This is a genomic window from Enterobacter sp. RHBSTW-00318 (assembly GCF_014101375.1).
Lineage (GTDB): Bacteria > Pseudomonadota > Gammaproteobacteria > Enterobacterales > Enterobacteriaceae > Enterobacter > Enterobacter ludwigii.
In genome coordinates, this window is sequence record NZ_JABXQH010000001.1 from 4,299,977 (window position 1) to 4,357,647 (window position 57,671).

Consider the following 57,671-nt stretch of genomic DNA (forward strand, 5'->3'; position numbering starts at 1 on the left):
TGCCGATTGCCGGCATCTTTATAACGTAAGGCCATTTCATGAAAATCAAAACTCGCTTCGCGCCGAGCCCGACAGGCTATCTGCACGTCGGTGGTGCACGTACCGCTCTCTATTCCTGGCTTTTTGCACGCCACAACAAAGGTGAGTTCGTACTGCGTATTGAAGACACCGATCTCGAGCGCTCCACGCCGGAAGCAATTGAAGCCATTATGGATGGTATGAACTGGCTCAATCTGGAGTGGGACGAAGGCCCGTATTTCCAGACCAAACGTTTTGACCGCTACAACGCCGTGATTGATGAGATGCTGGTCGCGGGTACAGCGTATAAATGCTATTGCTCCAAAGAACGCCTTGATGCGCTGCGTGAAGATCAGATGGCGAAGGGTGAAAAACCGCGTTATGACGGCCGCTGCCGCCATGACCATAGCGAGCATGCTGCTGATGAACCGTGCGTGGTGCGTTTTGCTAACCCGCAGGACGGCTCGGTAATTTTTGACGACCAGATCCGTGGCCCGATCGAATTCAGCAACCAGGAGTTGGACGATCTGATCATCCGCCGCACCGACGGTTCCCCAACCTATAACTTCTGCGTTGTGGTTGACGACTGGGATATGGAAATCACGCATGTTATCCGTGGCGAAGACCATATCAACAACACCCCACGTCAAATCAACATCCTGAAAGCGCTGAACGCCCCTGTTCCGGTCTATGCGCACGTGTCCATGATCAATGGTGACGACGGCAAAAAACTGTCTAAACGCCACGGTGCAGTCAGCGTCATGCAGTATCGCGACGACGGCTATCTGCCGGAAGCGCTTCTGAACTATCTGGTGCGTCTGGGCTGGTCCAGCGGCGATCAGGAGATCTTTAGCCGTGAAGAGATGATCAATCTGTTCTCTCTGGGCGCGGTGAGCAAATCTGCGAGCGCGTTTAACACTGATAAGCTGCTTTGGCTGAACCACCACTACATCAATACTATGCAGCCGGAATATGTGGCGACATACCTGCAGTGGCACATCGAGCAGGCAAACATTGATACTCGTACTGGCCCTGAACTGGCGGAACTGGTGAAACTGCTCGGCGAGCGTTGCAAAACGCTGAAAGAGATCGCTGAAAGCTGCCGCTACTTCTATGAAGAGTTTGACGAGTTCGATGCAGACGCGGCGAAGAAGCACCTGCGTCCGGTTGCGCGTCAGCCACTCGAAGTGGTGCGTGACAAACTGGCGGCGATGACTGACTGGACTGCCGAGAATGTGCATCATGCCATTCAGGCGACGGCAGATGAGCTGGAAGTTGGTATGGGCAAAGTGGGTATGCCACTGCGTGTGGCAGTCACCGGTGCGGGTCAGTCTCCGGCACTCGATGTTACCGTTCATGCCATTGGTAAATCACGCAGCGTAGCGCGCATTAACAAGGCGCTGGATTTTATTACTGAGCGCGAAAACCAGCAGTAATAACGCCTGAACCATGAAAAACGGCAGGGAGACCTGCCGTTTTTTTATGCATTAAATTCAGCAATGCCGAGACGTGCAAGAAAGCCGCGTATCCCTTCACGCTTTAGTAAGGCATCCAGACGCTCCTGCTCAAGGTGCGTCATATTCTCCAGCGTCTCGATGATCCCAGGACGCAGAGTAGAGGAGGGTTCACTGTACAACGATGTCACCTCCGCCAGATGGTACACCGCCTGACGGTTACGGACAGCCGGGAGGCTCATGATGTGCTCCTTCACGCGGGCATCAATGTGAATCAGCCGTGCACGTCCGCCTTTCACCCCATTGACGCCCTCGGTTTTCCATCCCTGCTGGCGTATCCAGCGGTTCACCGTTTGCCGTGCAACACCCAAATTTTCTGCCAGCTCTTCGGTGGTCATTTTGCTACGGAATCTTTTCATATCAGTTCTGGTCGCGTATCCCTAAACGTTGCAACAATCCGGTAATCCCTTCCCGCAGTAACAGTGATGTCATCTGCCTTTGCTCTTCCGGCGTCATTTCATTTGCCAGCGTCAGGAGCAGGGAGTGAAGCGAGCCATCATGGCTGGCACTTTCTGGTATCTCAGCCGTTTCACTTGCCCGGCGTGCGCTGCGGATAAACTCACGCACTTTTTCATTAACGTGCACCAGACGCGCTTTGCCGCCCTGGACTCCTGGTTTTGGCGATGTAATCCAACCCTCTTTGCGTACCCATTTATTGATGGTCTGGCGGCTATAGCCAGTGAGCAGGGCTAACTCTTCTGGCGTCATTCGTTCCTTGATCATGCAATTTCCTGAATATTCGTGGGGTTAATTAACGGCTCATTTTATAGCACCGTTTTAGAGGAAAATGTGACAGGCTTAACTCATGACTGCGAGCAGACTCGCAAAGTGATTCATTTGCATGATTTTTCGGCGATTGAACCGCCGTCATTGATTTTGCCGTTGACACTCCGCAGCGGAATTCATATTATGCCGCCCGTCAACATGACAGCTTTACGATGGGGCTATAGCTCAGCTGGGAGAGCGCTTGCATGGCATGCAAGAGGTCAGCGGTTCGATCCCGCTTAGCTCCACCACACTCTGAACCCAACAGAGTGCGGTCAGTAAAGTCAACATGTGGGGCTATAGCTCAGCTGGGAGAGCGCTTGCATGGCATGCAAGAGGTCAGCGGTTCGATCCCGCTTAGCTCCACCAAAATTTGAACCCTCGTCGAAAGACGGGGGTTTTTTTATGCTTTTGTAAAACTCTTCACCCTGATTTGTTGCTGAAATAGAGGTATTTTTGTACCTCACCTCAATCAAAATCAATAAAGCGGTCTATAAATAGACTTCAACTTGATTCGCGCAATTAATAAACCTATTATCCATCCGGTCAATGATACGAATGGAAAATAGATTATCTAACTTAATGAATAGAAAAACTTACAATAATGTAAAGATATTTATAACTGCCCTGGCGCTTTGCCTGGTTGCGGTGCCATTCTCCCGTTATATCTCTCCGCGCGCTGTTGTTAATGGTCATGACGTATATTTAGCATGGCTGCCTTTAAGCGTAATGCTGGCGGTTATTCTGGTATTTGGGCGTCGGGCGGTTATTCCTGTTCTGTTAAGTTTTACTATCACTAATATATTCAGCATTGATTTAGCACCGCTACAATATTCAGTTTTATTGTTCTGTCAGACGTTCTCGGTGTTTGCGGGGTGCGGCATCCTCAGGATCATACTGGGCAAGCGCTGGCGCTACTGCGTGCCGAGCCAGCATATTGGGTTACGGATATTTTGGCTCGGCTTTATGGTACCGATAGGCATAAAAGTGTCGATGTACCTGGCAGGTTATTTGTTCCATTTCCCGGTTACTATCTCAACCTTCTTCGGTGAAGGTACCGCAATTTATAACGTAGTCGATATACAAAGTCTGATCTGCGCGGCGTTGATATTTACCATGATGTTCTATTACCCGTTAAGAATGATAATTAATCCACGTTATGCCATCACCTTCTGGCGACGCAGTGTGAAGCCCGTGTTTTTTCAAAAGAAATCGCTATATATATTAGTCTGGCTGATGCTTTTAATCGTCATCCTCGCAATTTTATGTGCTCCTTTTGAGTCACCTATTATTGCGGGCTATTTAATGCCAGTGATTTTTATTCTCTTTACGTTAGGGATCAGCCGCCTGAGCTACGCGCTCATTTCTCTTTTCTGGGCGGCATCCGCACTTCTGCTGTTGACCTATAACTATAATTTCCTCAATGGCGTGGAGTCAGGCCATTCGCTCTCCTTTATTTTGTCTGTCCTTATCTCTTTCGCCATCTGTTTGCTCTACATGTCGCGGATTTATCAGCGCAGCGAGTGGCTGAAGCAGGACTGGCAGGACAGGGCGCTAACCGATCCGCTGACCGGTTTACCGAACATTCGTGCACTGGAAGATTTTTTGCAGGACCACCCTGATGCCAAAGTGTGCTGTCTGCGAATGGACAACCTCGAGTTCTTGAGTCGTCACTACGGCATTCTTATGCGGGTGCATTGCAAACGGATGGTGACCACCTCGCTGCAGCCATTTTTGCAAAAAGATGAGCGGCTTTTCCAGCTCCCGGGCAGCGAACTGGTGCTGGTATTGCTGGGGCCGGGAACCGCTGAGCGCCTGCAGCATATGGTCGATCAGCTGAACAGCCGTAAGATTGTCTGGAACAACACCGGGCTGGATATTGAATTTGGCGCTTCCTGGGGAATGGTTGAAAACGGTGAGAAGTTACACCATACGCTGGGGCAGCTCAGCTGGCTGGCTGAGCAATCTTGCGGAGCGCATAATGTACTGGCGCTCACCAATAGCCTCGAGGTGGCATCAGGACAAACAACCGAGCGGGTTTTGATGTTAGCGCGCATTAAACATGCTCTGGATGCCGGACAGTTTCATTTATACGCCCAGCCAATCCAAAAGGCAGATGGTAGCGGGTATTACGAAATACTGACGCGCATGGAAAGCGAGGGCGAGATCATCACCCCAGACCGCTTTATACCGCTGATTGCCCAGTTTAACCTGAGCCACCGCTTCGACATGTGTGTGATGGAAAAATTACTGGTGTGGCTGCGCGATCATCCAGCGACGCATGCCGGAGTGCGTTTTTCTGTCAATCTGATGCCCCTGACGTTGATGCAAAAAGAGGTGGCCATCGAGATTTGCTCGCTCTTTGAACGCTATGGCGTAGCACCACAGGCGGTGGTGATTGAGATCACCGAAGAGCAGGCTTTCTCTAATTCGGGCAGCAGTATCAAAAACATTCAGCAGTTGCGGGACTGCGGTTTCCGGATCGCGATTGATGATTTCGGCACCGGATATGCCAACTACGAACGTCTCAGACGTTTGCAGGCGGACATCATCAAAATTGACGGGTGCTTTGTGAAAGATATCTGTACCGACGATATGGATGCGATGATCGTGCAGTCGATTTGCAACCTGGCGAAGACGAAATCACTGAGTGTGGTGGCCGAATATGTTGAAACGCCGGAACAGCGGGAGAAGCTGTTTCACTTCGGGGTCGACTATCTGCAGGGTTACCTGATTGGCAAACCCAAACCGCTTAATGAATTACGGACATAAAAAAACCGGGAGCTGAGCTCCCGGTTTTTATTTCGCTGCAGGTGTTACAGTACCAGTGCCGCAATAGAGGCAGACAGTACGCTCACCAGCGTAGAACCGTAAACCAGCTTCAGACCGAAGCGAGAAACCACGTTACCCTGTTCTTCATTCAGACCTTTAATCGCACCGGCGATAATACCGATGGAAGAGAAGTTAGCGAAGGAGACCAGGAACACGGACAGGATGCCTTCCGCGCGTGGCGAGAGCGTGCTGGCAATTTTCTGCAGATCCATCATCGCAACGAATTCGTTAGAGACCAGTTTAGTCGCCATGATACTGCCTACCTGCAGCGCTTCATGTGCAGGAACACCCATCACCCAGGCAACCGGGTAGAAGATGTAGCCCAGAATGCCCTGGAAGGAGATACCCAGAACCGCTGCGAACAGGGCGTTCAGAGCAGAAATCAGGGCAATAAAGCCGATCAGCATCGCCGCAACGATAATCGCCACTTTGAAACCAGCCAGAATGTACTCACCCAGCATTTCGAAGAAGCTCTGACCTTCATGCAGATTTGCCATCTGCAGGTTTTCTTCGCCTTCGTCAACACGGTACGGGTTGATCAGAGAGAGAACGATAAAGGTACTGAACATGTTCAAGACCAGCGCGGCAACCACGTATTTAGGTTCCAGCATCGTCATATACGCACCCACGATAGACATGGAGACGGTAGACATTGCGGTGGCTGCCATGGTGTACATGCGGTTGCGGGACATCTTACCGAGGATGTCTTTATAGGCGATGAAGTTCTCAGACTGACCCAGGATCAGGGAGCTGACGGCGTTGAACGATTCCAGTTTACCCATGCCGTTAACTTTGGAGAGTACGGTACCAATGGCGCGGATAACGACGGGCAGCACACGAATGTGTTGCAGAATACCGATCAGCGCAGAGATGAAGACGATAGGGCACAGTACCTTCAGGAAGAAGAACGCCAGACCTTCGTCGTTCATTTTACCGAAGACAAAGTTCGTCCCTTCGTTGGCGAATCCGAGCAGTTTTTCGAACATTTCGGAGAAGCCTTTTACGAAGCCAAGCCCCACGTTGGAGTTCAGGAAGAACCACGCGAGCAAAACTTCAATAACGAGAAGCTGAACAACAAAGCGGATGCGGATTTTTTTACGGTCATGGCTGACCAGTAACGCAAGCGCAGTAACGACAACGAGTGCCAGGACAAAATGAAGGACGCGGTCCATATTTGCTCCAAATATGAGGCAGGTTTAATTTTCGTGCACATTCTATGTAACAAGCGAAAAGAAAACGAGATCAAGGACACACTATAGTTACATCCTGTGACGAGTCTCAAAATTAGTGATCCACAATACATTTTTGTTATGTTAGGTAAATGCGTGAAAAGTTAAGTTTGTGTGCTAGTCTTCACAAAAGCGTGCGCGATTGCAGGTTTTGTTAGATCGCCCCACCTTACCCGCCCGTCTATTGTTCAAAGCTATCAGAGAAATCACTATAAACTCACTAAATGATCTTGATAATCATTCTCATTTTGATAGCATTAAACATAGCAAAGGCTATATTTCCAGAGGCAGAAATGACAAACAGTCGCGTAGAGGGTAGCAGTGGCAGAGCAGCGCGCAAGTTGCGGTTCGCGTTAATGGGACCTGCGTTCATTGCTGCCATCGGCTATATCGATCCAGGTAACTTTGCGACCAATATTCAGGCCGGGGCCAGCTTCGGCTATAAGCTGCTCTGGGTGGTCGTGTGGGCTAACCTGATGGCCATGTTGATCCAGATGCTGTCTGCGAAGCTGGGGATTGCCACGGGCAAAAACCTGGCTGAACAAATTCGCGATCATTATCCGCGTCCGGCGGTATGGCTTTACTGGGTTCAGGCGGAAATTATCGCCATGGCAACCGACCTCGCCGAATTCATCGGGGCCGCGATTGGTTTTAAATTGATCCTCGGCGTCTCGCTGCTTCAGGGCGCGGTGCTCACCGGGATTGCCACTTTCCTGATCCTGATGCTGCAGCGTCGCGGTCAAAAACCGCTGGAAAAAGTTATCGGCGGGCTGCTGCTGTTTGTGGCGGCGGCCTATATCGTCGAGCTGATTTTCTCTCAGCCGAATCTGGCACAGCTCAGCAAAGGGATGATTATCCCGAGCCTGCCAACCTCTGAAGCGGTGTTCCTGGCCGCCGGGGTGCTGGGCGCAACCATCATGCCGCATGTCATTTACCTGCATTCCTCGCTGACACAGCACCTGCACGGTGGGACGCGCAAAGAGCGTTACTCTGCGACGAAATGGGATGTGGCGATCGCCATGACCATTGCCGGTTTTGTGAACCTGGCGATGATGGCGACCGCTGCCGCCGCTTTCCATTTCAACGGTCACACCGGTATTGCCGATCTCGACCAGGCATACCTTACGCTGGAGCCGTTACTGAGCCACGCTGCTGCCACGATATTCGGGCTGAGCCTGGTGGCGGCCGGTCTCTCGTCAACGGTTGTGGGGACGCTGGCAGGGCAGGTGGTGATGCAGGGCTTTGTCCGTTTCCACATTCCGCTTTGGGTTCGTCGCTCCGTGACCATGCTGCCCTCCTTTGTTGTGATTCTGATGGGGCTGGATCCCACGAGAATTCTGGTCATGAGCCAGGTACTGCTGAGTTTTGGTATCGCGCTTGCACTGGTGCCGCTGCTGATCTTTACCAGTGACAAAAGCCTGATGGGCGAACTGGTGAACAGCACGCTGGTGAAACGAACCGGTTGGGTCATTGTGGCGGTAGTGGTGTCGTTGAACCTGTGGCTCCTGGTCGGCACTGCTCTGGGGTTATAGCGTCGCGTTGAACGAAAGAAAAAGGAGCCGGGAGGCTCCTTTTTGCATTACTGATGATGCATTAGTGATGACGCATTAGTGATGATGGCCGTGACCACCGTGTCCTCTGCCACCGTGACCCCAGCCACCGCGGCGGTCGTCACGATCGTTCCAGCCTTCACGGTAACCACGCTCATAGGCGTTGTTTTTGTACCAGCCGCGATGCAGGCCATTATCATGTCTGCGCCAGCGGTCGCCGCGCCACTCATAGTGACGGTTCCAGTAATCACGGTCGCGCCAGTAGCCACCGTCCCAGTATCTGCCGTAGTCGTCACGATCGCCAATTTGTAATTTAACTGATGGCAACAGGGTGATTTCGCCCGCAGTGGCGATCAGCGGGGCCGAAGCCAGTAATACCGCTGCAAGAATCAGTGACCTGAACATACTCTTTCTCCTTCACGATCGGGGCCTTTGTGGGCCTGTTAACGCAATATTACGAGTTGGTAAAGGCTCGTTTCATCGCCTCAACTCCTAATTCATGAATGAGAGCACTTTTTGCTAAAAGTGATTTTATTTTGAGCTGTTCAGGATCCCATCAATGATTGCCAGTTCTTCCGCCGAGAAATGGCGGTTTTCCAGCATTGCCACGGCATCGTCAATCTGGGCAGTTTTACTGGCCCCAATCAGCACTGACGTTACCGACTCGTGGCGTAAAATCCAGGCCAGGGCCATCTGTGACAGTTTCTGGCCGCGGTTTTCCGCCAGCGCGTTCAGTTGACGAACCTTCTCCAGCTTCTCTTCGGTGATCTGATCGGGGCTAAGGAACTTACTGCCGCTTGCCGCACGCGAGTCTGCAGGAATACCGTTCAGGTAGCGGTTAGTCAGCTGTCCCCCCGCCAGCGGCGAGAAGGGAATGCAGCCGACGCCTTTTTCCAGCAGCACGTCCAGCAGGCCTTCCTCTGGCGCACGTTCAAACATCGAATATTTCGGCTGGTGGATCAGACACGGCGTCCCAAGGTCATTCAGGATATCGATAGCCTTGCGGGCCTGTTCTGCAGGGTAATTTGATAACCCGACGTAAAGGGCTTTTCCCTGGCGCACCACATGGTCAAGCGCTTTCATGGTTTCCAGCAGTGGCGTTTGTGGGTCAGGACGGTGATGATAGAAGATATCCACATATTCCAGCCCCATACGCTTCAGGCTTTGATCCAGGCTGGCAACCAGATATTTGCGTGACCCCCAGTCGCCGTAGGGGCCATCCCACATGGTATAACCCGCTTTGGTCGAGATGATCAGCTCGTCGCGCCATGGCAGGAAATCTTCCTGCAAAATGCGACCGAAGTTACGTTCGGCTGAGCCGGGAGGAGGACCGTAATTATTGGCAAGGTCGAAATGCGTAATACCCAGATCGAACGCGCGTTGTAAAAGTTGACGGCTGTTTTCGACAAGCGTGGCGTCGCCAAAATTGTGCCACAACCCGAGTGAGATAGCGGGCAACCTGAGTCCGCTTTGCCCGCAGCGGCGATACTGCATTGTCTGATAACGATTTTTGTCCGGCTGGTAACCCATTCTGATGCCCTCTGGCGCTGAAAGGAAAAATCAGTGTATACGTTTACATTTACATGAAAAAAAAGAGCATAGCGCAGCCTTTTTTGTAAAGCATTCTTTCCATGCCCTTCTTACGACCAATTCTGGACAGCCATCACGCTTCTTTAATACTCAAAGTGAGGTCAACGTCAGAAGGACACCTGTTATGCGAACCCCATACTGCGTCGCCGATTACCTGCTGGACCGTCTTACAGATTGTGGTGCCGATCATCTGTTTGGCGTGCCGGGCGACTATAACCTGCAGTTTCTCGACCACGTAATAGACAGCCCGGATATTTGTTGGGTGGGCTGTGCCAATGAGCTGAACGCATCCTATGCCGCTGACGGATACGCCCGATGTAAGGGCTTTGCCGCGCTACTGACCACATTCGGCGTTGGGGAGTTAAGTGCCATGAACGGCATTGCCGGCAGCTATGCCGAGCATGTCCCGGTTTTACATATTGTGGGGGCGCCGGGTACGGCGGCACAGCAAAGGGGAGAGTTGCTGCATCATACGTTGGGGGATGGGGAGTTCCGTCACTTTTATCATATGAGCGAGCCGATCACCGTCGCACAGGCGGTCCTTACCGAACAAAATGCCTGTTATGAAATCGACCGTGTGTTGACAACCATGCTTCGGGAACGCCGCCCCGGTTATCTGATGTTACCCGCCGATGTGGCAAAAAAAGCCGCCACGCCGCCTGTAAACGCTCTCACTCATAAGCAGGCTCATGCCGATAGCGCCTGCCTGAAAGCGTTCCGGGATGCTGCTGAGAACAAACTGGCGATGAGCAAACGTACCGCGCTGCTGGCCGACTTCCTTGTTCTGCGCCATGGCCTGAAACATGCGCTACAGAAGTGGGTGAAAGAGGTACCGATGGCCCATGCCACCATGCTGATGGGGAAAGGGATATTCGACGAGCGTCAGGCGGGTTTTTACGGCACATACAGTGGTTCAGCCAGCACTGGCGCGGTAAAAGAGGCGATTGAAGGGGCTGACACGGTATTGTGTGTTGGCACGCGTTTTACCGATACCCTGACGGCCGGGTTCACGCACCAGCTTACCCCGGCGCAGACCATTGAAGTTCAGCCGCATGCCGCACGCGTCGGGGATGTCTGGTTTACCGGCATCCCAATGAACCAGGCGATTGAGACGCTGGTCGAACTCTGCAAACAGCACGTGCATGCTGGCCTTATGTCGTCATCATCCGGCGCAATACCGTTCCCGCAGCCGGACGGTTCGCTTACCCAGGAGAATTTCTGGAGAACGTTGCAAACCTTTATTCGCCCGGGGGACATTATCCTTGCCGACCAGGGAACTTCGGCCTTCGGCGCGATTGATCTGCGTTTACCGGCTGATGTGAACTTTATCGTCCAGCCGCTGTGGGGCTCGATTGGTTACACGCTGGCGGCGGCGTTTGGTGCACAAACCGCATGCCCGAACCGGCGCGTGATTGTGCTGACGGGGGATGGCGCGGCCCAGCTCACCATTCAGGAACTAGGCTCGATGCTGCGTGATAAACAGCACCCCATTATTCTGGTGCTCAACAACGAAGGATACACGGTTGAAAGGGCTATCCATGGGGCGGAGCAGCGGTATAACGACATTGCTTTGTGGAACTGGACGCACATTCCGCAGGCGTTGAGCCTCGATCCTCAGTCTGAGTGCTGGCGGGTCAGTGAAGCGGAACAGCTGGCGGACGTACTTGAAAAAGTGGCGCACCACGAGCGGCTCTCGTTGATTGAGGTGATGCTCCCGAAAGCGGATATCCCGCCGCTGCTCGGGGCGCTTACCAAAGCTCTGGAAGCGCGTAATAACGCCTGATTACTTGTCGTTTCGCCAGGCCATCATCATCGGTTTGCCCGCCAGCAGGAGCCAGGCGGGCAACATCACGATACAGAGCAGGGGGAAGAGCGTTGAATCCGGCACCACTACCGCCGCCATAAACAGGCTCAGCCACGCATCGCGCGTCACCACCAGCACCAGCCCCAGAATTGAGCAAGAGACCGTTATCGCTGCCGGCACCGCATCCACATGCTCATGCAGCATCAGCCCCAGCGCCACGCCGATAAACACCGCCGGGAAGATACGCCCACCGCGGAACCCACATGCTGCAGCCACCACCAGCGCCGCCAGTTTAACCAGCGCAAACAGCAGGTAATCAGACACGCTGAACACCTGGCTGAAAGCCAACTGCTGCATTTCATCAAGGCCTTTAAACAGCGTTACTGTTCCGCCGATAGCCCCTAATACGCCCAGCATCAGACCACCCGCCCCCAGAATCAGCACCGGGTGCTTCAGCCGGTGCACCAGACGGTGCAGGCGCGGAAGGCACCATACCGCAATCATCCCGAGTGCAATGGCGATCGCGACGACGATGGCACCGCTGAAAATATCGGCAATATGCATCTGACCGTAGTGGGGCAGAGAGAGTGAGAAATGAGGATGGAAAAACAGACTGGTCGTGAGCGCACCAGCCGCAGCGGCCATCAGCGGCGCAAAGAGTTTATCCCAGAGCGGGACGTCGTTATTGCTGGTAAGCGTCTGAGAAAAAATAAGGGCGGCGGCAACGGGCGTGCCGAAAAGCGCCCCGATGGTGCCTGCAGAGGCGAGGATGGTCCAGTCCAGCGCACCGACCCGGGGTAAAATGCGCGAACCGAGAAAGACCGCCATACCAATGTTTACCGCCATGATGGGGTGTTCAGGACCAAGGCTGACACCGCCCGCCAGACCCAGGATCAACGCGATAATCAGCCCCGGCAGCGCCGAGGGGGGAACGGGCGCACCGATCAGTGGCTCAAGCGCCGGGTCCGGCCCGGCGTGCCCGGGGCTAAAGCGGATCACCAGACCCACCGCAACGCCGGTGAGCGTCAGCATCAACATGATCCATCCCGGCGAATCCACGCTGACGCCCAGTTGTGCAGGAAGCGCCGTCCATAACATCGCCTGCAACACCGACGCGACTTTCATCACGACAATGAGCACCAGACTTGAGGCAACGCCAATAATCAGCGCCGGTATTGCCAGTAAGAGCATGGTTCTGGCTCGCGGATGGAGCATGATGATTTCCTTGTACAAAACGCTATTACGTTACTTTGCACAATCAGCTTTATGGCAATAGTGCAAAAGGTGCTGAAACGGTAAAGTTATTCTGTGACGAAGATCGATAATCCACGGGCATTCACCTTCCGGTCGTTGTTGTTATCACGCCTTGAACTTACAGTGTCCCAAAGATTTATTCTGACTTTAGCGGAGCAGTAGAAGAATGACAAAGTATGCTTTGGTAGGCGATGTGGGCGGCACGAATGCTCGCCTTGCCCTATGCGATGTAAATAGCGGTGAAATTTCCCGGGCGAAAACCTATTCAGGGCTGGATTATCCAAGTCTTGAGGCCGTTGTTCGGGTCTATCTTGAAGAGCAACAGGTGAGCATCGAAGACGGATGTATCGCCATTGCCTGCCCGATTACCGGTGACTGGGTGGCGATGACCAACCATGTCTGGGCATTTTCCATCGCTGAGATGAAAAAAAACCTGGGTTTTTCGCATCTTGAAATCATCAATGACTTTACTGCCGTGTCCATGGCGATCCCGATGCTGAAGCCAGAGCATCTGATTCAGTTTGGCGGTACAGCGCCAGTAGAAGGTAAGCCGATTGCGGTCTACGGTGCCGGTACCGGTCTTGGCGTTTCACATCTGGTTCACGTCGACCAGCGTTGGGTAAGCCTGCCGGGTGAGGGCGGTCACGTGGACTTTGCGCCCAACAGCGAAGAAGAGGGCATTATCCTCGAAGAGCTGCGTGCTGAAATCGGCCACGTCTCCGCCGAGCGCGTGCTTTCCGGTCCGGGTCTGGTGAATCTGTACCGTGCGATTGTAAAATCAGACGGCCGTCTGCCGGAGAATCTGCAGCCAAAAGATGTGACCGAACGCGCGCTGGCGGACAGCTGCATCGACTGTCGCCGTGCGCTGTCGCTGTTCTGTGTGATCATGGGGCGGTTTGGCGGCAACCTGGCGCTGACGCTGGGCACCTTCGGGGGAGTTTATATCGCGGGCGGGATCGTACCGCGTTTCCTTGACTTCTTTACAGCCTCAGGCTTCCGCGGTGCGTTTGAAGACAAAGGTCGCTTCAGAAGCTATGTGCAGGACATCCCTGTGTACCTGATTGTGCACGATAACCCAGGCCTACTTGGCTCGGGCGCGCACCTGCGTCAGGTACTGGGTCAAATCCTCTGACGACTATCCCTCTCCTGCGGGAGAGGGGATTTTTACAGATGCATCAGCTGGCGGAACTCTTTCACCTTGCTGCGACTCACCGGGACCTGAAAATCAAGATCCTTCAGACGCAAAATATAGGTGTTGTTAAACCACGGTTCGATCTCGCGGATCTTGTTTAGATTGACGCAAAACGAACGGTGGCAGCGGAAAAAGTGCGCCGCCGGCAGTTTGTTGCAAAACTCGGTGATGTTCATTGCCATCACGTACGATTCACGCCGTGTATAGACAAACGTCATCTTCTCGTGCGCTTCGGCATAGTAGATATCGTCGATAGGCGTCACGATGATGCGTTCATCCTTGACCAGGTTTATGGTGTCGTTTTCACGTATCGCCGGGCTTGCGTTAGCAGGCGTGGCCTGTTGTTGCCATGCGGCTTCCAGCTTTCGCAGCATGCTGACAATACGCGATTCCTGGTAAGGCTTCAGAATATAGTCAAACGCTTCCAGTTCGAAGGCTTCTACGGCGTGCTCTTTCCAGGCGGTAACGAAAACAATAAACGGCTTATGAGCAAACTGATTAATATTTTGCGCCAGTAATACGCCGTCCAGTGATGGAATGTTGATATCCAGAAAAATGGCGTCGACCCGGTTGTGCTGCAAGAACTTGAGCACGTCCAGACCATCCTCAAAGGTACCCACAATCTCCATCTGGCTGTGCGTTTTGATAAGCCAGCTCAGCTCCTGTTGAGCCAGAATTTCATCTTCCACGATGATGACTTTCATTGATTACTCCGGCCTATGGCAACAGTGATGTCGCCGCATGAACGGGGGAGCGTTCATTCGGGACGTAAAAAGCAATTTCGGTACCGGGTTCGAGACGGTGAATGTGCAGTCCGTCGCCGAACAACAGCTTGACCCGATGGTGCACGTTCAGCAGTCCAATTTTATTGCCCGGCATTTCGTTAGACTCCACGCGCTCAATGACTTTTGGATCAATACCGTGGCCGGTATCGCGCACGGCAATGCGCACGCGGTTACCGCTTTCGGTTACGCTGATGGTGACCACGCCTTTACCTTTACACGGCTGAATGCCGTGAACAATCGCGTTTTCCACCAGCGGCTGGATCAGCAGGCTTGGGATCACACAGTTGACCTCTTCATCGATATCGTAAATCACCGTGAGCTTGTCGCCAAAACGGGCCTGCTCAATCGCAATATAGTCCTTGATCTGATACAGCTCTTTTTTGATGTCGATCTGCTCGTCATCGTTCAGTTCAATGTTGTAGCGCAGGTAGCGCGACAGATTGAATATAAGCTGACGCGCGGTGTCCGGATTCATCCGGATGGAGGACGAGATGGCGTTCAGCGCGTTAAACAGAAAATGAGGATTGATTTTGCTCTGAAGCGCGCGCAGTTCTGCCTTATTTGCCATCTCGCGCAGCTGTTCTGCACGGGAAACTTCCAGCTGGGTAGAGATAATTTGCGACAGGCCGATGGCCATCTCCTGAAGCGTGGAGGTGATCTGGTGCGCGTGGCAGTAGTAGATTTTTAGCGTGCCCGTTACCACGCCTTTTTCCCACAGCGGAATCACCAGCATGGAGTGGATTTCCGGCGTTCGGTGAGCTTCATCATTGTTCTTAATGATGATTTTACCGTAGTTGATCGCCTGTCGGGTGGTGGGGCTAATGGTATCGTCATTATCGCGGTAATTGTGTTCCCCGACGCCGACGTAAGCCAGTACGTGGTCGTTATTGGTAATGGCGACCGCATCGGCATGAATATCGCGGCGGATAATATCGCAGACCTGACGTAACGACTCCGCGTTCACATGGCGGAAGAGTGGCAGCGTTTTGTTGGCGATATCCAGCGCCAGCTTGGCCTGACGCGCGGCACTGGCCTCTTTTTCTCCCTCAACGCTTTGTACCAGCAGCACGATAAAACCGATGCAGACGCTGCCGAGGATCATGGGAATACCGATTTTCGAAACGATATCCAGCCCCAGTGCGATAGTGGGGGCCCACACCACCACCAGGATCATGGTCAGCGTTTCGCACACCATGCCGGCGATGATCCCGGCGCGCCAGCGCTGCTTTTTTGTGATCTTGCGGTTAATCCATCCTGACAGTACCCCGGCAATAATACTGGTAATAAAACAGGGAATTGCCGTCACGCCACCGATATCAATCAGGTAACGGTGCGTACCGGCAATCAGTCCGGTGATGACGCCGACCCACGGGCCAAACAAAATCCCGCCGGACATGACGGCAATGATACGCACGTTAACCAGCGATCCCTCGACCGGCACGCCGGACCAGGTGCTGAACAACGCGAACAGCGAGAAGATCGCGGTGACGGCCAGCAGCTCTTTTGGCGAGTGCGCAGACTTGTGCAAAAGCTCGCGGAACAGGCGAATGCGGATAAGGAAAAACAGGCAAATCAGCATTAATGCCGCGCGGTCAAAAACCGCCAGCAGCATATTGAATATTTCGTGCACGAGTAGACCAGGGAAAACGGGAAAGAACCATGATAAAAAACCTGGCGCGTATTGACCAGCTATCCGTCAGGTTTATCAAATGGGGAAAAACCCTGTTTTGCAAAGGGGATTATCAGGAGAGGGCTGAAGTCTCCCGATTTTTTTGTGATAACGCCTGAGCAGGTAACGGTTTTGATATCATCGTGTTACACAACAGATATCAGAAAGAGGCTGTCACTTCGGACGCTTCCGCTTTTCAATACAGCAGGGTTCCGATTTTAGCGCGCACTCTTTTTTTTCATTTCCCTCTCGACAGCATGATTTTTTTCAGGTTATTTTCTAAACATGCCACATCGGTGGCAGCGTCGCTCGGACGGTCCGGGCGCTAACGTTAATCTGAGGAATCTATGGCTGAATTCAGTCCTGAACGCCGTTTTACGCGTATCGATCGTCTCCCCCCTTATGTATTCAACATCACTGCTGAACTGAAAATGGCTGCGCGTCGGCGCGGTGAAGACATTATTGATTTCAGCATGGGTAACCCTGACGGCCCAACACCGCCGCATATTGTTGAGAAATTATGTACGGTTGCTCAGCGTCCGGATACGCACGGCTACTCTACCTCTCGCGGTATTCCTCGATTACGTCGTGCAATTTCTCGCTGGTATCAGGATCGCTACCAGGTCGATATCGACCCTGAAAGCGAGGCGATTGTCACCATCGGCTCAAAAGAGGGTCTGGCGCACCTGATGCTGGCGACTCTGGATCATGGTGATACCGTACTGGTGCCCAATCCGAGCTACCCGATTCACATCTATGGCGCCGTGATTGCCGGAGCGCAGGTTCGCTCCGTACCACTGGTGGAAGGGGTCGATTTCTTTAACGAACTGGAACGTGCGATTCGCGAAAGCTACCCGAAACCTAAGATGATGATCCTCGGTTTTCCGTCGAACCCGACGGCGCAGTGCGTAGAGCTCGATTTCTTTGAAAAAGTGGTCGCCCTGGCTAAACGTTACGACGTGCTGGTGGTGCATGATTTAGCCTATGCCGATATTGTCTATGACGGCTGGAAAGCCCCTTCGATTATGCAGGTTCCTGGCGCACGCGATGTGGCGGTTGAGTTCTTTACGCTGTCGAAAAGCTACAACATGGCTGGCTGGCGCATCGGCTTTATGGTGGGCAACAAGACGCTGGTGAATGCCCTGGCGCGCATCAAGAGTTATCACGACTACGGTACCTTTACCCCGCTTCAGGTCGCGGCTATTGCAGCACTTGAAGGCGATCAGCAGTGTGTGCATGAGATTGCTGCGCAGTATAAGCGTCGCCGTGATGTGCTGGTCAAAGGGTTGCATGAAGCGGGCTGGATGGTGGACATGCCGAAAGCGTCCATGTACGTCTGGGCTAAAATTCCGGAGCCGTATGCGGCAATGGGATCGCTGGAGTTTGCCAAAAAGCTGCTGCAGGACGCGAAGGTATGTGTCTCGCCGGGCATTGGCTTTGGTGATTATGGCGACACCCATGTGCGATTCGCTCTGATTGAAAACAGTGACCGCATCCGCCAGGCGGTGAGGGGCATCAAGAGTATGTTCCGCGCCGATGGACTTCTCTCATCGAAAAGCGTCACCGAACCTCACGCGTCATCATGACATAAAAAAACAGGAGCCATCGGCTCCTGTTTTTTTGACTGCATGTTCTTCACTAGATCATCAGGGCAAACGTTCCGGCCCAGACTAAAACAATCACCGAAATGCCCATAAAGAAATATTTCACGTTTCATCGCTCCGCGTATCTTGTGGTACGCATTTAAAAACAGAGTCCACCTGATTATAGAGAGCTGAAGTTGGCTTATAGCGGAAATAAGATTTTTCCCGTAATACCGCCGACTCCCGCTCAGAATTCTGTGCTTTCCTGTTGCCAGACGGCGCTAATGTACGCCTAAAAATGGGGGGTGACAAGAGGGATTTTTTTAAATAATTTCCGTCACTTACGGGTGTCGTGGAACGGCGACAGTTTGATTTCAGAACGCAATAAATTCACTTTGAGCGACGCAAAGAAAGACAGTACACAGGGTGATTACAGGTCATTGAAAAGGTTAGTTTCTTAACGAAACTAACCTTCTGGAATTTAGATATACAGCGAGGCTTCGCCAAGAGGGCGTGTTTTGAAACGGCGATGCATCCAGAGATATTGCTCAGGCGCACGCATGATTTCCATTTCGATAACTTTATTGATGAACGTAGCGGCTTCGCCTTCGTTTTCCGGATAGTTAGCCATCTCAGGGGAGATATGCAGGCGATAGCCTGATTTATCCGCTTTTCTGACCATCGTGACGGTCAACATGGAGGCACCGGAAAGACGTGAAATCACAAAGGTACCATTGGTCGTGGCGACATCTTTCACCGCAAAGAACGGAGCGAAGCTACTGCCTTTACGCCCATAATCCTGGTCCGGTGCGAACCAGACGGCCTCACCTTTTTTCAGTGCGCCAACCATGCCGCGCAGGTTGTTACGGCTGATCATCGCCTTATTCGAGCGCATACGACCACGTGTCTGCACCCATTCCATCACGGCGCTGTTGTGCGGACGGTAGGTTGCCATCATCGGCTGGCAAAGCCCCATGACGCGACCCCCCAGTTCCAGAGACATAAAGTGAACGCCGACCACCATCACGCCGCGGTTTTGTAACTGGGCACGTTTCAGGTTATCCAGGCCTTCCACATCAAACCATTTACGAACACGTTCATCAGACCAGAACCATGCCATACCGGTTTCAAGCAGAGCCATGCCGATAGATTTAAAGTTTTCAGCAATCAGTTTTTCGCGCTGTTCCGCATTGTACTGTGGAAAGCAAAGTTCGAGATTTTTACGCGCAATAGACTCACGACGTTTAAGGAAGTGGCGCGATGCGCTGCCAAGCCTGGAGCCCAGAATGCGGATTACGGGATAAGGAAGCTGAACCAGTAACCAGAGCACGCCAAGACCAAACCATGTGAACCAGTAACGCGGGTGCAGAAACGCGCGTTTGAATTTGGATTGTGACAAAATAATGGGAACCTATATAAAGTCGGTGAAAGTCACGCATTGCGTAACCACGTACCTGTTAGACCGTAGTACAAGGTCATGGTTGCAGGCTTTACCGATCTTTACGGCGTTGCCTGGCCATTGCTGACGTTGGGTGGGCGGTATAATGTAGCACCCTTTATACGGTATGTGCTATTACTCGTTCTTGATTAAAAAAGCGGCAATTCGAAAGGTCTTTGATTTTTCTGTTTTTATAAACCAGAACAGATGCGCGACGGCATCTGTTTGGATATTTTGAAAGCAGTCGTTATGCTTTCCAGGCCGCATCGCCAGGCTGTACCTGTTTATACCATGCCATCAGCGCGGCTGTACCGGGCTCTCCCTCGGCGGGGGCCCAGGTAACGAAATCCTCATCAGCCACCGGTTGATAGCCACCGTGTTTAACTTCAAAAATAACGCCGCCATGATCCAGTGACAGTACGGCATGCCAGGTTCCCGCCTCCATCTCCAGCGCCATACACGCTTCACCTAATACGACGCGACGGGTGACGACGCCCTGGTCGTCAAAATTCAGCACGACAAAACGCCCGCGAAGGGGAAGTAACAGCTCAAAGGTATGCGGATGACGATGAGGGCGAACATAGGTGCCAGGTTCCATCGCGATGGCCAGTCGCTGAACCGGGTCGCTCAGTTCAGGATGAAAGTTACGATGCGCGCGTAAACGCGGGGCGTTAGCCGCCGCTTCACTTTGTTGCGTCAAATCGGAGAGCGTGATTTGTTTCATGATGGTTGCCTGAAAGAGAAGAGGGTCTGTGGAGCAAAGCAGTGGAATTGTAATACGGAATAACATAACCCATATAAATGAGGGTTCAATCACTGCACATCACCTCTGGAGCATAATAACCTGTGCTGCTAAATTCTCTTTAGCGGCTAAAACGTGACTGACAGGGAAAAGCGGGTGACAGAGCAAATCGATTATCAGATTGAAAAATACAGATTTACCGAGGCGAATGAACCTCCGCGTCTTACCCGTCAGTGGGCCGACGTTTTAAGCGAGTGCAAGGCGATCCAGGCCGGGGCCGAGGCGCGTCTGCGTATTGCCCTGACCAATGTCGATTACGTTACCAGCTTTGAGCTGCCTTTCCGCCTGTTGCTCGTGCGGACACCTCAGTTAATTGCCGGCTTGCGTGATGAACTGCAGCTCAGCCAGAAGAATGTCATTTTTAACGGGAAACGGTTTGGCTGTGTCTGGAGCGTGAAGTCCGATTTGAGCGATGTACCTGACGTTTTTCAATATCATCTGTCCACACGTATACGGCGAATGGAAGCGACACAATTGACCGCGGAACCTTTTCTGCAGATAGCCAAAGAAATTAAGCCCCCCACGGAACGTCTGAAGCGTGCTCTGTTAAGTGGTCTGGAGGTAACCGCGCTTGATGCGCTGTTCTGGTTTGGGATCCAGCGGATTGCTGCTGAGGTGTCGCGTCTGAGAAAGGCCGGAATGAGAATTACCACTGCGGAAAAACAGGTATTTGATAATCTTACCGGAACCACTCGCCTTGTGCCGGTGTATCGGCGCGCCGATGAGAGCATGGTGTCCTCTGCAGGAATGCAACGGCAGGAATGACCCTTTATTATGTAAAGTGAGAGCATGCTTTGGGTTACAGAGGGGGCCCGGTTAAGGGCGTGATGATATCTTTCAGGAAAGTTAAATCAACAACGTTGCACCAGACGGTGTTATACAGATTTCAAAACCAACTTTAATGACGTCGTGTCAGCGTCGTCCCCTCTGTATCCCTGGAACCCTGATTTTAGCAACAAGATAGGGTTGTTGTTCAAGGTTGTGCCCACTCCTCGATTGATGCCTGAGATTTACCTATGGAAGGTGCGAATAAGCAGGTCATTTCTTCCCAAGCTGACTCGCTGATTAAAATTTCGCGGATCTGGGCCGATTTTTTTCCCGCAAACACATCGAATCAGCCTATTTAGGCTATTTTTTCCACCATTTCTGGCGTTATTTCCGGTTTTTACTGAGATCTCTCCCACTGACGTATCATTTGGTCCACCCGAAACAGGTTGGCCAGGGTGAATAACATCGCCAGTTGGTTATCGTTTTTCAGCAGCCCCTTGTATCTGGCTTTCACGAAGCCGAACTGCCGCTTGATGATGCGAAACGGGTGCTCCACCCTGGCACGGATGCTGGCTTTCATGTATTCGATGTTGATGGCCGTTTTGTTCTTGCGCGGATGCTGCTTCAAGGTTTTTACCTTGCCGGGACGCTCGGCGATCAGCCAGTCCACATCCACCTCGGCCAGCTCCTCGCGCTGTGGCGCTCCTTGGTAGCCGGCATCGGCTGAGACAAATTGCTCCTCTCCATGAAGCAGATTACCCAGCTGATTGAGGTCATGCTCGTTGGCCGCGGTGGTGACCAGGCTGTGGGTCAGGCCACTCTTGGCATCGACACCAATGTGGGCCTTCATGCCAAAGTGCCACTGATTGCCTTTCTTGGTCTGATGCATCTCCGGATCGCGTTGCTGCTCTTTGTTCTTGGTAGAGCTGGGTGCCTCAATGATGGTGGCATCCACCAAAGTGCCTTGGGTCATCATGACGCCTGCTTCGGCCAGCCAGCGATTGATGGTCTTGAACAATTGACGGGCCAGTTGATGCTGCTCGAGCAGGTGGCGGAAATTCATGATGGTGGTGCGATCCGGCAGGGCGCTATCCAGGGATAATCGGGCAAACAGGCGCATGGAGGCGATTTCGTACAGGGCATCTTCCATGGCACCGTCGCTCAGGTTGTACCAATGCTGCATGCAGTGAATACGCAGCATGGTCTCCAGCGGATAGGGCCGTCGGCCATTGCCCGCCTTGGGATAAAACGGCTCGATGACAGCGGTCATATTCTGCCATGGCAGAATCTGCTCCATGCGGGAGAGGAAAATCTCTTTTCGGGTCTGACGGCGCTTAGTGCTGAATTCACTATCGGCGAAGGTGAGTTGATGGCTCATGATGTCCCTCTGGGATGCGCTCCGGATGAATATGATGATCTCATATCAGGAACTTGTTCGCACCTTCCCTAACGCGGTGGCCAGTTTTTGTTGACCACTTCAGTCGAAGATTCTATTATACCCGTGGCGATTCAGATGCTTGATTTTTTTTAGAATCAGGATCATGTTACGAACCATGAAAATTACACTGACTCCTCAACAGAAACTGCAACTCGAACAAATGCACGATATTGAACGTGATAGTCGAGTTTGCGACCGTATTAAGGCTGTTTTGCTGGCTTCTGAAGGCTGGAGTCAGACCATGATTTCACAAGCTCTTCGGATTCATGAATCCACCGTTGCACGTCACCTTAGCGACTACGTTCTTTCTGAAAAACTTAAGCCTGAAAATGGCGGAAGTCAAAGCAAGCTTTCTGCAACTCAAACCATGCACCTAATCGAGCATTTGACTGAGAGAACCTATCCTCATACTCATCAAATTGTCGCCTACGTTAAAGAGACTTTTGGACTTGATTACACTGTCTCTGGTATGAACAAATGGCTTCACCATAACGGTTTTAGCTACAAGCAACCGAAAGGCGTTCCACATAAGTTTATTTTCAGGTTCTCAAGCCTGCATCTTCAAGTTGATTCGGTATAGCAGTGGCATAAATCAGCATCGCCTGATGTTTCTGGTTCTATGCGAATTCACAGTGTGCTCATTGATTCACAATTCACTCTGACAAGGAAATGGCAATGAAAAAGGTTCTTCTCTCTGCAGCAATGGCAACCGCGTTTTTTGGCATGACTGCTGCCCATGCAGCTGATACCACTGTTGGCGGCGGCCAGGTTAATTTCTTCGGTAAAGTTACCGATGTATCCTGTACTGTTTCCGTTAACGGCCAGGGCAGCGATGCGAACGTTTACCTGTCTCCGGTAACCCTGACTGAAGTTAAAGCGGCAAAAGCGGATACTTACCTGAAACCGAAATCTTTCACCATTGACGTCTCTAACTGCCAGGCTGCTGATGACACTAAACAGGATGACGTAAGCAAACTGGGCGTGAACTGGACCGGCGGTAACCTGCTGGCTGGCGCAACCGGCAAACAACAGGGCTACCTGGCGAACACCGAAGCTTCCGGTGCTCAGAACATCCAGCTGGTGCTGTCTACTGATAACGCTACCGCGCTGACCAACAAAATCATCCCGGGTGACAGCACTCAGCCGAAAGCGGAAGGCGACGCTTCCGCTGTAGCTGATGGCGCGCGTTTCACCTACTACGTAGGCTACGCCACCAGCGCGCCGACCACGGTAACCACCGGTGTGGTTAACAGCTACGCGACTTACGAAATTACTTACCAGTAATTCCGTCAGAAAATAAAACTGCCCCGCGATGGGGCAGTTAATAACAATAATAAAGCGGCAATGTCCGCCGCTTGTATTTTTATTCTGAGGTCAGCATGAAGCGTATTGCCCTTTTTTTCTGTTTCATTTTTAGTTTTGCGGCCCATGCCAACAATATTATTGTTAACGGTACCCGCTTTATTTATCCAGGAAATGAAAAAGAAATAACGGTACAGCTTTCAAATAACGCCGACCGTCCGGCGCTGGCGCAGGCCTGGCTGGATAACGGCGATGCCGATGCCACACCGGATACCATTACCACCCCGTTTATTATCACCCCGCCGATTTCGCGCGTTGACGCCAAGAGCGGCCAGACGCTGCGTATTAAGCTCGGTAGCAGCGCCGGTCTGGCGAAAGATAAAGAGACGCTGTGGTGGCTGAATCTGCTGGAAATTCCGCCGGTGGTGGCCAATCAGAAAAATGAAGGCCAGAACGTGCTGCAGCTGGCGATCCGTTCGCGCTTTAAATTTATTTATCGTCCTGCCGGACTGGGCAACCGCGATGCGGCGGCCGAGAAGCTGACCCTGACCGCCAGCGGCAGTAGTCTCGCCATCAACAACCCGACGCCGTTCTACATTACCGTCAGCCGTATTTCCCGCGACGGCGGTAAAGCCCTGAACAGTAAAACCGTGATGCTGGCGCCGCAGTCCAGCCAGACGGTGGCGCTCTCCTCCGCCGTCAACCGCGGCGAAACCCTGACCGTTAACAACATTAATGACTATGGCGCCGATGTCGCAGTGAAAGTGGCCGTTAAATAAGGGAAAAGCTAATGAAGCAGAGGTCATTCTGCCCGGGAAGATTAAGCACCGCGATCGCCATCGCGCTGTGCTGCTTTCCGCCATTTTCCAGCGGACAGGAAAACCCGGGAACGATCTATCAATTTAACGATGGTTTTATCGTCGGCAGTCGCGAAAAGGTCGACCTGTCGCGCTTCTCGACCAGCGCTATCAGCGAGGGCGTCTACTCCCTTGATGTCTATACCAACGGCGAATGGAAAGGGCGCTACGACCTGAAAATCACCGCCGGTAAAGACGGCAAAATGGGCGTCTGCTATACCAAAGCGATGCTGATGCAGTATGGGATTTCGCCGGAAAAATTAAATCCGCAGCTCAGCGAAAAAGAGGGCTTCTGCGGACGCCTGCAGGAGTGGCGTCACGAAGATAACGTCAAAGACACGCTGATTCAGTCCTCCCTGAGACTGGATATTGCCGTACCGCAAATCTACGAAGATCAGCGCCTGAAAAACTTTGTCAGCCCGCAATTCTGGGATAAAGGCGTTGCGGCGCTGAATTTAGGCTGGATGGCCAACGCCTGGAACAGCCATATCTCCTCGGCCAACGGTTCCGATAACAGCAGCGCGTATCTTGGCGTTAACGCGGGCCTGTCGTGGGACGGCTGGCTGCTCAAGCATATCGGTAACCTGAACTGGCAGCAGCAGCAGGGGAAAGCGCACTGGAACAGCAACCAGACCTATCTGCAGCGGCCGATTCCGCAGATTAACTCGATAGTCAGCGGCGGGCAGATTTTTACCAACGGCGAGTTCTTTGACACCATCGGCCTGCGCGGGGTTAACCTGGCGACCGATGACAATATGTTTCCCGACGGCATGCGCTCCTACGCCCCTGAAATTCGCGGCGTGGCGCAAAGCAACGCCCTGGTGACGGTGCGCCAGGGCAGCAATATTATCTATCAGACCACGGTGCCGCCGGGGCCGTTTACCCTGCAGGATGTCTATCCTTCCGGCTACGGTAGCGACCTTGAAGTGTCGGTTAAAGAGGGCGATGGTTCGGTCGAGGTATTCAGCGTACCTTACGCCTCGGTAGCGCAGCTGCTGCGTCCGGGGATGACCCGCTACGCGCTCTCCGCCGGTAAAGTCGACGATAGTTCGCTGCGTAATAAACCGATGCTCTACCAGGGAACCTGGCAGCATGGTTTAAATAACCTGTTTACCGGCTATACCGGCGTCACCGGATTTGATGACTATCAGGCGTTCCTGCTGGGGACCGGGATGAACACCGGCATCGGCGCGCTCTCCTTCGACGTGACTCACTCGCGGCTGAAGAGCGATACCCTTGACGAGCACGGTCAAAGCTATCGCGCCACCTTTAACCGCATGTTTACCGAAACCCAGACCAGCATCGTGCTGGCGGCGTATCGCTACTCCACCAAAGGCTACTACAACCTGAACGACGCCCTCTACGCCGTCGATCAGGAGAAGAACTACAACAGCAACTACACCGTGTGGCGCCAGAAAAACGGGATGACCTTTACCGTCAACCAGAACCTGCCGGACGGCTGGGGCGGTTTTTATCTGAGCGGTCGGGTGGCGGATTACTGGAACCGTTCGGGGACGGAAAAGCAGTATCAGTTTAGTTACAACAACATGTACGGTCGGCTCTCGTGGTCGGTCAGCGCCCAGCGCGTCTATACCCCGGATAGTTCCGGCCACCGCCGCGACGATCGAGTGTCTCTCAACTTTAGCTACCCGCTGTGGTTCGGTGAAAACCGCACCGCTAACCTGACATCGAATACCGCGTTTAACAATTCGCGTTTCGCCAGCTCGCAGATTGGCGTCAACGGTTCGCTGGATAGCGAAAACAACCTTAACTACGGCGTGTCGACGACCACCGCCACTGGCGGCCAGCACGATGTGGCGCTGAACGGCAGTTACCGTACCCCGTGGACGACGCTGAACGGCAGCTATAGCCAGGGCGAAGGCTATCGCCAGAGCGGCGTGGGCGCCAGCGGGACGCTAATCGCGCATCAGCACGGCGTCGTATTCTCGCCGGAAACCGGCACTACTATGGCGCTGATCGAAGCGAAAGATGCCGCGGGCGCGATGTTGCCCGGTTCGCCGGGTACCCGCATCGACAGCAACGGCTACGCCATTCTGCCGTATCTGCGGCCTTACCGGATAAATTCCGTTGAAATTGACCCGAAAGGCAGCAATGACGATGTCGCCTTCGGCAGTACCGTGGCGCAGGTGGTGCCGTGGGAAGGGAGCGTGGTCAAGGTCTCCTTCGATACCACGCTGCAGAACAACATCACTCTGCGGGCGCGCCAGGCTAATGGCCTGCCGTTACCGTTTGCCGCCACGATATTCGGTCCGTCCGGGAAAGAGATCGGCGTGGTGGGGCAGGGCAGCATGATGTTTATCAGCGACGCCAGCGCGCCGAAGGCCACGGTTAAGTGGAGCGGCGGACAGTGCTCGGTGGAATTAAGTCAGGAAAAAACAAAGGAAACGCTATGTCGCTAATGAAAAAACTGACGCTTTTTATTGGCTTAATGGCGCTGGGGACAACGTCAGCATGGGCATCATGTTGGCAATCTAATAGTGCCTATGAAATTAATATGGCTATGGGGCGCGTGGTTGTTAGCCCGGACTTACCAGTAGGGAGTGTCATTGCAACTAAAACATGGCCAATGCCGGATAATAATACGATTTATGTTACATGTGATATAAATACTACTCTGAAATTCGATGCGAAAGTTGTTGCTGCTGGTTTGGTTCAGGGGGCCAATAAAGTCTATTCAACTGCAATTCCTGGAATTGGTTTACGTTTCTCACGTAAAGGGGCGATCAGTATGATCTACCCTGATAGTTATACCACGACAGGTTCCTCCTTTAGACTCGCAGGTTCAACATTCACATTAGATATAATTAAGACCAGTACCACAACAGGGAGTGGAACCATAGCCAGTGGGCCGTATACAGAGTACGGACCAGGATTTACAATCCTTAAAACCAGCCTTAATGCTGATGCCATTACAATTGTTTCACCTTCTTGTACCATTTTAGGTGGCAAAAATATGAATGTCGATATAGGCACGATTAAACGAGCTGATTTAAAAGGGGTGGGGACCTGGGCTGGCGGTACACCATTTGATATTAAACTGGAGTGTAGTGGGGGAGTCAGTGTCAGTGGTTATGCAAATATTAACACCTCATTTTCTGGAACATTAGCTACAAATACATCAGCGAATCAAGGTGTTCTACTAAACGAAAAGACCGGAAATTCTGCTGCTAAGGGCGTTGGTGTGCAGGTTATAAAGGACAACACTCCTCTGGAATTCAACAAAAAATATAATATTGGTACATTACAAAACCAGGAAACTCGTTATATCACCCTGCCTCTCCATGCGCGCTTCTATCAATATGCGCCGACTACCAGTACCGGTGAAGTGGAGTCGCACCTGGTCTTTAACCTGACGTACGATTAATGCGGGAGGCGGGTATGAGTGATTCAGCAAAGTATAAAAATAGCACACGACTCATTCAGTTGGCCCTGATAAGCGGGACGCTTATTGCCTCCTCGGCGTGGGGATTCGAGACGAATTACGATCGCGGACGGGTCGATTTTGCCGGGCGGGTGACGGATATTTCCTGTAGCATCGCGCTAAACGGCGGCCAGCATGCCGGCAGCGGTAATGTCTGGCTGGCGCCGGTCAGCCTGGCGGAAGTCCACGATCGCGGTGCCGGGGCGTTTATGAAACCGCAGCCGTTTACCCTGGCACTGTCAAACTGCCAGCTGCGCCATGATGGTGGGGCAGCCTCGCAGGATGAGGTGCGTCGGGTCAGCGTGCGCTGGGTCGATGGTTTTTTACTGACGGCGGTCGGTAACGAAAACGCCGGGTATCTGGCCAATACCTTGCCGGATGGAGCGCAGAATATTTATCTGGCCCTATCGACTAACGATAATAATACTCTGGATAAGAGTAATAAAATTGTCCCGGCGGACCCGCAGCAAAATCAGGTGCGTTTGCAGGAAAGCGCGGTCAGCGGCGGCCTGTTCACCTATTACGTTGGCTATGTTTCGCCAACGCCGAAAAGCGCCACCAGCGGGCCGATTACCAGCTGGGCAACGTGGGAATTAGTTTATAATTAAGTGACGTTAAAAAGCCGGGAATTCCCGGCTTTTTTTACATGGCAATATCATCGGCGACCAGTTGTTCAATACTGACTTCCCGCCAGTAATGTCCCTGGATAGCAAACCACTCCATTCCCTGCAGCCATTCTTTATGGGCTTCGCTTTCGACACCTTCAATAATCACATTATGATGGTTGCGCGATAAAAAGGTCACCAGCGCATCCATCAGCTGGCGGCCGAACTCTTTGCGCATCAGGTGCCAGAAAAAATCCTTATCAATTTTCACATAGTCAAAGTGATAACCGCGAATAGCGTTAATTCCCGCGTAGCCGGAGCCGAAGTCGTCGAGCCACAGTGAGGTATCCTGTGGGCTCTGCCAGGCGGCAAGAGAATTATGCAGCAGATTCTCGGCGTTTTCGGTTACCTCGAAATGGACGCAGGTCAGGGCGGCGATTTTGGCTTTTATATCCTTCTGGGGGTCCGCTTGGAATTCGGAAATTATCCTACGTTAAGATTTTCAAGCTTAACGGGTGATTTCGTTCCATTGATCGGAAACCCCTGACCGCAAGGGATGTACGGAACTGTCAGGCTGTCCGTTTCTGGTTTTGCCTACTTTCGGACAGATCAACGGCATGGTGTACGTAATCGTTCGGTTTCGGACGTTTAAGTCACATGCACGTTAACTGTCGGTATTCATCGCCTCACTAGTACTACTCTGCTAGTTCATCATGTTCTTCTGACCTGCTCCCCGTTGATTAGTACACCCCGATGGGTAATGGTGCCAACTTACTGATTTAGTGTATGATGGTGTTTTTGAGGTGCTCCCGTGGCTTCCATCTCCATCAGTTGTCCCTCCTGCTCAGCTACTGACGGGGTGGTGCGTAACGGCAAAAGCACTGCCGGACATCAGCGCTATCTCTGCTCTCACTGCCGTAAAACATGGCAGCTACAGTTCACTTACACCGCTTCTCAACCCGGTACGCACCAGAAAATCATTGATATGGCCATGAATGGCGTCGGATGTCGCGCCAGTGCACGCATTATGGGCGTTGGCCTCAACACGATTTTACGACACTTAAAAAACTCAGGCCGCAGTCGGTAAACTCACGCATACAACCGGGCAGTGACGTCATTGTTTGCGCGGAAATGGACGAACAGTGGGGTTACGTCGGGGCTAAATCACGCCAGCGCTGGTTGTTTTACGCGTATGACAGGATACGGAGGACGGTTGTGGCGCACGTATTCGGTGAACGCACGTTGGCCACGCTGGAGCGTCTTCTGAGCCTGCTGTCGGCCTTTGAGGTCGTGGTATGGATGACGGATGGCTGGCCGCTGTATGAATCACGCCTGAAGGGAGAACTGCACGTTATCAGCAAGCGATATACGCAGCGCATTGAGCGGCATAACCTGAATCTGAGGCAGCATCTGGCAAGGCTGGGCAGGAAGTCACTGTCGTTCTCAAAATCGGTGGAGCTGCATGACAAAGTCGTCGGGCATTATCTGAACATAAAACACTATCATTAAGTTGGAGTCATTACCGGCCAGAGCAAGGAAAATAATTTAGAGGAAGAGCTTTACCTAATAGTTGCAAGTTGACTCTTTCGTATGTTCACTGCACTTAAAAAACCGTATAGCTTTTGCTATACAGAATCCATATGATATGCTTGTAAAGCAATCGCTATACAAGGAGCGCACTCATGAAATCAGATGTTCAGCTCAACCTTAGAGCTAAAGAATCTCAAAGAGCACTTATTGATGCTGCAGCAGAGATTCTCCATAAATCACGCACGGACTTCATCCTGGAAATGGCATGTCAGGCTGCGGAGAATGTGATCCTCGATCGTCGCGTATTTAATTTTAACGATGAGCAGTATGCAGAGTTTATCGATATGCTCGATGCACCGGTTTCGGATGAGGCGGCTATTGATAAACTTCTGGCAAGGAAACCTCAGTGGGACGTGTAACAGCACCAGAACCATTATCCAGCTCCCATCAACTAGCAGAGTTCGTCAGTGGTGAGGCAGTACTTGATGACTGGCTTAAACAGAGGGGATTAAAAAACCAAGCTCTTGGTGCAGCACGAACGTTCGTCGTTTGTAAAAGAGACACTAAACAGGTTGTCGGTTTTTACTCTCTGGCCACCGGCAGCGTTAACCACGTGGAAGCAATGGGAAGCCTCAGGCGCAATATGCCAGATCCAATTCCCGTAATCATACTTGCTCGCCTGGCAGTTGATGTTTCATACCGTGGCCAAGGGCTCGGGGCCGATTTACTGCATGATGCAGTTCTGCGCTGTTACCGTGTAGCTGAGAATATTGGAGTCCGTGCGATTATGGTTCATGCACTGACTGAAGAAGCCAAAAACTTTTATCTTCACCATGGCTTTAAGGCATCACAAACTCAGGAACGGACATTGTTTTTAAAGTTACCACAGTGAGGTTTGAGGAAGAAAGGGGCTTGTTCGATATTTAAGATATTGATTTATAATGATTTTACCATTGAATTTAACTATTCTGGGTTTGAGGGAAATACATAATTTAATTTATAATAAAAAACTTTGCAACCCACTGTAATTAAATAATTTTTTCTCATCGAGCAATCAAAGCATGCACTTATGAACTAAGTTTTGGTTCATAACTGTGCAAGTAGCTGAACACAAATCATACGAATTTTCTACCATTGGTTCATGAACTGGTTTTTCTGATTTTGTGATGAACATCAGGTTTTAGTATTCAGTTATTATACCTTTTAGTTGGTAACCGAATGCGTACTGAAAAATCCAATAAAATTCCTTAAATATGCGAGCGTGATAATGGCACTGACCCCGGCTCAAATACGCTACCTCAATCAATGTGAACCAGGCGAACCTGTGTCACATGCATTGTCCGAGCTACTATTCAATGATCATGATCTACTCAGTATTGATGCTAACGAACGGTCCATTACCTTTCGCTTTGCGATGTACCTCCAGCTATCTTTCCCCGGTTGGAATGTAGATTGCGAATATAACCGGGATGGTGTAGAACCTAAACGGCTCAGACATTTGGAGCTTTATCCAGACAGCGAAGACGTTGAAGCAAAGACAGTATTTCCTGATGTGATCGTGCATCGGCGAGGTACACAACAGAATCATCTGGTCTTAGAATTTAAAAAATCAACGAGTCGCGTCGATAGACGAATCGATCTACTGAAACTTCAAGGTTATAAGCAGCAGCTTGGCTACGATCACGCTTTGTTTATGGAGGTCGGTACTGAGGGACAATCGATTATCACGGCGCTCGAGTGGGTCTGAAAGGTGATAAAAAGGTAATTTATGATACGTATTCCATTATTCAACTCTCAGCACCTTGAGGCCGCTTGTCGCGTTCTTGCTGATACCGAACGTGGCTTGAGTGGGGCGCAGATCGAGCGACTCCTACAAGAAATCAAAGTTGCCGACACATCGCCAAGCATGACAAAATGGAAACGGCTGTATAATGCGCTCGTAGGTGCGCAGAACCAATATCAGGTCGGCAACCATCTCATAATGTTCATTAACCGTGCGATGAATCCGGTAAATTACGCTCGTGATCCAGCAGTATTTACCTGGAGGCGTGATGAACTCAATGTTGTCCTAGCTTTTTCCGGCTTTTATGTCCGCGAAGATGGTAAGGTCACGAACGCTACTAAAGCAACAACACTCGATTCAGCCAGAGCCCGCGCCGGGCGACTTAAGGCTGCACTCGAAAACCGTGCTGTGCATGCAGAAGTTTTGAACTATTGTCGTGCAGAACTTCTGGACGAAAACTATTTTCATGCCGTCTTCGAGGCGACGAAAGGGGTTGCGGAACGTATTCGTCAGTTGTCTGGGTTGAGCGGCGATGGTGCTGACTTGGTGAACAAGGCATTTACCGGACAACAACCAGTTCTGACCTTGGGACCGCTCACTACCGACTCAGAAAAGAGTGAACAAAAAGGTTTTGCGAACCTACTCATTGGTCTATTCGGCGCTGTGCGCAATCCACTGGCCCATTCGCCTAAGAAGAATTGGCCCATGTCTGAATTGGATGCGCTGGACATCCTTACGTTGGTTTCGCTTATTCATCGCAAGCTGGATGGCACACAGAAAAAAATATAGCCATATTATTGGGGAGTTGCATGAGCTACGCGGACTGGCGAGTTTATCAGGAGGCCACAGCTGAAGTATTTCGACGTCTTGGATGTAATGCTTTGGTTGATTATCGAGCCAAAGGTGTTCGAGCGACCCATGATATTGACGTCTACGCGACCTTCCTTCGATCGGGTATCCTCTGTACTTGGGTAATCGAATGCAAAGTGTGGAAAACTCGCGTTCCTAAGGAAAAGGTGCTTGCTCTCAAGAGCCTCATTGATGACCTTGGTGCCGATCGAGGAATCATGGTCAGTGAGGTTGGTTTCCAACCTGGAGCACAGGATGCGGCACGAGGGTCGAACATCACTCTGGTCACATCCTTGGATGATTTTGCCAAGACTGCACAGGCAGCAACATCAGAAGCCTCTCTTATTCTAGACAGTAGTGATGATGGAGCCCCAATTTATAAATTTCCAAGCCGCTCTGAACCACATGACATTCTCCTGCATAACAACTTCCTGATAACTGCAAATTGGGCTGGATGCAGCATTTCAATCGTTAATCCATCATCCAAATCAATCATACGTACCATCGACCTGGATAAATATGAGTCGATCTCCCCGCAAAACGGTGAAAGAGAGATTTTGAGCCATCCTCCTGGTAGCTTAGTTATTGCAGATGGCCGTTTGTTTGTCGGCCAGGTTTTTTCGGACTTTGTGCTCGTTATTGATTTGGCTACGCATGCTATCGTTAAAAGAATAGTGTTACCTGGGGGCGGTAACGGACAATTAGCAGTGTCACAAAACGAAAAAGAAATCTATTTCGCAAGCAATCGAGTCAACCAGTTCTACATCATTGACAGTGCCACATACGTTGTAAAGACAGTAGCATATCCCGAAGGTGGCCGAGGCTGCATGTCGCTGCTACGACATCCGACACTGCCATTAATTTACATTGGCATTCAACGCGGCGGACGCAGCCACGGGCTGAGTTATCCACATGCTAACTGATCTTACCCAGCAATAGTGGACACGCGGCTAAGTGAGTAAACTCTCAGTCAGAGGTGACTCACATGACAAAAACAGTATCAACCAGTAAAAAACCCCGTAAACAGCATTCGCCTGAATTTCGCAGTGAAGCCCTGAAGCTTGCTGAACGCATCGGTGTTACTGCCGCAGCCCGTGAACTCAGCCTGTATGAATCACAACTCTACAACTGGCGCAGTAAACAGCAAAATCAGCAGACGTCTTCTGAACGTGAACTGGAGATGTCTACCGAGATTGCACGTCTCAAACGCCAGCTGGCAGAACGGGATGAAGAGCTGGCTATCCTCCAAAAGGCCGCGACATACTTCGCGAAGCGCCTGAAATGAAGTATGTCTTTATTGAAAAACATCAGGCTGAGTTCAGCATCAAAGCAATGTGCCGCGTGCTCCGGGTGGCCCGCAGCGGCTGGTATACGTGGTGTCAGCGGCGGACAAGGATAAGCACGCGTCAGCAGTTCCGCCAACACTGCGACAGCGTTGTCCTCGCGGCTTTTACCCGGTCAAAACAGCGTTACGGTGCCCCACGCCTGACGGATGAACTGCGTGCTCAGGGTTACCCCTTTAACGTAAAAACCGTGGCGGCAAGCCTGCGCCGTCAGGGACTGAGGGCAAAGGCCTCCCGGAAGTTCAGCCCGGTCAGCTACCGCGCACACGGCCTGCCTGTGTCAGAAAATCTGTTGGAGCAGGATTTTTACGCCAGTGGCCCGAACCAGAAGTGGGCAGGAGACATCACGTACTTACGTACAGATGAAGGCTGGCTGTATCTGGCAGTGGTCATTGACCTGTGGTCACGTGCCGTTATTGGCTGGTCAATGTCGCCACGCATGACGGCGCAACTGGCCTGCGATGCCCTGCAGATGGCGCTGTGGCGGCGTAAGAGGCCCCGGAACGTTATCGTTCACACGGACCGTGGAGGCCAGTACTGTTCAGCAGATTATCAGGCGCAACTGAAGCGGCATAATCTGCGTGGAAGTATGAGCGCAAAAGGTTGCTGCTACGATAATGCCTGCGTGGAAAGCTTCTTTCATTCGCTGAAAGTGGAATGTATCCATGGAGAACACTTTATCAGCCGGGAAATAATGCGGGCAACGGTGTTTAATTATATCGAATGTGATTACAATCGGTGGCGGCGGCACAGTTGGTGTGGCGGCCTCAGTCCGGAACAATTTGAAAACAAGAACCTCGCTTAGGCCTGTGTCCATATTACGTGGGTAGGATCAATCGGTCGTTGCCGATTTTTGCGAACATTTCTGCTACGTCGAATCAGAGTTCGGGTTCACTTTGATCGAAGCACTTATCCCGGCCATCGCCGATCGACTGCGTGCCGCTCCGCAAGAGTCTTTCCACGAACTAAACGATATCGTGTGGAACGCGTTGCGGCTCTACGATCCGCTTAACATCTATGTTGGCAAGTTGGCACCGTCCCGAAGAATGCGGCAGGTGGGGCGAAAAATCTGCCGTTGCTGGTCGCCTAAGGATCTCGCGATCTCTTTGTCGCGCAGTACGCAACGAAACTTCCAAGCTGCCGCAGGGCTTCTTAGCTTCATGCATAAGGCCTCGCCAAAGCAGTTCGAGGAGACGGTATTAGCACTCAATTGGAGCGAGATCGACCAAGCGATAGGCTCGGATTGGGCGGAAAATATCGGCGATGCGAGAATGCTGCTCGGAGTTGCGCACATCGTACCAGCAGCGAGACTCGCAATTCAGGAGATGATTGCGCGCAATGAGCCGCGTATCGTCAACATGTCGACGCATCTCGCAGCCATCGCGCCGGCTAGCGCGTTACGTCATATAGCCGCGGGCAGACGCATTGCACTCAGCCATTGGGGTCATGTCGATTGGCAACTGGGAGCATTAGTTTTGGCGAGGATTGCTCAGTCGGAGCCAACACTGGTTTCTACATTTCTTGAACCGCACTACAGTGGGCTAGCAGAGGCGTTATCTCAGCCCAGCCCCACTTTTTACAATGAGGCTCTGATGTTTCTTTGTCTCCTCGTGCAAGTCCAGCCTTCAGGCTTAATTCGAGTGCTGGATCAAATTGATGTAAACAGGGCAACACTGGGGTGGCGTAATGCACTTCGCGGGCAGGATAATAGTCGTGAGCCTGGCGCAAAGGCTCAGGTTCGGCAGGTAGCGTCTTTGCTAGTCCATCATGCGATGGATCGTAGTGATGCATTGGGAGAGTTAGCCCGCCGACTGCGACGTGACTTTCCCCGTCAATCTATACCTTTAGCAAAGACTATTGAGTTCATTGATTTAAGCGAGCCGATTGAATGAACATGCATTAGCAGCTGCCGGATCGTATTGGTGTAATCAGGCAAACTGGAAGAAGGTAGCGAGGTGATTACCTTACTTAACGCTATTCTCAAAAAGATAAGACTCGAATTTGAGTTCACTATGATTTACTGATAAAACGAAGATATTATAAAACCATTGCATTTAAGGATGAAGTAAATGAAAGAGACTTACATTTTTAGGTTCCGTGATCTAGGAAAAAGTGAAGGATTTACCATCGAACAGCATAACCAAATTGCTCGTGAGGAAGGGGATGTTTGGTGGGGATGGTGGGCAAAATCTGGTGAGGTGTTTCCATCACAAGAACTAAGAATTGCTGCCGAAAATCTCACCAAAATATATTTTTTTGATTCAGGGCGACTAAAGTTCTATAGGGCCGAATTAAAAGAAGTCTGCTCCTCAGCTGCTGGGGATAGCAAGAAGAAGGCTCCTGATAATGGTAGAAAAACACCAAGGTATTATAATGAAGATGAGTTGTTAGGTTGGTTAAAAGTTTCTGAAATTTGTGAAATTCATGATAATGATGATGTTCTCAAAACCTTATCCTATATTCCATTAGATTCATTATTCACCACCTCAAAGGATTTAGATGAACAGCTTTTCAATAAAGTTGTTTTTTCAGTAACTGAATTAAAAGAACAAGATAGAACAATTTGGAAGGTGAGACCTGCTATTGATTCTGATCTTCAGCATGAATTATTAGCATCCCATTATATTCCTTATAATTTCAACCAAAAATATAGCCAAAAAAAAGGGGAGTTTATAATTTGGCTTTCAGATATTCATTTCGATAACGGAAAAGGCAAGCATGCGTTTCCAGCGCAAGATAATGATCAACAGAAATGTTTATCTTCTCGTGTAGTAGAGTTGGCAGACAAATATAGCAATGGAAATAAATGTGCCGGATTGGCTATTTCAGGTGATTTGACTTGGCAATCACAGGTTGAGGGATTTGAGCTGGCTTCGAAATTCATCAAAGATGTTAGTTCTTCTCTTAGCCTTACACCGGATGATATAATTATTTGCCCAGGGAATCATGATGTTGGTTTGGTTTCTAAAGAACAATATTTTGAAATAATGGGAAAGCCTACTACTGATACTCCATGGGCAACTCTAGCAGAAAACTATCATAAAGGAAGCAAAGAAAACTATATAAAATTTTATAAAGATGTTTTCCAAAGAAAACCTGAAGAAGATCTCTCGCAAGGAAGAAAATTTTTATTGGGAGGGCACAAAGTAGTTGAAGTGGCGGCCTTGAACTCATGTGTTTTACAACAAGTTAAAGATTCATTTTTGGGTATGGGGTTTATCGGTGAGAAACAACTCAGTAACGTTGCGGAATCTATGGGATGGATGAACAAAAGTGGGGAGTATATATCTAAAAAAAGGGGGGTCACAAGAATTGCTATGCTCCATCATCACCTAACTTCAATTAATGAGGCCGAAGATGCCTATTTGGATTCAAAATATAGTGTTACACTAGATGCGGAGAGATTGTTGCGTTGGGTGGTGAAACATAAAGTTGACTATATTCTTCATGGGCATATGCATAGAAGTAGTTGTATTACAATAAAAAAAATACTATCTCCATTAGAACCAGTCTCGGCTTCAAATCCTGAACATACTTTTCAAATTATTTCTTTGGGAAGTTCAGGGGTTGCTAGTTCAGAATTGCCAAATCAAGATTGTGCTAACTATGCATGTATAATGGATTTTTCTGGTGAAAAGCTAGCGTTCAAATTTTTCAAGCTCGATAGACAGAACGGAGCAAATGAAACGGCAACCTATGCTATTGAAGGTTTATCATGAAATTACTTATCACCGATTTGGATAATACACTGTACGATTGGGTAAGTTTTTATTCCCAATCATTTAGTGCTATGGCTGAGGAACTATCAAAGGAGATAAATGTTCCTTTAGATATACTTTTGTCCGAGTATAAGGTCATTCATCAGAGGTTTGGTAATTCTGAAAAACCGTTTGCTACTCTAGAGTTGCCATCTGTTATTTCTTATTTTGGGACCAATGATAAGATTTTATTACAAAAAAAACTCACGCGAGTATTTTCTGCTTTTAGCTCAAAGCGCAATCATACATTGAAATTATACCCTACTGTCAGGGATACTTTAAATATTTTAAGGGAGCGTGGTGTTAAGATTGTCGGTCATACTGAATCTTTAGAATATAATTCTTTGTATCGCCTTTATAAGCTTGATGTCATTGATTTTTTTGATCACCTCTACACAATTGAAGACAATCACAATCTCCACCCCAATCCTAAAAACGCAAAAGTTATTTCAGTAAAAGATGATTTTATTATAAGGTTATCTAGTGCTGAATCTAAGCCTAACCCAAAACTCTTGGAGCACATTTGTCTCACTGAAAATGTAGATATTAAAGATGCGGTATATGTTGGTGACTCTATTACTAAAGATATATCAATGGCAAAGTCTATTGGAATGAAAGCTGTTTGGGCTCGCTATGGTCGTCAGTTTGCTCCCGAGCTATGGGAAATTTTAGTGAAAATAACACACTGGACTGATAAAGATGTTGAAAGAGAAGAGCAACTGAAGGAATCATTTTCAAGAGTTAAACCGGATTATTCAATTAATAGTTTTGCAGAAATTTTGGATCTGATGTGATTTTCATTATGGTTCCAAGATCTTAAAGGATTTTGGAACCACTTTATACTGGCTTTATTATCACAAAAGTGATTGGCCTGGCCCCCATTTTATAAGATATCTCAATTTTCGAAAGGCACCATAATCTGAATCGACACTTCTTAGTTTCAGGAGTATCTCCTACCAGTAAAATCGCAGCAAGGATTGATAGGGGCCTGAGAGATATTCATCCCTGATTTTGTGTAGCTCAACAGCCAGTCCAATGTATGGCACAGTTTAATTCACGTCACCGATTCTATATGTATAGGATTTCCTTACGATGAAAGTGTATCTTGTACAAGTTTCAGCTAGTTTCATCTACGGACACGGGGGTACCCAAAACAGAGGGAGGAGCAAAAAACGCATAAGACAATGATTTTTTTCGACAATCGTAAAAGTATTGGGAGATCACTGCCTATTAGGCTTACAAACTGTTAAAATTCCCATCAATTTTTCATTGACTGGGGCAGCGGACGAATTAACTGACGGTTATACCCGGGTCTCAGCATACGACTAAAACCTACATTTGCAGAAATGTTACACCCAACTTCCAAGGTGCAATCGCTCTACGAATGGTTGTTAGTGAAAAAAGGGTCATCGCATGAAGTCTAACCTTTTTCGAATTAAGGAGTAGGGTATGGTCCCGTTCTATGATTGGTGCGACTCGGCTGACATGCCATTAGGTAATCACCATGTTCGAGTCATGACGGGCCGGCCAGGAGATATTGCGACTGGCATTCAGATGACAGCTAGGGCTATCCCCGCCCACTACACTACAGAGGAGCGGATTGCCGCCGCGCTTGCGAAGTTAGGTAAGACAGCAGCTGCTCAAATGCTCAACGATCTCCTTCCGCAAACTGCGCATATTAGGTCGGGTGACCTTGGCGAGATCTATGCAACAGAATGGATTGATGCGTACAGCGGTTATCGAGCGCCTATCAAAAGACTGCGCTGGAAGGATCATCGAAATATGGCAATGCGCGGCGATGATGTCATCGGTATGCTTCTCGACGCTGAAACACAGCGACTCAGCTTCCTGAAAACAGAAGCTAAAAGCCGTATTAACCTGCGCGCTCAAACGCTTGAGGAGGCTCGGAGCGGCTTAGATAAGGATAGCGGCCTTCCCTCGTCGCATGCGTTATCTTTTATCTCGGCCAGACTTATGGAGATAGGCACCGATGCACCGCTCGTAGACGCAATCGACGAGGCACTCTACCGGCACGGTATCCCGCCCGAGAGCGTTAAACATCTACTCTTCACGTTTTCAGGTAACCCACCACAGACGCTCCTAACACAGGCGCTACAGGCCTATCCTGGCCCGATTGGACAATGGGGTGTCGGTTTGCATATCGACAACCATGCTGCTTTTGTCGGAGCCGTCTACGATCGAGTAATTGCCGATGCCAACAACCCCTGATGCTATCATTGCTGCTATAACGGACGCGGCGACGGTCGGCTTTCGCGGCAGGCTAATTGCACGAGGTCAGGCACGTGCAATGATCTGGCGTGACGGTGTTCTTCCTCCTGGTGCGCCGGATTTCTCGGCTCAACTCAGCTTCGATCTTCACAGTTACGCGTATGGTTTGCTTGGACTAGGTCTGCGCCTTTTAGAGTCAGATGGCGACCCGAATCAAGCACGGATCGCATTCGAACAGGCGGCGACAGCGCTTGAGTCGGTCATGGCCAACGGCAATCGCGAAGAAGCTGATCGCGATTTCCATTTTCTCCTTGCAGCTGCCAGTTATCACCTCGCGCACCTTTCTGCCCGGGCCTATTCCCTCCTCGCAATTGTGGCCGATGAAGCAAATTTCTCGCCGATCGAGCATGCGCTAACTCTGTTGATACGCCGAGATATCAATTCGCTGCGTACACGCGTATATACCTTTCGTCTCGATGGTCGTGGATCTGATGCGACCATTACGACATTCTTACAGCAGCATCTCACCGAGTCCATCGTTGCCGATGCGGCGGAACGAGATGGAAAGGACTTTCTTTTCGAAGGCCTGAATCTCGCACTGACAGATGTTTTCTTCGGTGCCTTTTCGATGTTCCTGCTCGCCCTAGATCGCGGTGAATATACTCTTCTCGAAAAAGCGATCGCCCAGCTTCGTGAAAACCTCGATATCTGCGGGGAGCTGAACCTTATACCGCAATGGTGGGTGCACCGGATTGCTATCCATCTGCTTAAAGATTTCTGGTCGAACACCTTCCACGAAAAAGTTCCGCTGCTTCCCGCTGGCGGCGTTGCCCCTTCGTGGCCTGTCCTTCGTGAACTCTTTATTGGCTTGCTCGCTCGACGCCCAAGGGCAGAGGTCGACTTGTGGCCGTCGCAGATTGAAGCGGCATCGCGAGCTGTCAACCAGACCGACAACCTCGTTGTTTCGTTGCCGACCAGCGCAGGTAAGACCCGCATCGCTGAATTGTCTATTCTGAGATGTTTAGCCGGTGGGAGGCGTGCCATTGTCGTGACCCCGCTTCGCGCTCTATCTGCGCAAACCGAAGCCACACTTCAGCGTACCTTCGGGCCACTCGGCAAGACCATTTCTGCCCTTTATGGCAGTATCGGAGTGTCCGGCTTCGACGAAGATGCCATCCGCGGGCGTGATATTGTTGTCGCAACCCCAGAGAAGCTCGATTTCGCCTTGAGGAACGATCCGTCACTGCTCGACGATGTGGGCTTGCTCGTTTTCGATGAGGGCCATATGATTGGTTCAGGTGAGCGCGAAGTTCGTTACGAGGTTCAGATTCAGCGCCTCTTACGTCGTAAGGACGCAGATCAACGCCGCATAGTCTGTCTATCGGCAATTCTTCCGGACGGAGATCAAATGGAAGACTTCTCGGCGTGGCTACGGCGCGATCAACCGGGAGGTCCCATTAAGAACGATTGGCGTCCGACGCGTTTGCGGTTCGGCGAGGTCACTTGGAATTCGCCGACAGCGCGCCTAAATCTTCGCGTTGGTGAGGAAAGGCCATTTGTGCCCAGATTTCTGACTGGTGCGGCACCGCCGCTGTTCGTACCACCGAAGAAGCGTCGCAACCGACTCTTTCCGGACAATCAGCAGGAGTTGAGCCTTGCAACCGCATGGCGTCTAGTCAGAGATGGTCAGACAGTGTTGATCTATTGCCCAGAGCGTCGCAGCGTCGAACCATTTGCCAAGGTCATCGTTGACTTGCACTCGCGCGGTGCACTCGAGTCTTTGCTAACAGTCGAATTGACCACTTTGCAGATCGCTATAGCACTCGGTGAGGAATGGCTTGGGACAGACAGCTATATTCTGAAATGCCTTCGGCTTGGTGTGGCTCTTCACCATGGTGCCTTGCCGACAGCTTATCGCAAGGAAATCGAGCGCCTTCTGCGAGAAGGTATACTCAAGGTCACGATCTCATCGCCGACTCTGGCGCAGGGACTCAATCTCTCGGCGACAGCGGTCGTCATGCACTCGCTCTACCGGCACGGTGAAATGATCAAGGTTTCGGAATTCAAGAATGTCATCGGCCGAGCAGGCCGTGCTTATATTGATGTAGAAGGCCTTGTTCTCTATCCCATCTTTGAAGATGTGAATAACAGGAAGCACAACAAATGGGTCAATCTGATAGAAGACCACGGTGCTCGTGAGATGGAAAGCGGGCTCATCCAGCTCATCTTCTCGCTGCTGAGCCGCATGCACTCTCACATTGGCGGTGATCTCGACCATTTGATCGACTATGTTGTCAATAATGCTGCTGCGTGGGTCTTCCCAGAGGTTGCCGGTGAAAAGGTTGATGAGCGAGAGCAGGCGCTGAAAGAGTGGGATCGCCATATGGCGACACTAGATACCGCCATTCTCAGTCTCATTGGTGAGGCCGATGTACCCGATGACCAGATCGAGACCGCTCTCGACAGTATTCTCCAATCTTCACTCTGGCAACGCCGCCTGCTGCGTGTTAACGACGAATCACGGGCTGCCTATCGCACCGCGCTGTTTACTCGGAGCCGTTATATCTGGGCGAATTCGACTGCCGTCACACGGCGTGGTTATTTTCTGGCTGGGCTTGGCCTTGAAGCTGGACGTGCGCTGGATGCAATTGCACCGGAGGCGAACAATCTGCTCATGCAAGCTAATGCAGCCTTGGTTGTATCAGATCATGAGGCTGCAATCACTGCGATCACAGATATCGCCGAACGCGTGTTCACCTTTTATCCGTTTGAACCAGACACGCTCCCGGCGAATTGGCGTGAAATCCTCAGAGGTTGGCTGCTTGGGCATCCGTTGGCAATGATGATCGCCGGAGAGGAGGTAGACGCATTGCAATTTATTGAGGGCGGTCTGGGCTATCGTCTTCCTTGGGCTATGGAGGCGTTGCGGGTACGTGCCGCCGCCAACGGTGATACCGTTGGCATGCCAGCACTAGCGTTGGAAGATTATGAACTCGGCCTTGCTGTTCCAGCTGTCGAAACGGGGACGATGAACCGCTCAGCCTCAATACTGATCCAGGCGGGTTTTAATTCACGACAGGCGGCCATCAAAGCCGTCACCGATACGGCTGCTAACTTCACGAACGGGGCGGAATTGCGCGATTGGTTGCGTTCACCTGGTCTCGCTGTCTATTCGGCACAACCAAACTGGCCAACGGCCGAAGCTCGGACTATATGGCTCGAATTCATCCAGGAATTTGCTCCGTCAGACAACCTTTCTTGGGCGCGGCGAGATTATCTTGGAAACGTCAATTGGTTCGATGTTCCGGTGCCTTCCGGAACTCCAGTCGGTCTCTTTCATTGGAACGGACAACCGCTAGTGCTTGCACCAGATGGGCACGCGATTGGTCTGCTACAACACCCTCTTAACCTTAATCGGCGAGGACTTGTGCGAGCGACGGTCGCTATGAATAACGGCCAGATCAATCTGAGCTATCTCGGCCCTGATGATTTGTGGGTAGTTGCGAAGCCACATTAAGATATACTGCTATAAAGGAATTAGCTGGGGATCCCTGTGGTAGATCACTGTTTTCACCATATGTTCAAACACGTTAGGATTTAAATTTTAAACCACGCCACCCATAACCGCGCTATCATGCCATTTTGCGGCAACTGCTGGGATAATGCGGTGGCCGAATCGTTCTTCAGTTCGCTGAAAAAAGAACGGTTCAGGAAACACATATATATAACATGTGATATGGCCCGGGAGTATATCTTCGATTACATTGAAATGTTCTACAACTGGGCCCGACGCCACAGTCATCTCGGCGGCGTCAGTCCTGAGGCCTTCGAATAGGCCTCGTCGTGAAGACACAATTTATCTACGGGCGTGGGGGTAGCCCAATGGACCGAGAATTCTGAATACTGACGTGGCGGATAACAGCCATGTGGCGTTCCTTCGAAATTCACGAAAGTTGCATTTACATCGAAGTTACAGGAATTATGACACACACTTTCTGATTTAAATGTGATGCAATAGGTATCAAGGTTTGATTGAAGAAACATTTAGATGAGGTCCTAAAGCTTCTTCACCCATCGTTTTGCATACGCGCAACTATCACCAATCTTCACTCCTTGCCGGTAAATCAAACTCTTTTTCTACAAATTTTGAAGTTCTTGCATCCGTTAAAATAGGCGCAGAATTAAGGGACATCTCCACTCCTAAAATATTTAACACTTTGTAGAGTCGCTGAAAACTTGCCTTTGAAGGATTTGCCTCAAGACGAGCGTAAGTCTGCTGAGTCACACCCAATCTGGCAGATAATTCTCTTTGAGTTAATCCTTTCGATTTACGAAAACCAATTAAAAGCGGGCGTAACTGACTGAGAAGTTTAACTGGAAATGCAGTATCCATAAGTAGGTGACCATGTTGATTAGTTTAAAATATGTTCAATAATTGTAAAAAAACAGCCTGTAGGGAGTTTTTTTACTTTACAGCTTATAAGGTGTAATGATGAACTCGTTGTTTAATGAGTAGCAGTGCAGATTGAAAGGTTGCATATGGGGTCGGCTGGGATTATATTTATTACGGACTAGCATATAGTGGTACGTGCTGTTAATGATCATTTTTATGATGATTTATCAGTGCATGAGATGGAGAGGGCAAGGCTTTGCCCTCTCTTCTTCATGGTTCCATTTAGCTTCAAATAGTTATAAACACTCATTGCTTTATCGAAACAGATTCATTAACGATACTAATTAATGTGTTTATTTTTTCATTTATCTTAATGTGTTTTTTTTCTTGTTCAAAGGAAAGTTTCCTAAATTCATCCTCTCTACTCGGCACAGCAATGATTAATTCTTCATAAATCTCCTTTGCTCCTGTTACTTTTGCCAACTCACTGCTGTATTTTTCAATAAGAGACTCTATTTTAATGTTTACGTTGCTGTTTTCATTGCTGGTTGCATTTGAAACAAGTTGACAAGAAGAACTTGATGTTGCCTCAATTAAATCCACACTTTCTATTGCAACATTAAATTCAGATGTTCTTGAGTATGAATATTGATATACGCCTACTTTTCGTACTTTACTTAATAATCCATTTCTAACCAGACGTTGAATCTGGTTATAAGTAAAAGCTTTTGCCTTAAAAAAAGTTTTTTGAAATGAAAATCGCTCGATAAGAATTTTCGCTACATCGTTACTGGTGAAGTTATCCTTCCCAATATAAATGATTGCAGAAAATATGTACGACTCAGGGTTGGTTACTCGACTATTCATAGGGCTAAAACAAGGCTGTTAACTTAGGATTGCTAAGTATACAACAATGGCAGATACTTAGACAATCTAAGCATTCGAGGCCAATGAAGATGAATCAGTGTCTGAAAAAAATCCGATACCAGAACGACTTAAGGAAGCGAGATGCAGGGCGGGTTTATCACAGCGCTCACTGGGCCTCCTTGTTGGGTTTGATCCCGCTTCGGCTAGCAGTCGTATGAATCATTATGAGAAAGGGCGGCATGTCCCCGATATTGATACGCTTCGACGGATGGCGTCAGAGTTAAACGTGCCGTTAAACTACTTTTTTTGTGATGATCAGACCACAGCAGAACTTGCATTACTCATATCCCGGATGACAGAGGAAGAGCGAAGTAATCTTATCGAAGCACTCAAAACGTCTTCAGGTGTAAAACATGGTGGTAACAACTGATGTTCTACAAAAGGCTATTGATCTTTTAGAAGGTAATAAAGTGCAGCATTAAACTGGTGTAAAGAGCCAAATCGCCATTAGAATGGAAGACTCCCTTCGACATAAAGGACATAGAAGAGGGAGTATTGATAATTAGCGCGCTAATTTTACGAATAGAGTAGGGCGTTTACTCATTAGCTCATTCTTGAATTTCTTTTGCGCTCAGCAAGTTCTCGAATGAGATCGTCTGCAAGCATGTCCTCAACTTTGATAGGAGTTGCGTTGTCGATATACTCAATGATGTCGGCGAGCGCCAGTACATTTCGTTCATATTTAGCTTTCAATGCTATAATTTCAGCATCAAGACGATTTGCCTTACTTATATAAGCAGCGCCGGTTCGCCCCATAGCCAATTTAGCCTTTTCATCTGTTGTCAACTCTCGTTTACCATCTTCATAGTTGTTATGCTGACGAAGCCTGTAATTATTGATGATAATTTTTCGAGAGGTGAGGGTACTAATGCCACCTTTAACTATTCCTTTGGCTTTAAGACGGGCATGTAACGTGGATGGCTGAATTGGGGATTTTTCCAGTCCCTCTTGCACCATGGCTTGTAGCTCGGCTTTGATGTAAGCATCAAGTTCCTTACCCTGAATGACTTTATCGTCTGCATTGCGACTGCGTGGGGTCTTAGCCATTATTATTTCTCTCTATACGTTTCTGTTCAATAAAGAAAAGATCAGCTAGGGTTTTTGGGGTTTTGCCAATTAGCATTTGTTTATTAATTCGCTCAATAACTTTATATAATGGGTTGTTCAGATCATCAGAAAACAGGGAAACCAGTTTTTTCTCGCCTTGAACCTTTATAGCATCAGCTTCAAGAGCCTCGAGCACGATGAGAGCTTCTTCCTGTTCTTTTAAAGCCAGCATGAAGCCTGGATTCACTATAGTCAACTTACGGAGTTGAATGATTTCTTTTCGCTTGTTTGATAAACGTCGTGATGCTTCTTCCGCTTCGCCAAGACGACCTGTAAGAGTGAAGTAGCCACAAGGTAGACCAGACTGACACTTAAGCGCATGAGGACAACCCCAGCGAGCTACATCTCTCGTACAGGCTCCAAATCCAAGAGGATGCAGTTTTGCATGGCGTTGAAGCAGTGATTTCGCCTTATCAGCCAAATTTTGTTGTACTAACTTGTCATGTGCACGTTTTAGTTCAGGCAGAAACTTATCGGACATTGTGCCAGTTATATAGTCCACAACCTCAGCAGTTGTTTCACCAAAAGTCTGCATGTTCTGCTTCAGATTATGCTCGGTATTGAGCTCAGGATTTATCATTAGTGAGGTTGTTAATTTAACGTTTCCAACACCTGTGTTTTTTACCGTCTTGGAAGACCGTGATAGAGCTGCCATTCTGCGGCTAACCTCAGTTCTGGGGGAGGGTAGGTTGACCGGAATGCAGGGCTTCTGCTGCGTAGTAAAGAGTGATAGCTGGAAACTCTTCGTGAGAGCTTGATTGTTCTCATCATAAGCCTTTTCCAGCATATTGATTGCTAGAGAAGCGGTCTGATAGGACTGTGATTCGGCCTGATGCTGATAGTGTTTATTCTGGGTGATATCAACACGCCCCATTAGGATGGCCTGAATATGATCCGTCACTCCAGCGATTGCCAAGAATGTATTTATGTTATGTCTCGGTACATGCTTTTTGATAATGACACGGGACCCATCATCTTCAAAAAGATTAAAGTGATCAAAGATAGATTTTCGGTTTTGTGTTCCGCCTAACCAAGCTTCTATTGAGTTTTCATCAAGTGGAAAAATATGTTGCAATGAAACAAAATCTTTACCAATTCCAAATGCACCTTCCGGCATGATGAACATCAGGTCTTCATAATTGAAGTGTTCCCAGTCACCATTGTTTTTGGCTGAAATTATGCACTGGTGCCCAGGCTCAAAGTTTTTTGCTTGAGCGTAACGCTGATAGACATAATCATTCAACTGTTCTTTAGTGAAGTACCAGCTGTTCTTCTGTTTATGAACGGGTATTACCTTAGGTTTATGTCCGCTAAAGTTCGCAATGGAATTCCGAATACTCTTTCCAAGATCATTCCTGGAGCCACCAGAACCACTAAACATGATGTCTTCAAGATAATTTTGCTCAATCCATTCATCAGGAAAATCAGCGATCTTACCTGGGAGCATATTAGTGAAATTAGAATCTCTGAAGCCCTGAATCGTTTTACGGAACCCAGAGGTCAATTCTCGAACAGATTTATAAATCATCTCAACGACAGAATAAGTGCTTGGCGCCAGCCAATGGATCCGCCATCCAGCCTTTTTTGCACCAAGATACTCAATACCCAACCTGTAAGTAGGCCAGTCTTGATCTATTGCGTGCTGACGTTTATCTTTATCCGTAATTTCTCGCTTAACCAAAGAAGTCATTTTCAGCAACATTATTTCCTGGAAACGGAAACCGCAAATAATTGTGAGTAACAACATATTGTAAAAGATACGCTGATAACTATTCTCAGCTAAAGCGATCAACTCAATAACACACATAAATGCACGGATTGATATGAGTCTTTCATCATCAGTTTGATCAGGGGTGGCTTCTTGCGCTTTCTTCCTTTCTTTAGTGCTGTTAGAACCATTTCGATAAGGATACTTATTTTTGACTTCAATATTAACTAAGAAAAGATCATATTGACGTAGTAAAGCAATGGCCTTTACTGCAATATCGCAATAGTCACTGACATTATCAGGACTGTCAGAATTCTCATGATGCCGCTCCATCGCTGCATGAATAATATCGGAAGTCAGGTACATTGGATGCGTTTGACCTGTTTTATTTACCATTTCCCAATACCAGCGCTTCATGACCTGTAATGGTTTGTCTAGTGTAGAACCTGATGGTAATCCGCCAATGATACACACCAGATGCATGTGATAAGCTCGCATAAAATCCTGAAATTCCGAAGAAATATTCATTTGTGAGAGCCCCTTAATACGACTAGAAACTTCGTCCCACTTAAAGCCGCGATCTTTTGTTTCTTTAAGCCATGCAACACCTTTCTCACGGCTTTGTTGAATAAATAAGATTTCTTGCGAACGACCCTGTAGCTGGCTGGATTTTCAGGCAATACGCACGCTTTCTGGCATCCCAGCCTTTGTCATCCTGTTCAACGCACGCACCATGGCCATAGCTTCCGCTACCTGACCATCGTAGTCACGCAGCGTCAGTGAATCTCCCAACAACTGCTTCATTCTGTACATTGCCGTTTCCGCTATCGAGCGACGGTTATATTCCGTTGTCCATTTCCACCGTGCATTGCTTCCGCTCAGCCGCTGATTAGCAACGGCACGGTTGCGGTCTGCGTACTCACCGGGCCAGTAACCTGCTCCTTTTCGGGGAGGAATAAGCGCGCTGATTTTTTTGCGGCGCAGTTCATCGTGACAGAGCCGGGTATCGTAAGCCCCGTCTGCCGCGGCTGCCCTGATTTTTCTGTGAGTCTGCCGGATAAGGCCCGGGAAGGCTTCTGAGTCCGTGACGTTATTCAGCGACAGGTCTGCACAGACAACTTCATGTGTGTTGCTGTCAACAGCAAGATGCAACTTTCGCCAGATACGACGGCGCTCTTTGCCGTGCTTTCTGACTTTCCATTCGCCTTCACCAAAGACCTTCAGCCCGGTGGAATCAATCACCAGGTGTGCGATTTCACCCCGGGTGGACGTTTTGAAACTGACATTAACCGACTTTGCCCGCTTACTGACACTGGTGTAATCCGGGCAGCGCAACGGAACGTTCATCAGGGCAAAAATGGAATCAATAAAACCCTGCGCAGCCCGCAGGGTCAGCCGGAATACGCGTTTAATCACCAGAACGGTGGTGATGGCGAGATCAGAATAGCGCTGGGGCCTTCCTCGTGATGAAGGCGTTGCCGACTCATACCAGGCCTGAATCGCCTCATCATCCAGCCAGAAAGTGAGGGAGCCACGGTTGATGAGAGCTTTGTTGTAGGTGGACCAGTTGGTGATTCTGAACTTTTGCTTTGCCACGGAATGGTCTGTGTTGTCGGGAGGATGCGTGATCTGATCCTTCAACTCAGCAAAAGTTCGATTTATTCAACAAAGCCCTTTCTCACCAAAACGCCAGGAACCGGCATTCCACTCCAGTTGTCCAACAGCATTGTAGGCAACAAGACGCTCTTCAAATTTTGCTTTATATTTCTCTATATAAATAAGAAGATTATCCGCCTGTTTATTACGTATTGTTATTTGTGTAGTCATCGATTAAATAGTCCTCCGGCCTTTGCCATTTCAATGCGAGCCATAACCTGATTTACATGCTCTTTCCGCCGCACTAATTCCTTGAGAAGTGGATGATTTAAAATGCCAGCATCATCGGCAACATCACGAACATTTTGGATTTCATCATTCAGCGAAAGAAATACTTTTTTGTGGTTTCCATCTATAAATGGTTTGAAATACAGGCAACCGTAACATCCACGACCCTGTGCAAAGGGGCAAATGTCTTCTTCATAATTACATCCACCGAGATGGTAATGAAGTTGCCCACCAATTGACCCTGCAACATTGCGACCTTCCCATTCGCTGCTGTGAACTAAATTCCCAGTCAACATGAGTGCCATCATGTTCTTAAACACAGGGTTGCGACCCAAAGCTGCCTCACGAATATCAGCCAGCTCAGGGGTGGCTGCAATGTATCGATCTGCAACAACATAAGAGGATTGTCCCAATATATAAGCTATCTCAGGAGCACTGGCACCACTCATTGCCATTGAGTGACCAACGTTGTGACGAAAGAGGCTTGCGGTATATACAGGTAGTTGATAATCATCGTTTTTTACTGCCTCCTGAATCTCTTGTGGTGAAAATCTGAAAAGCATTTTCTTTAATGACGCTTCCACCATCTTCATTGAAGATACTATGATGGAAAATATCGGGTCGGTATCACCAATTCCAACTAGGTACTTATACAGTAAGATTAACTTTCCAAGTTCTTCCGGAATTGCAACTCGAACTCGATCGATAGTTAGTTTTGACTTTTTGGCATATGGCACAAGTACTGAATAACGCATCCCGTACTTATTCTCGGTATCAACGATAAAATCGCCTCCGGAAAGTTTACCGATCTGTACAGGTCTGGCCCCAATGTAATAAACTATGCCAATAATAATGCAGTCCCGTAATGTATCAATTTTAATGGTTTTCCTTACAGTTTCCAGATGAATGTTTTTATTTTCTTCAACATCAATTTTTGGACATAGCTTAGATGCCCAACGTTGAATGCCATTTTCTATCATTAGGCATACTTCTTCTGGTATAACGAGGTCTAGGTTTTGGTAGCGAGCCCAGTTATTGTTCCTAGGGCGTGGCACTTCCAGCAATAGATCTTCCAGCTCATCACTGTCATCCTTACTTTCGAAGAATCCATTACGATCAAGTTTTCGTAATGCATAGAGGGTGTAATAGAACTGACTGCTGTCTGAGTGATTTCGCTCAGTCTTCGCAACTAGCATTTGCATTTTTTCAATAAGGCTTTCGCGAGTGATAACCTCAATTTGTTTGAAAGTTGTTGCGACAAACTGAGCAAATTTATCAGCAACACTTGCCGAGTTCTCATTAATGTACGCGATCGTTAAGTATTTCAAGAGCTTGAGTGAAACTGGTGATAAATCACAAAAGTATTTACCAGTAGAGAATAATATAGCCAAATTATTACCTGAGAATCTGTAACGCCAATCATCATGTAGATATAAATATCGGTCATCAAATTCTGTTGCACTTATTAAAAACAATCGTTTAGGGAGCTGAATATTTTCAATCCATTCAAGCTGTTCTTTTGTAAAGTGAAGGGGATGGGTTTTAAAAAAACCACCCCCGGTGATACCGCTCTCAGTTGAATAGATCTTTGAATGTGAAGTCTTCGTCATAAACATTATCTTCTAGCAAGTTGGAGGTTTTTCTTTGCGAAATGTTTGTTTCTGGGGAAGCTAAATGCATATCTGAATGTTTCGTACGCTTATAGTTGCTCTGGTTACTCACCACTTCAATAAACCGCTTGGCATATCTTAATGGAACTTTACTGGTCAGTGACCAGCCGCCTAAAGCACGAAGTTGTTCAATAGCTGGTTCAAGTACTCCATTCATCCTTGCTCGAATACCATAGTCTTGCGCCAGTATTAGTGATTCACTCAGGAGACTATTGTAAATAAACTCAAGAGTGATATTAGCCCAAGTATGCCGCCCAACGTGTGGTGTTATATTAACCATATTATTAATATTTTTATTACTTTTCGTACGATAATGAGGGAATAGGGCAATGAATGCCGGATCAATTTTTTCCTTATAAAATGTTCGAATTGCATCGTAAGTTAATGGAGTTAACCTACCTGAGCCTTTAATAAAAACAAACTCATGGTCAACAATTTTTTTCTCTTCAAATAATGGGGACCGATATTGCTCCATATAAATGGTAAACATAATGAAGTCATCTTCGGTTAGTTCGATTTGTCGCTGTGAATGCTCAGTCTTGAGTGAAGGTTGTTGTTTCCTTGGGTCAACTACATCATCTCGTAGATTTTGTACAATCAGGATGAAACGAATGTTACCTCGTGAGTCTGGAAGGGTTGGCCCCACGCAATCCTTCATCAACAATTGAACTTCACCAACACGTAAGCCATAGTTAAACATTAACCGGTGAATAAGGTAGTTACGGTATTGTTGAAATCCTGAATCGAATGGGTTTTGGGGATTAACCACGGCCGTGAATAGTTCGCCGGTCTCGATATCTGAAAATTCAGGAGTGGAGGGGATTAACATGTTCGTTAGTTCGACACTTTGCTGGCTGGTGATACTTTTGTATCGGTGAGCTGGTTCGTTCCTGGATACTTCAACTCTATTGAAGACCTTAATTCTGGCAGCGAGATCTCTATGGTTCGCCTGGTTAATCTGGTGAGCTTCAGTAGGTGACATATCTTGGTATGCCAGATTCATATATCTATAGTTGAGATACTTAAGGAATCGGCCAACGTTTCTGACGTGGTTACCATAGGTGGACTTGTTGGTTCTGGAGAGTGCCGAATGTAAAAACCCGTTAGAGATTATGTCGGTCTCGTCACTCAGGTGCTGCTTCCCGAGCAGATAAGTAAAGAAGCCATCAAGCTCCCTGATAAAACAGGAGATATTGTAGCCAGACCGATAGAAATCGTAGTCAAATGTTTGTTTATGCTTCTTATAGTAATAGACGTAAAAGAAACGCAGCGAACACAAAATGTTTTCTTGAGTCCCTAGGCTTTTCTTGCTCAGTTCATTCATTCCATAAATTGTGGCGAACATGACCGGTAGGGTAGTCACATCATCAACTATGAGATGAGTTCTCTGGTTGTTCCTCGATAAATGTAAGATGGTATATGCCATGAACTTAGCGGATGCCCCGTAATTTTTGTGTTATGAAGTCATCGTAAGTCCACAACTAAACTTTGGCAACTGACTGATTCATCGGTAAGTTCCTGAAAGAGAGGGACTCATGAACTTAAGAGCAAACCCACCATATTTAACATAATCTTTGTTATGCGCACCTGTATTGTCAGCACAAAGCGTTATTGTCGTCTCAGCACAATTCACACGCGTCGTGTACGCTAAGCCTTCATTTTGCTCAGCACAGGACCGCGATCTTATGTTGGTGACTATGACAGACAAAGAACTTTACCGGCTTGGCATCATTCAGCGAGTATTTGACCGGGCTTTGCTTCAGCGCGACGCAGCAGACATACTTAAGCTCAGTGTTCGTCAGGTGCAGCGTCTTGTGCGTCTGTACCGGACAGATGGAGCAACCGCATTTGCATCTTCCCGCCGTGGACGTCCTGCAAACAACCGGATCGATGAAGAAACACGCTGTAAAGCCCTGGATTTGATCCGGTGCCACTATTCAGATTTTGGCCCAACGCTCGCAACCGAAAAACTGGCTGAACGCCATCATATTTATCTCTCCGTTGAAACCATCCGTAACTGGATGACAGCCGACGGTCTCTGGCGTCCTCATTCCCGCCGGCGAACCCGGGTTTACCAGCCGCGCTATCGTCGCGACTGTCTCGGCGAACTGGTTCAGATCGATGGCTCTCACCATGACTGGTTCGAAGGCAGAGCCCCAAAATGCTGTGTTCTGGTCTTCATGGATGACGCCACCGGTCGCCTGATGCACCTGCGATTCTGTGATTCAGAAAACGCGTTTGACTACATGATGGCTACCCGGCAATACATTGATAAACATGGTAAACCTGTCGCATTTTACAGCGACAAGCATGCGGTGTTCAGGGTCAGCGGACCCGAAAGCCGACGTACCGGCACAACCCAGTTCGGACGGGCTCTCCGGGAACTGGCGATCGAATTGATTTGTGCCAACAGCAGCCAGGCAAAAGGTCGCGTGGAACGGGTAAATAAAACGCTCCAGGATCGCCTGATTAAAGAGATGCGACTGCAGAACATCAGCTCGGTTGCTGAAGCCAATCAGTGGATTGAACATTTCATGTCTGATTTTAACCGTCGTTTCTACCGGCCGGCAAAATACCCTAAAGATCTGCACCGTGCGGTCACACAGAGTCCACTGGAGCTGAATGATATCTTCGCCTGGCAGGAGCTGCGGACCTTATCGAAAGCACTGACTTTTCAGTATGATAAAGTGATGTATATCATTGAACCCACCGAACAAAATACGCGCATAGCAGGTGAAAAAATTACCGTTTATGATTACCCTGACGGAAGCATTACTTTCCGGCATCAGCACCGGCCACTGGGTTATAAGATTTTCGATAAACTGACCTGCGTTGATCAGGGGGCGGTTGTTGATAACAAACGACTGGGTGCCGTTCTGAGGCTGGCACAGCAGAAACAGGAAGAGCTGGAGGCTGAAGGAAAGCGAATGCGCAGTACAAAAATGCCCCGCAGGCGCGCTCAGGAACGTGCACTGGAAGAGCTCAGGGCGATCAACCCGGTGCTGGCCAGTCCGCAGGATTTTATCCCCAGCCTGAAGCGATAAGCCCTTCCCTCACCTGCGGATCTGATATGGCCGACAGATGAGAGAAAAATGGACGACAACAAACCAGTGCTCCTGACACTTCACGAAGCGCTACGCCTGGATTTGATTGAAGCCTATATGGCGGGGGAAATTACGCTGGCAGAAGTGGCTGAGTCCATGGAGCTCACCCGTCGTCAGTGCTCCCGCCTGATTAAACGCTACCGCGAGCTGGGGTCAGCCGGTCTGGTCAGCCGGCGTCGTGGAAAGCCAGGCAATCATCAGTTAAACACCACCATCAGAGATCAGGCACTGCAGCTTATTCGCTCACGCGGCCGGGATATGAATCCGTCAGCCATCTGGCGAATTCTGACCACAGAATACGGTGTCCGGATTTCAAAAGAGACCGTACGTAAACTGATGATAGCCGAGAAAACCTGGCAACCACGTTCTTCCTCCAAAGCCTGACTCAACCTTAAAAAGGCATTGTCCAGACTCTCCACTGACGTCAGGTCAGCTTTGTTTTCAGCACGACATTTCAACATTGGCTAGACATGTATTGTCAGCACAAAGCGTTATTGTCGTCTCAGGGGCTGCGGATGTTTTCCTGGACTGTTATGTTGTGATCCCAAGATGCTGCCGGTACTTCACAGGACTCATTGCACCTAATGATAGCTTGATACGTTTCTCGTTATACCAGCGTATGTACCTGTCCAGGAAGCAGATAAATTTTTCCAGCCTGATACCCGCCCAGTCTCTGCCATAGAACATTTCGTTTTTGATACGCCCGAAGAAGCCTTCACACGCAGCATTATCCGACGAGCATCCTTTGCGCGACATGGACCTTATAAGTCCGGAGGTGTTGATACGCTCGAGCCAGCCCGGCCACCGGTAATGGCCACCACGATCGCTGTGTATCACTGGTTTATCATGTTCGTTGAGCGTATCGAGTGCGTCATCGAGCATCGTATTCACCAGCGTCGCGTCCGGGCGTGTTCCTATCGACCAGCTTACAACCAGGCCATCAAAGCAGTCGATAACCGGCGACAGATAGACTTTTCCAGCCGGAAGCTGGAACTCCGTAATATCGGTCAGCCACTTCTCATTTGGCCTGCAGGAACTAAAATCCCGGGCGAGTAAATTTTCCGGTGCCGGGCCGATTTCGCCACAGTAAGAGTTGTATCGTCGTCGCCTGGTGCGCTTAACAACGAGCTGCTCTTCTGCCATCAGTCTGCGGACAACCTTTTCAGAAATAACCCTGTTGTTACCGCGAAGCATCGCGTGAAGGCGCCGATAGCCGTAACAGCGGTAATTCTCCTCAAAGATATCGGCCATGATCACGCGTATTTCCGCATACTTATCGTACAGACGTTTTGGTAAAAATAACAGCTGCGGGCAAGTTGCAGAACGCTTAGCAACTCAGCAACGGGGTACTTTTTCTTAAGGGCATCAACTATCAGGGTTTTCTCCCTGTTTTTCAGTTTCAGAAAGCTGACGCCCAGATCTTTTTTTATCAGTTCATTCGCCTTTGTCAGTATGTCACGTTCGAGCTGCAGCTGATGAATCTGCTTCCTGAGATGCTGGATTTCACCGAGTAAAGCATCCTGATTTTTATCCTGAGGGGCTGACTTTCGTTTGCGCATGGATTGATAAGCCTCGTCACTGATAAGGTCTTTCTTCCATTTGTACAGGACCGGGACGCTGACGCCTATGCTTTGTGCAACTTTACGCGCGGTTCCACGTCGGTTACAGAGCTCCCGGACGGCCTGAGACCTCTCTTCCGGGCTGAAGCATTTGTTTCGTGGGGACTGAACCAGGCTTCGATGGCGGGCAGGAACTGCCACAGCAGCATGAGTGCGGCGATGCAGCCAGTGATGACGAGCCAGCGCCGGATGAATCGATCCGGCGCCGGGCGGCTGTAGGGGTCGGGTAGGTCACGTCATTCTCCATGTTGAAATCAGCGCCAAAGGCCGCCAGTGCGCCAGCGTGGCGGACGTGGTGATACGGTCACTTCGGGGTCGAAACGGGCCGATGGAAACGGCGGCATCGCGGGCGGCGGAGCAAGTTCCAGCAAGCGCTCAATGCGTTCAGCCGTCGCTGGATGCGTGCGCAACCAGGAGGGTTCCGGATTGCCCCATCCGGGCAGCAGCCAGGCGCGCCAGGAGCGGCTCACCCGCTCGATCTTGGCGAGCGCTGAGGCCAGCCCGTGCGGGTCGCCGGTCAATTCGGCAGCGAGCCGGTCGGCGTCGAATTCGCGCACCCTGGACAAGCCCAACTGAGCCAGCAAGGCCAGCTGTGGCGCGACCGCAAGTAGAAGCAACGCGGGCCAATTGACTTCCGTGACTCCAAGCAATAGCGTTGGCAAGCTGAGCACGATCGCAAGCTGCCCCAACAAGGCCAGAAGATGGGTGAGCCGGCTGATGGAATCGGCCAAGCCCATGACACGCAAATCCTCGTTCGCAATATGCGCGATTTCGTGGCCGAGCACGCCGGTCAACTCGCGGGGCGTGAGGCTACGCAGCAGGCCGTCGGTCAGCGCGATGGCCGCGTGATGCTTCGAACCGGTGGCGAAGGCGTTGACGACCCCGCTGGGCACGTAGTGCGGTACCGGCACGGTAGGCAGCCCGGCCCGCGCCGCCAGTTCGCGCAACACAGCCCAAAGATCGGGCGCTTCATCCGGGTGCAGGGGGCGTGCGCCATACAGCCGCAAGGTCAGCCCGGAGGCGGCCGCCGGTTCAAGCAGCAGGGTGAACCCCGCAGCCGCAAGCGCCAGCCAAAGCCCGCCGTCACCCAACAGCAGGCTGCCAGCGACGGCGGCAATTCCGAGCAGGGTCAGCACCAACAGCACGGTTTGCAGGCGATTGTGCCAGCGATGCCGCGCGCCGACATTCTGCGCGTGGCGCAGATCACGACTGATCATCTGAGCTTTCCCCGGCTGTCCGGTCATCGCGCTCGCGCAGCAGCCAGTAAGTCGCCCCGAGGGCCAGTGTCGCGCCTGCAAGCGCCGCGACCTTGGCGGGGCCGGTCTCCGGG

49 protein-coding genes, 2 tRNA genes and 5 pseudogenes (1 of these 56 cut by a window edge) are annotated in these 57,671 nt (G+C 49.7%); 32 read left to right on the top strand and 24 right to left on the bottom strand.

The features are described 5' to 3' along the window. The first annotated feature begins 38 nt into the window (after positions 1-38). Positions 39-1,454, top strand: coding sequence for a glutamate--tRNA ligase (gltX, locus tag HV157_RS21180; protein WP_014171074.1), 1,416 nt, complete (start codon positions 39-41; stop codon positions 1,452-1,454). A gap of 44 nt (positions 1,455-1,498) precedes the next feature. Here the strand turns inward: gltX and HV157_RS21185 are convergent, their stop codons facing one another. Continuing rightward, entirely contained in the window at positions 1,499-1,891 is a 393-nt protein-coding gene (locus HV157_RS21185; RefSeq protein ID WP_042866304.1) for a YfeC-like transcriptional regulator, read from the bottom strand. Between the two features lies 1 nt (position 1,892). Further along, positions 1,893-2,255 (bottom strand): YfeC-like transcriptional regulator, encoded by a 363-nt coding sequence (locus HV157_RS21190; RefSeq protein WP_032680532.1) that lies wholly within the window; start codon positions 2,253-2,255, stop codon positions 1,893-1,895. A gap of 217 nt (positions 2,256-2,472) precedes the next feature. Between HV157_RS21190 and HV157_RS21195 the strand changes: the two genes are divergently transcribed. The 3 genes from HV157_RS21195 to HV157_RS21205 all read left to right on the top strand — a co-directional run bounded on the left by HV157_RS21195 (position 2,473) and on the right by HV157_RS21205 (position 5,069). Beyond that, positions 2,473-2,548: transfer RNA gene (locus tag HV157_RS21195), tRNA-Ala, on the top strand. A 42-nt stretch (positions 2,549-2,590) separates the two neighbouring features. Next, positions 2,591-2,666 (top strand) — tRNA-Ala (locus tag HV157_RS21200). 213 nt (positions 2,667-2,879) lie between these two features. Then, on the top strand, positions 2,880-5,069 hold the full coding sequence (locus HV157_RS21205; RefSeq protein ID WP_182268917.1) for an EAL domain-containing protein: 2,190 nt from the start codon (positions 2,880-2,882) through the stop codon (positions 5,067-5,069). Positions 5,070-5,113: 44 nt separating this feature from the next. Here the strand turns inward: HV157_RS21205 and HV157_RS21210 are convergent, their stop codons facing one another. Next, positions 5,114-6,301, bottom strand: coding sequence for a NupC/NupG family nucleoside CNT transporter (locus HV157_RS21210; protein WP_014171069.1), 1,188 nt, complete (start codon positions 6,299-6,301; stop codon positions 5,114-5,116). A 350-nt stretch (positions 6,302-6,651) separates the two neighbouring features. On the opposite strand from HV157_RS21210, the gene HV157_RS21215 reads away from it, so the two are divergent. After that, positions 6,652-7,890: an Nramp family divalent metal transporter gene (locus tag HV157_RS21215; RefSeq protein ID WP_020883097.1), complete on the top strand. Its 1,239-nt coding sequence runs from the start codon at positions 6,652-6,654 to the stop codon at positions 7,888-7,890. A 75-nt stretch (positions 7,891-7,965) separates the two neighbouring features. Here the strand turns inward: HV157_RS21215 and HV157_RS21220 are convergent, their stop codons facing one another. Continuing rightward, a complete protein-coding gene (locus tag HV157_RS21220) occupies positions 7,966-8,313 on the bottom strand; it encodes a DUF2502 domain-containing protein (RefSeq protein ID WP_014171067.1) in 348 nt (115 codons plus the stop codon). A 126-nt stretch (positions 8,314-8,439) separates the two neighbouring features. After that, positions 8,440-9,438: an L-glyceraldehyde 3-phosphate reductase gene (mgrA, locus tag HV157_RS21225; protein ID WP_182268918.1), complete on the bottom strand. Its 999-nt coding sequence runs from the start codon at positions 9,436-9,438 to the stop codon at positions 8,440-8,442. 184 nt (positions 9,439-9,622) lie between these two features. On the opposite strand from mgrA, the gene ipdC reads away from it, so the two are divergent. Next, the gene (gene ipdC, locus HV157_RS21230; protein ID WP_040018082.1) at positions 9,623-11,281 is read left to right on the top strand and encodes an indolepyruvate decarboxylase; all 1,659 of its coding nucleotides are present in this window, start codon (positions 9,623-9,625) and stop codon (positions 11,279-11,281) included. Here ipdC and HV157_RS21235 read toward each other — a convergent pair whose 3' ends face one another. Further along, the gene (locus HV157_RS21235; protein WP_047356581.1) at positions 11,282-12,517 is read right to left on the bottom strand and encodes an ion channel protein; all 1,236 of its coding nucleotides are present in this window, start codon (positions 12,515-12,517) and stop codon (positions 11,282-11,284) included. It abuts the gene before it with no gap. A 205-nt stretch (positions 12,518-12,722) separates the two neighbouring features. On the opposite strand from HV157_RS21235, the gene glk reads away from it, so the two are divergent. Next, positions 12,723-13,688, top strand: coding sequence for a glucokinase (gene glk / locus HV157_RS21240; protein ID WP_014171063.1), 966 nt, complete (start codon positions 12,723-12,725; stop codon positions 13,686-13,688). Positions 13,689-13,720: 32 nt separating this feature from the next. Here the strand turns inward: glk and HV157_RS21245 are convergent, their stop codons facing one another. Continuing rightward, on the bottom strand, positions 13,721-14,452 hold the full coding sequence (locus HV157_RS21245) for a LytTR family DNA-binding domain-containing protein (protein ID WP_020883103.1): 732 nt from the start codon (positions 14,450-14,452) through the stop codon (positions 13,721-13,723). Positions 14,453-14,465: 13 nt separating this feature from the next. After that, on the bottom strand, positions 14,466-16,163 hold the full coding sequence (locus tag HV157_RS21250) for a sensor histidine kinase (protein WP_182378532.1): 1,698 nt from the start codon (positions 16,161-16,163) through the stop codon (positions 14,466-14,468). Positions 16,164-16,549: 386 nt separating this feature from the next. On the opposite strand from HV157_RS21250, the gene alaC reads away from it, so the two are divergent. Next, positions 16,550-17,788: an alanine transaminase gene (alaC, locus tag HV157_RS21255; protein WP_014171059.1), complete on the top strand. Its 1,239-nt coding sequence runs from the start codon at positions 16,550-16,552 to the stop codon at positions 17,786-17,788. A gap of 52 nt (positions 17,789-17,840) precedes the next feature. Here alaC and ypdK read toward each other — a convergent pair whose 3' ends face one another. The 3 genes from ypdK to HV157_RS21270 form a co-directional block, all read right to left on the bottom strand. After that, the gene (gene ypdK, locus HV157_RS21260) at positions 17,841-17,912 is read right to left on the bottom strand and encodes a membrane protein YpdK (RefSeq protein WP_099458937.1); all 72 of its coding nucleotides are present in this window, start codon (positions 17,910-17,912) and stop codon (positions 17,841-17,843) included. A gap of 354 nt (positions 17,913-18,266) precedes the next feature. Further along, positions 18,267-19,187 (bottom strand): kdo(2)-lipid IV(A) palmitoleoyltransferase, encoded by a 921-nt coding sequence (gene lpxP, locus HV157_RS21265; protein ID WP_025203512.1) that lies wholly within the window; start codon positions 19,185-19,187, stop codon positions 18,267-18,269. Positions 19,188-19,470: 283 nt separating this feature from the next. Next, positions 19,471-19,947 carry a WbuC family cupin fold metalloprotein gene (locus HV157_RS21270; protein WP_047366497.1) on the bottom strand — a complete coding sequence of 159 codons (477 nt, stop codon included), beginning with the start codon at positions 19,945-19,947 and terminating at the stop codon, positions 19,471-19,473. Positions 19,948-20,121: 174 nt separating this feature from the next. On the opposite strand from HV157_RS21270, the gene HV157_RS21275 reads away from it, so the two are divergent. Continuing rightward, positions 20,122-20,790: a helix-turn-helix domain-containing protein gene (locus HV157_RS21275; RefSeq protein ID WP_163304562.1), complete on the top strand. Its 669-nt coding sequence runs from the start codon at positions 20,122-20,124 to the stop codon at positions 20,788-20,790. A 400-nt stretch (positions 20,791-21,190) separates the two neighbouring features. On the opposite strand, the gene HV157_RS21280 is transcribed toward HV157_RS21275, so the two are convergent. Next, positions 21,191-22,171 (bottom strand): IS5-like element ISKpn26 family transposase, encoded by a 981-nt coding sequence (locus HV157_RS21280; RefSeq protein ID WP_000019445.1) that lies wholly within the window; start codon positions 22,169-22,171, stop codon positions 21,191-21,193. A gap of 175 nt (positions 22,172-22,346) precedes the next feature. Between HV157_RS21280 and HV157_RS21285 the strand changes: the two are divergent. The 6 genes and pseudogenes from HV157_RS21285 to mrkF form a co-directional block, all read left to right on the top strand. After that, positions 22,347-22,763 (top strand): annotated as a pseudogene (locus tag HV157_RS21285) (winged helix-turn-helix domain-containing protein); the annotation flags it as partial. Positions 22,764-22,906: 143 nt separating this feature from the next. Next, positions 22,907-23,515, top strand: coding sequence for a type 3 fimbria major subunit MrkA (gene mrkA / locus HV157_RS21290; protein WP_182268920.1), 609 nt, complete (start codon positions 22,907-22,909; stop codon positions 23,513-23,515). A 95-nt stretch (positions 23,516-23,610) separates the two neighbouring features. Next, on the top strand, positions 23,611-24,312 hold the full coding sequence (mrkB, locus tag HV157_RS21295) for a type 3 fimbria chaperone MrkB (protein ID WP_000820818.1): 702 nt from the start codon (positions 23,611-23,613) through the stop codon (positions 24,310-24,312). Between the two features lie 11 nt (positions 24,313-24,323). Beyond that, positions 24,324-26,810, top strand: coding sequence for a fimbria/pilus outer membrane usher protein (locus HV157_RS21300; protein ID WP_058659872.1), 2,487 nt, complete (start codon positions 24,324-24,326; stop codon positions 26,808-26,810). After that, positions 26,801-27,775, top strand: coding sequence for a fimbrial protein (locus tag HV157_RS21305; protein WP_059362873.1), 975 nt, complete (start codon positions 26,801-26,803; stop codon positions 27,773-27,775). Before HV157_RS21300 ends, HV157_RS21305 begins: the two co-directional genes overlap by 10 nt. Positions 27,776-27,789: 14 nt before the next feature. Further along, positions 27,790-28,440 carry a type 3 fimbria minor subunit MrkF gene (gene mrkF, locus HV157_RS21310; protein ID WP_059362884.1) on the top strand — a complete coding sequence of 217 codons (651 nt, stop codon included), beginning with the start codon at positions 27,790-27,792 and terminating at the stop codon, positions 28,438-28,440. Between the two features lie 34 nt (positions 28,441-28,474). On the opposite strand, the pseudogene mkrJ reads toward mrkF, so the two are convergent. Further along, a pseudogene (mkrJ, locus tag HV157_RS21315) lies at positions 28,475-28,897 on the bottom strand (phosphodiesterase MrkJ); the annotation flags it as partial. On the opposite strand from mkrJ, the gene HV157_RS21320 reads away from it, so the two are divergent. From HV157_RS21320 to HV157_RS21385, 14 genes and pseudogenes are all read left to right on the top strand, one after another. Next, positions 28,817-28,984 carry a hypothetical protein gene (locus tag HV157_RS21320; protein ID WP_153247013.1) on the top strand — a complete coding sequence of 56 codons (168 nt, stop codon included), beginning with the start codon at positions 28,817-28,819 and terminating at the stop codon, positions 28,982-28,984. The pseudogene mkrJ and the gene HV157_RS21320 sit on opposite strands and share 81 nt — an antisense overlap. Before the next feature lie 264 nt (positions 28,985-29,248). Continuing rightward, positions 29,249-29,946 (top strand): IS1 family transposase gene (locus HV157_RS21325; RefSeq protein WP_249420797.1). Its coding sequence is split into 2 segments (ribosomal slippage): positions 29,249-29,498 and positions 29,498-29,946, totalling 699 coding nucleotides; the frame shifts between segments, so codons are not numbered across the junction. A 173-nt stretch (positions 29,947-30,119) separates the two neighbouring features. Continuing rightward, entirely contained in the window at positions 30,120-30,386 is a 267-nt protein-coding gene (locus tag HV157_RS21330) for a DUF1778 domain-containing protein (protein ID WP_007869691.1), read from the top strand. Next, positions 30,374-30,859 carry a GNAT family N-acetyltransferase gene (locus tag HV157_RS21335; protein WP_013087269.1) on the top strand — a complete coding sequence of 162 codons (486 nt, stop codon included), beginning with the start codon at positions 30,374-30,376 and terminating at the stop codon, positions 30,857-30,859. Before HV157_RS21330 ends, HV157_RS21335 begins: the two co-directional genes overlap by 13 nt. A gap of 375 nt (positions 30,860-31,234) precedes the next feature. Beyond that, positions 31,235-31,714, top strand: a complete 480-nt coding sequence (locus HV157_RS21340) for a hypothetical protein (RefSeq protein ID WP_182268921.1) — start codon at positions 31,235-31,237, stop codon at positions 31,712-31,714. 21 nt (positions 31,715-31,735) lie between these two features. Then, on the top strand, positions 31,736-32,539 hold the full coding sequence (locus HV157_RS21345) for a TIGR02391 family protein (protein WP_000619352.1): 804 nt from the start codon (positions 31,736-31,738) through the stop codon (positions 32,537-32,539). A 20-nt stretch (positions 32,540-32,559) separates the two neighbouring features. Next, a pseudogene (locus tag HV157_RS21350) lies at positions 32,560-33,519 on the top strand (restriction endonuclease); the annotation flags it as partial. A gap of 65 nt (positions 33,520-33,584) precedes the next feature. Beyond that, positions 33,585-34,747 (top strand): IS3-like element IS3 family transposase gene (locus tag HV157_RS21355; RefSeq protein WP_085947771.1). Its coding sequence is split into 2 segments (ribosomal slippage): positions 33,585-33,846 and positions 33,846-34,747, totalling 1,164 coding nucleotides; the frame shifts between segments, so codons are not numbered across the junction. 91 nt (positions 34,748-34,838) lie between these two features. Continuing rightward, a complete protein-coding gene (locus HV157_RS21360; RefSeq protein WP_249420798.1) occupies positions 34,839-35,834 on the top strand; it encodes a hypothetical protein in 996 nt (331 codons plus the stop codon). A 177-nt stretch (positions 35,835-36,011) separates the two neighbouring features. After that, entirely contained in the window at positions 36,012-37,661 is a 1,650-nt protein-coding gene (locus HV157_RS21365; RefSeq protein WP_000665639.1) for a metallophosphoesterase, read from the top strand. Continuing rightward, positions 37,658-38,494 (top strand): HAD-IA family hydrolase, encoded by an 837-nt coding sequence (locus HV157_RS21370; protein ID WP_000770925.1) that lies wholly within the window; start codon positions 37,658-37,660, stop codon positions 38,492-38,494. Before HV157_RS21365 ends, HV157_RS21370 begins: the two co-directional genes overlap by 4 nt. Positions 38,495-39,149: 655 nt before the next feature. Next, positions 39,150-39,929 carry a Hachiman antiphage defense system protein HamA gene (locus HV157_RS21375; protein ID WP_000248889.1) on the top strand — a complete coding sequence of 260 codons (780 nt, stop codon included), beginning with the start codon at positions 39,150-39,152 and terminating at the stop codon, positions 39,927-39,929. Further along, positions 39,913-43,446 carry a DEAD/DEAH box helicase gene (locus HV157_RS21380; RefSeq protein WP_182268922.1) on the top strand — a complete coding sequence of 1,178 codons (3,534 nt, stop codon included), beginning with the start codon at positions 39,913-39,915 and terminating at the stop codon, positions 43,444-43,446. Before HV157_RS21375 ends, HV157_RS21380 begins: the two co-directional genes overlap by 17 nt. A 129-nt stretch (positions 43,447-43,575) precedes the next feature. Next, positions 43,576-43,764, top strand: a pseudogene (locus HV157_RS21385) (IS3 family transposase); the annotation flags it as partial. Positions 43,765-44,025: 261 nt separating this feature from the next. On the opposite strand, the gene HV157_RS21390 reads toward HV157_RS21385, so the two are convergent. Together HV157_RS21390 and HV157_RS21395 are read right to left on the bottom strand one after the other, a co-directional pair. Then, complete coding sequence (locus HV157_RS21390) at positions 44,026-44,322, bottom strand: helix-turn-helix transcriptional regulator (protein ID WP_001542733.1); 297 nt, start codon at positions 44,320-44,322, stop codon at positions 44,026-44,028. 306 nt (positions 44,323-44,628) lie between these two features. After that, positions 44,629-45,189, bottom strand: coding sequence for a hypothetical protein (locus tag HV157_RS21395; protein ID WP_004016094.1), 561 nt, complete (start codon positions 45,187-45,189; stop codon positions 44,629-44,631). Between the two features lie 97 nt (positions 45,190-45,286). On the opposite strand from HV157_RS21395, the gene HV157_RS21400 reads away from it, so the two are divergent. After that, positions 45,287-45,619, top strand: coding sequence for a helix-turn-helix transcriptional regulator (locus HV157_RS21400; protein ID WP_071598204.1), 333 nt, complete (start codon positions 45,287-45,289; stop codon positions 45,617-45,619). 173 nt (positions 45,620-45,792) lie between these two features. Here HV157_RS21400 and HV157_RS21405 read toward each other — a convergent pair whose 3' ends face one another. The 6 genes from HV157_RS21405 to HV157_RS21430 form a co-directional block, all read right to left on the bottom strand. Beyond that, on the bottom strand, positions 45,793-46,296 hold the full coding sequence (locus HV157_RS21405) for a hypothetical protein (RefSeq protein WP_001140767.1): 504 nt from the start codon (positions 46,294-46,296) through the stop codon (positions 45,793-45,795). Continuing rightward, complete coding sequence (locus HV157_RS21410) at positions 46,289-48,592, bottom strand: hypothetical protein (RefSeq protein ID WP_001027461.1); 2,304 nt, start codon at positions 48,590-48,592, stop codon at positions 46,289-46,291. The genes HV157_RS21405 and HV157_RS21410 overlap by 8 nt, the downstream gene beginning before the upstream one ends. Before the next feature lie 144 nt (positions 48,593-48,736). Further along, positions 48,737-49,660 (bottom strand): IS5 family transposase, encoded by a 924-nt coding sequence (locus tag HV157_RS21415; RefSeq protein WP_001118645.1) that lies wholly within the window; start codon positions 49,658-49,660, stop codon positions 48,737-48,739. A 66-nt stretch (positions 49,661-49,726) separates the two neighbouring features. Then, entirely contained in the window at positions 49,727-49,891 is a 165-nt protein-coding gene (locus HV157_RS21420; protein ID WP_182378534.1) for a hypothetical protein, read from the bottom strand. Further along, positions 49,888-51,558: a hypothetical protein gene (locus tag HV157_RS21425; RefSeq protein WP_023300116.1), complete on the bottom strand. Its 1,671-nt coding sequence runs from the start codon at positions 51,556-51,558 to the stop codon at positions 49,888-49,890. Before HV157_RS21425 ends, HV157_RS21420 begins: the two co-directional genes overlap by 4 nt. Next, on the bottom strand, positions 51,521-52,600 hold the full coding sequence (locus tag HV157_RS21430) for a site-specific integrase (protein WP_249420799.1): 1,080 nt from the start codon (positions 52,598-52,600) through the stop codon (positions 51,521-51,523). Before HV157_RS21430 ends, HV157_RS21425 begins: the two co-directional genes overlap by 38 nt. A 715-nt stretch (positions 52,601-53,315) precedes the next feature. On the opposite strand from HV157_RS21430, the gene HV157_RS21435 reads away from it, so the two are divergent. Both HV157_RS21435 and HV157_RS21440 read left to right on the top strand, forming a co-directional pair. Continuing rightward, positions 53,316-54,662 (top strand): ISNCY family transposase, encoded by a 1,347-nt coding sequence (locus tag HV157_RS21435; RefSeq protein WP_180246083.1) that lies wholly within the window; start codon positions 53,316-53,318, stop codon positions 54,660-54,662. 48 nt (positions 54,663-54,710) lie between these two features. After that, a complete protein-coding gene (locus HV157_RS21440; protein WP_048268429.1) occupies positions 54,711-55,106 on the top strand; it encodes a helix-turn-helix domain-containing protein in 396 nt (131 codons plus the stop codon). Between the two features lie 147 nt (positions 55,107-55,253). Here the strand turns inward: HV157_RS21440 and HV157_RS21445 are convergent. From HV157_RS21445 to HV157_RS21455, 3 genes and pseudogenes are all read right to left on the bottom strand, one after another. After that, a pseudogene (locus tag HV157_RS21445) lies at positions 55,254-56,419 on the bottom strand (IS3 family transposase); the annotation flags it as partial. Between the two features lie 176 nt (positions 56,420-56,595). Beyond that, positions 56,596-57,558, bottom strand: coding sequence for a zinc metalloprotease HtpX (locus HV157_RS21450; RefSeq protein ID WP_004152113.1), 963 nt, complete (start codon positions 57,556-57,558; stop codon positions 56,596-56,598). Beyond that, positions 57,545-57,671: the end of a phosphate-starvation-inducible PsiE family protein gene (locus HV157_RS21455; protein WP_004152114.1), read on the bottom strand. It continues 362 nt past the right edge of the window; only the last 127 of its 489 coding nucleotides appear in the window; its start codon lies beyond the right edge, outside the window — the gene reads right to left on this strand; it ends in the stop codon at positions 57,545-57,547. Before HV157_RS21455 ends, HV157_RS21450 begins: the two co-directional genes overlap by 14 nt.

Coding starts and splice junctions, on each gene's coding strand:
- gltX (WP_014171074.1), top strand. CDS start 39: ATGAAAATCAAAACTCGCTTCGCGCCGAGCCCGACAGGCTATCTGCAC.
- HV157_RS21185 (WP_042866304.1), bottom strand. CDS start 1,891: ATGAAAAGATTCCGTAGCAAAATGACCACCGAAGAGCTGGCAGAAAAT.
- HV157_RS21190 (WP_032680532.1), bottom strand. CDS start 2,255: ATGATCAAGGAACGAATGACGCCAGAAGAGTTAGCCCTGCTCACTGGC.
- HV157_RS21205 (WP_182268917.1), top strand. CDS start 2,880: ATGAATAGAAAAACTTACAATAATGTAAAGATATTTATAACTGCCCTG.
- HV157_RS21210 (WP_014171069.1), bottom strand. CDS start 6,301: ATGGACCGCGTCCTTCATTTTGTCCTGGCACTCGTTGTCGTTACTGCG.
- HV157_RS21215 (WP_020883097.1), top strand. CDS start 6,652: ATGACAAACAGTCGCGTAGAGGGTAGCAGTGGCAGAGCAGCGCGCAAG.
- HV157_RS21220 (WP_014171067.1), bottom strand. CDS start 8,313: ATGTTCAGGTCACTGATTCTTGCAGCGGTATTACTGGCTTCGGCCCCG.
- mgrA (WP_182268918.1), bottom strand. CDS start 9,438: ATGGGTTACCAGCCGGACAAAAATCGTTATCAGACAATGCAGTATCGC.
- ipdC (WP_040018082.1), top strand. CDS start 9,623: ATGCGAACCCCATACTGCGTCGCCGATTACCTGCTGGACCGTCTTACA.
- HV157_RS21235 (WP_047356581.1), bottom strand. CDS start 12,517: ATGCTCCATCCGCGAGCCAGAACCATGCTCTTACTGGCAATACCGGCG.
- glk (WP_014171063.1), top strand. CDS start 12,723: ATGACAAAGTATGCTTTGGTAGGCGATGTGGGCGGCACGAATGCTCGC.
- HV157_RS21245 (WP_020883103.1), bottom strand. CDS start 14,452: ATGAAAGTCATCATCGTGGAAGATGAAATTCTGGCTCAACAGGAGCTG.
- alaC (WP_014171059.1), top strand. CDS start 16,550: ATGGCTGAATTCAGTCCTGAACGCCGTTTTACGCGTATCGATCGTCTC.
- HV157_RS21270 (WP_047366497.1), bottom strand. CDS start 19,947: ATGAAACAAATCACGCTCTCCGATTTGACGCAACAAAGTGAAGCGGCG.
- HV157_RS21280 (WP_000019445.1), bottom strand. CDS start 22,171: ATGAGCCATCAACTCACCTTCGCCGATAGTGAATTCAGCACTAAGCGC.
- mrkA (WP_182268920.1), top strand. CDS start 22,907: ATGAAAAAGGTTCTTCTCTCTGCAGCAATGGCAACCGCGTTTTTTGGC.
- mrkB (WP_000820818.1), top strand. CDS start 23,611: ATGAAGCGTATTGCCCTTTTTTTCTGTTTCATTTTTAGTTTTGCGGCC.
- HV157_RS21300 (WP_058659872.1), top strand. CDS start 24,324: ATGAAGCAGAGGTCATTCTGCCCGGGAAGATTAAGCACCGCGATCGCC.
- HV157_RS21305 (WP_059362873.1), top strand. CDS start 26,801: ATGTCGCTAATGAAAAAACTGACGCTTTTTATTGGCTTAATGGCGCTG.
- mrkF (WP_059362884.1), top strand. CDS start 27,790: ATGAGTGATTCAGCAAAGTATAAAAATAGCACACGACTCATTCAGTTG.
- HV157_RS21320 (WP_153247013.1), top strand. CDS start 28,817: ATGCAGCAGATTCTCGGCGTTTTCGGTTACCTCGAAATGGACGCAGGT.
- HV157_RS21330 (WP_007869691.1), top strand. CDS start 30,120: ATGAAATCAGATGTTCAGCTCAACCTTAGAGCTAAAGAATCTCAAAGA.
- HV157_RS21340 (WP_182268921.1), top strand. CDS start 31,235: ATGGCACTGACCCCGGCTCAAATACGCTACCTCAATCAATGTGAACCA.
- HV157_RS21345 (WP_000619352.1), top strand. CDS start 31,736: ATGATACGTATTCCATTATTCAACTCTCAGCACCTTGAGGCCGCTTGT.
- HV157_RS21365 (WP_000665639.1), top strand. CDS start 36,012: ATGAAAGAGACTTACATTTTTAGGTTCCGTGATCTAGGAAAAAGTGAA.
- HV157_RS21370 (WP_000770925.1), top strand. CDS start 37,658: ATGAAATTACTTATCACCGATTTGGATAATACACTGTACGATTGGGTA.
- HV157_RS21375 (WP_000248889.1), top strand. CDS start 39,150: ATGGTCCCGTTCTATGATTGGTGCGACTCGGCTGACATGCCATTAGGT.
- HV157_RS21380 (WP_182268922.1), top strand. CDS start 39,913: ATGCCAACAACCCCTGATGCTATCATTGCTGCTATAACGGACGCGGCG.
- HV157_RS21390 (WP_001542733.1), bottom strand. CDS start 44,322: ATGGATACTGCATTTCCAGTTAAACTTCTCAGTCAGTTACGCCCGCTT.
- HV157_RS21395 (WP_004016094.1), bottom strand. CDS start 45,189: ATGAATAGTCGAGTAACCAACCCTGAGTCGTACATATTTTCTGCAATC.
- HV157_RS21405 (WP_001140767.1), bottom strand. CDS start 46,296: ATGGCTAAGACCCCACGCAGTCGCAATGCAGACGATAAAGTCATTCAG.
- HV157_RS21410 (WP_001027461.1), bottom strand. CDS start 48,592: ATGAATATTTCTTCGGAATTTCAGGATTTTATGCGAGCTTATCACATG.
- HV157_RS21420 (WP_182378534.1), bottom strand. CDS start 49,891: ATGACTACACAAATAACAATACGTAATAAACAGGCGGATAATCTTCTT.
- HV157_RS21425 (WP_023300116.1), bottom strand. CDS start 51,558: ATGACGAAGACTTCACATTCAAAGATCTATTCAACTGAGAGCGGTATC.
- HV157_RS21430 (WP_249420799.1), bottom strand. CDS start 52,600: ATGTCACCTACTGAAGCTCACCAGATTAACCAGGCGAACCATAGAGAT.
- HV157_RS21435 (WP_180246083.1), top strand. CDS start 53,316: ATGACAGACAAAGAACTTTACCGGCTTGGCATCATTCAGCGAGTATTT.
- HV157_RS21440 (WP_048268429.1), top strand. CDS start 54,711: ATGGACGACAACAAACCAGTGCTCCTGACACTTCACGAAGCGCTACGC.
- HV157_RS21450 (WP_004152113.1), bottom strand. CDS start 57,558: ATGATCAGTCGTGATCTGCGCCACGCGCAGAATGTCGGCGCGCGGCAT.